The organism is Ornithinibacillus xuwenensis, assembly GCF_039614845.1.
GTDB lineage: Bacteria > Bacillota > Bacilli > Bacillales > Amphibacillaceae > Ornithinibacillus > Ornithinibacillus xuwenensis.
In genome coordinates this window covers 1-55,774 of record NZ_JBDIML010000011.1, presented here as the reverse complement: position 1 = coordinate 55,774, position 55,774 = coordinate 1, and the positions used below count along the sequence as shown (strand labels likewise).

The window sequence follows — 55,774 nt, the reverse complement described above, 5'->3', positions numbered from 1 at the left end:
GCGAAGAGGTCACACCTGTTCCCATACCGAACACAGCAGTTAAGCTCTTCAGCGCCGATGGTAGTTGGGGCATTGCCCCTGCGAGAGTAGGACGTTGCCAGGCAACAAAAAAGCCAAGAAGTGATAACATTATCACTTCTTGGCTTTTTATATAGGTAAAGCGCACCTTGATTAGGTGCGCTTTTTTTATGATTTAGCTCATTCCATAAGGGCCTAATTTCTGTGAATTTCCTCCGCCCATTTGAGAAACAAATGGAATCATTTTTGTAATCGTTTGACCGATATTCTGGTTGTTTTTTGTCATTGTATAAAAAGTTGCAGCTCCAACTCCAACTGAAGCAATTAACGGTAACCACTTACCATTCTTTTGCATCCGAACCAACCCTTTCTATTATGACAATATCAATTCCCCCGTACATCATTAGAATGTCACAAATCAAAAAAATGATGAGAGGAATCAAATTCCATTTGTATAGGAGGCTTCGTAAGCTGCGTTCATACCAGCTAATCTGCCAGTGACTAACGCAGAAGTGATATTGTAACCTCCTGTATAACCATGTATATCAAGAATTTCTCCACAAAAGTATAATCGATCCATGATTTTTGATTGCATCGTGTTAGGAACAATTTCTTTAATGGATACTCCTCCACCTGTTACGAATGCTTTCTCTAATGGTAGTGATCCATTAACAGTAAAGGTGAAATTTTTAAAGTCATGGACGATTGCTCTTATAGTTTCCTTTGATATATTTGCTGATTTTTGTTCTTCATTCACATTATTCTTCTCTAAAATAAAGGACAGAAATCGCTCTGGAACTAATCCCTTTAGTATGTTTTTAACTGCTTTCTTAGGGCTTTCCTCAATGGAAGAGTGAATTTCATGAAGTAGTATATCTTCATTTTTATCAGGTAAAATATCTAGTAAGAGATTTACCTGCTTTTTCCCCTTCAATAATTCCTTCACAACAAATTGAGAACAGCGCAGTACTGCTGGTCCAGAAACACCAAAATGTGTAAAAATCATATCCATTTGATGTGTAATAATTGCTTTATTTTTTGTATTTAAAACAGACAAAGCTATATTTCTTAATGAGAGTCCTTGAAGTGTTTTTTGCTTAATAAATGATTCTGCTGAGGTAAGTGCTACTTCTGTAGGGTAAAGCTCAGTGATTGTATGTCCAGCTTTTTTCGCCCATGCATAACCGTCTCCAGTTGAACCTGTATGTGGAACAGCTTTACCACCTGCTGCTATAACAACAGATGCAGTCTCTATTTTTTCACCATTTTTTAATATAATGGTATGTCCTTCTTCTCCAAAATGTATTGCTTCTACAGCTGTATCTAATTTAATCGACACACTTAGTTCTGTCATCTTATTAATTAATGCATCAACGACTGACTTTGCAGAATTTGAAACAGGAAACATTCTTCCATGGTCTTCTTCTTTTAGTTTAACTCCCATTTCTTCAAAGAAGTCAATAATGTCATAATTATTAAAAACAGAGAATGCACTATAAAGAAAACGGCCATTTCCTGGTATATGTCTAATTACTTCATCTTGTGGTAGACGATTCGTCACATTGCAACGACCGCCACCAGATATGGCAAGTTTCTTACCCAATTTATTTCCTTTTTCGATTAGCATTGTTTTCGCCCCATGCTCCGCAGCAGCTATGGAAGCCATTAGTCCTGATGGTCCACCACCAATAACGATTACATCATATTTCAATCGTACTCATTCCCTTCTATCGTATTTTATCATTTCTAATAAGAATTACTCAATTTTTGTCATAAACCAGATGATGACAACGAATTTATATAAATGCATTAGCTAAGGTTATCCAACAATGTTGTAGTGTGATAAAATAGCTTTATTGTAATATTTTATTTGTAGATGCAGGTGAAAAAATGTCAAAATCAACAATCGTAAGAGGTGCTTTCTTACTTACAGGTGCTTCCTTTTTGTCCAAATTCTTGGGGATGATTTATGTAATACCATTTAATGCAATGGTAGGTGAAAAAGGGGGAGCACTGTATTCGTATGCCTATATACCCTATAGTATCTTAATTACCGTTGCTACTGTAGGAATACCACTAGCAGTGTCAAAGTTTGTTTCAAAATATAATTCCTTAGGTGATTATTATACTGGCATGAGGATGTTTAAAACCGGCATGTCTATTATGGCAGTAACTGGCTTGATTGCCTTTTTGGGATTGTTTTTTAGTGCGGATTTTTTAGCGCAACAGATGATTACGGATGATCAATTAGATAATACTGTGGATGATGTGGCCATGGTTATCCGAATGGTGAGCTTTGCACTCATTATTACACCCTCAATGAGTATATTCCGAGGTTTCTTTCAAGGGAATCAATCGATGGGTCCAACTGCCGTATCACAGGTAGTTGAACAGATAATTCGTATCATATTTTTATTATCAGCTACATATTTGATTATTTATATATTTGACGGCTCTACATCAGTAGCTGTTGGATATGCTACATTTGCTGCGTTTATTGGAGCCATTGCTTCATATGTTGTTCTATTAAGGTTTTGGAAGAAACGTAAGCCTTATCTTGACCGAAATATTGCGCAACAAAAAACAGCCTTTGATATTCCGAGAAAGGAATTGATGGCAGAATTATTTCGATATGCAGGACCATTTGTTATTGTTGCAATTGCAATCCCGATGTTTCAACTGGTAGATAATTTTACATTTAATCGTGCAATGGTAGCAATTGGTCAGGGAGACCTTTCGGAGACGTTATTAGCGGTTATTAACGTATATGGTCATAAATTGGTAATCATACCAGTAACCCTTGCTTCAGGGCTATCACTTGCTATCATGCCTGTCATCACTTCTTCTTTTACAAAGGGTCAAAATCAACAGCTCTTCCAACAAATTAATCAGGCGATGCAAATCATTATGGTCTTAGTGATACCCGCCTCTATTGGTTTGTCTATGTTGTCAAATGAAGCATATGGGACTTTATATGGAGGAATTGATAAACTCGATCATACGGGTACTTTATTAGCTTGGTATGCTCCTGTTGGCTTACTTTTTGCGTTACTTAGTGTGACAGCTGCAATACTTCAAGGAATTAATCAACAAAATCATGCAGTTATCAATTTATGTGCTGGATTACTTTTTAAAATTTTATTTAACATTCAGCTTATTCATACGTTTGGCCCGGTTGGTTCAATTATCGCGACTGCGATTGCTGCGGGTATTGCGGTCATATTGAATTTGTTACGTATTAGAAGAGCAATTGACTTTTCATTTAAACAAATTATCAAGCGTTCTATTTTAGTAATGATTTTTGTCATTATCATGGGGATTACAATCGGTATCGTAAAGCTTGGATTAGGCCTTCTATTCCCATATGAAGAATCGAGATTTGGATTAATGATCATGCTAATATTAGGTGTTGGAAGTGGTGGATTCATTTATTTATGGTTTGCATATAAATCGACACTACTTGAACGAGTATTAGGAGAGCGAGTGCGAATATTAGGTAAGATATTCCGGTAATAGAGGTGTTAAGATGAGACTTGATAAATTACTAGCTAATATGGGTTATGGTTCTAGAAAAGATGTCAAAGCCTTAGTGAAAAATAAACGTGTTACGGTGAACAATACGGTTATCAAGGACAGTGGACAAAAGGTAGATCCTGATAAAGACATTGTTCACGTCGATGAACGTGTTGTTATATATAAGCCGTATATTTATCTAATGATGAATAAACCTCCAGGAGTAATATCAGCAACTGAGGATCGTCATGATAAGACTGTAATTGATCTATTATCGTCAGAACATCAACACTATACACCGTTTCCCGTTGGTAGATTAGATAAGGATACTGAGGGTTTACTTTTACTTACAAATGATGGACAGCTTGCTCATCAATTGCTATCACCGAAAAAAGATGTTGAAAAAACATACTATGCAAGGGTTTGGGGTACTGTAACTGATAAGGATGTTGAAGCTTTTGCCAAAGGTATTGTATTAGATGATGGTTATCACAGTAAACCAGCGAAATTACGAATACTATCGCAAGGTGAGGAATCGGAAATTGAAGTGAAAATAACAGAAGGAAAATTCCATCAAGTAAAGCGAATGTTTGAAGCAGTTGATAAAAAGGTGATCTACTTAAAACGCTTATGTATGGGGGATCTCCAGCTTGATAATACCTTAAAATTAGGGGATTATCGGGAGCTTAACTCAGAAGAACTATCCTATTGCCAATCGATTAAATAATTGTAAGGGGTATTGTGATGACAGCAACGCCACATTATTTTATAGCAGTTCCGGTTACAAATGAGATAAAAGTAGAATTCTCCAAGTGGCAGAATGCGCTTCAACAAAAGCTATCCTATAAAATATGGCCCCATCAGGAGGATCTACATATTACGCTCAAATTCCTTGGCGGAGTTGAAGCTGATAAAGTAAAAGAATTACTGACTGAGTTGCGTTCCATTGACGATATTTCTGATTTTTTTATTGAAGTTGGAGGATTAGGTACTTTCGGAAAACCAGATAGTCCACGTGTATTGTGGGCAGGTGCTGAGTCTAATAAGAATCTATTGGATTTGTATAAAAGAGTAGAGCGTGCTTCAACAAAAATGGGATTTTCAAAGGAGCACAGACCATATCGACCTCACATTACATTAGCGAAGAAATGGAACGGTTCTAGCATTCATACAGATGCTTTAAAGGATGTTCTAGATAGCGCTCAATTTGAAATTTTTTCTATGGTCGTTAATTCTTTTGTACTTTATCAAATATTCCCATCGAAGATACCCAAATATGAAATAGTCGAGACGTTTAACTTAAAAGGAGGACGGTAAATTGGCCCAGTTGATTAAATTACAAAACTATATTTCTCGCTATGAATGGGACATCTATCGTTATCCTAGTCAATTCATGCGTTTAAAACAGGATAATTGGTATAAGTTACACTACCTTTGGAGCAATCAAGATCAGGAAACTACTCCTGATGAAGAGGAAGATGAATCAAGAAAATCGAGATGGAAGACGTTTGGAAAAAGGCAACAACAAGAAGATAGCGTAGAGGATAATTCGAGAGAGAACAGACTACCAAGAACAGAAGAAGCGTTACGAATAAATTTTTTAAATCAATTGTTCACATTTCAATTAAAGTGGGCAACCTCGACTGTGTCTAATGTCTCTTTCATGGATAAGCGATATTATCTTGATGAAACACTAAAGTATTTTCTTCAACGTTTTCCGGATAATTATTTATTGCTGTATTATCCAATATTCGAATTAAAAAAGGCTCCTGTGGAGAGTGAAATAATTTTAATTAGTCCACTTGGGGTTGAAATAGTTTATTTACTAGAAGAAAATCCAAAAACAATTATTATGGCTTCTGATGAACGAAGCTGGGTATTTGACGATGGCCATAATAAAGTCAAAAAGCTAAGTCCAATATTTGCTCTAAAACGAACAGAGAAAATTCTAAAAAGTATATTTCAAAAACACCAGGTTGATTTTCCAATTAAAAAGCTTGTCTTATCAAGAACAAATACGATCAATTTTTTGTCAGAGCCTTATAATACTAGAATTATAGGAAAGCAAGGCTATGACGCTTGGTTTCAAGAAAAGCGTTCACTTATTTCCCCTTTAAAAAGTCAGCAACTGAAGGCGTCCGATGCTATTTTGAAATATTGTCAATCCATTTCTGTTAAGCGACCTGAATGGGAAGAGGATGAACAAGATAATGGGTTTAATTTTGTTGAAGAGGAATAATTAAGTATGTATATCTTTATTGTGAATCCAGTTGCTGGGAATGGCAGAGGATACAAGATATTTAAGAAGCTATCCAAAAGCATGATATATCAACAAATAATCGCTGAATATTACCTTACGGAGTATCCAGGACATGCAGAAGAAATTACGAAAAATATTTCTAAAGGAAGTCACGTCGAATTAAAAGCAATAATTGTTATCGGTGGAGATGGGACCATTCATGAGGTTATGAATGGATTAAAAAATACGAATACTGCTGTATCGTTTATTCCTGGTGGATCTGGAAATGACTTTGGCCGAGGAAGTGGGATTACAGGTTCTCCAATAAGTATCCTCAAAAAAATAGTAGAGGATACGAGTGGAATACCATACTGGAACGGAGATTATAATATTAGTGGAAGTTCAAAGAGGAGTTTTATCAATAGTATAGGCTTTGGCTTCGATGCAGAAATTGCTGCTAAAGCAAATCTATCAACCTATAAAAAATTCTTTAATGTTTTACATCTTGGAAAGCTGAGTTATGTTATTGCACTTATACAAGTACTTTTTAAGTTTAAACCAATTCAGGTTGAACTCCACTTAGATGGCCATACCGAATCTATGACGGATTGTTGGATGGTTACAGTTGCTAATCACCCGTATTATGGTGGAGGTATGAAAATTATCCCTTCTGCAAAAATTGAGGCGGACTTACTACCAGTATTAGTAATCCAAGGTATTTCAAAGTGGAAAATATTAGGACTGTTTCTGACCGTATTTACAGGTAGACATATTCAGTTTAAAGAAGTTACGTTATATAAAGCAAAGAAGTTAACAATTACAGCAAAATCTAATATTACCTATCAGGTAGACGGTCAAACGGATACATGCCAATCATGTGTAATTACTAAAAATATACAACCAATCCAAATAATGGGCTCGGATTTTTCGTTAAAATTGTCCCAAACATCTTGAAAATAAACCATATTTTCGTTAATCTATTAACATGTTTGTAATTTTTTTGTACGTTAAAATACGATAATTCGGAGATTTGGGGAATGTATGGTGGAATGGTTTAAGAAGGCTTTAAGCGAAGATTGGGAAGTTACGCCTGCAGGTGGACTAACTGGAGAGGCTTATTTTGCAAAAAAAGATAATAAACGCCTATTTCTTAAGCGAAATTCCTCACCCTTCTTAGCTGTACTTTCAGCTGAAGGAATTGTACCGAAGCTAGTTTGGACAAAACGAATGGATAATGGTGATGTCGTATCGGCTCAGGAATGGCTGCCAGGAAGGGAATTAAGACCAGCTGAGATGCAGCATCAGCGTGTAGCTGATCTTCTTCATAAAATTCACCATTCCACAGAATTATTGCATATGCTGCTGCGCATGGGGAAAAAACCGATTACAGCAGATGACCGATTTCAATCAATTATTAAACGTTTAATAGCAAATCAATTAAAGGATGCTTCTATTGAGATACAGGATGGTATCAAGTTCTTAGAAGCTAATTTATCTACAGCAAGACAGCAAAAGCAAACTGTATGCCACGGGGATATGAATCACCACAATCTACTATTAACTGATGATAGCCAGTTGTATCTAATTGATTGGGATAATGCGATGATAGCTGATCCAATAGCGGATTATGGAATGCTATTAAATTCCTATATACCGAAAGAAGATTGGAATGGTTGGTTACAAAAGTATGGTGTACAATTGGATAAGCAGTTGTTGATTCGGATGTATTGGTATTTAATTGCTGATTCGTTATCATTCTTGTCCTTTCATTATGAACGTAATGAAAGTGATAAATTTGAAGAAAGAATTGAAAAGCTAAAAGAGCTCAATATTCAATTGGCTTTATTGTAGGTTTGACTGTTCGATTGCACTTATCCACTGATTAAGATTTGCTTGATTGCTTAATATATGCTCTTCGTGGTTCTGAACGCTTTCACCTTGCCTGCCGTAATTATAGATTTCAGGTAAAAGTTGTAAAAGCTGTTCATCTGTAATCGTATTATTAGCCATCATGGATTTAACCAATCGTTTTATTTGCTGATATTCGGAAACCTGAGCACAACATTCTGATTGCTGTTCATCTAATAAGTCTAATAGTAAAGATAGTTGATTTTGTACTGTTAATGACATGTCACTTCACCTCAATGAATAGTATTCGATAATTATATAAAAATATGTAAATGTAAAAGAAAGAGGTGCAACCTGTTGCGTCAACGAAATAAACCTTGGGCGGATGACTTTTTACAAGAAAATACGGATTTAGTGATTCCGAACCCAACTGAATATAAAAATAAATGGCACGAACTTTTTGGTAATGATAATCCCATCCATGTAGAGATAGGAACTGGTAAAGGTCAGTTTATTGCTGGGATGGCGAAGCAATTTCCAGAAGTTAACTTTATTGGTATAGAGCTTGCTAAGAGTGTTATTGTATCAGCAGCACAAAAGGTACAGGAATCTGAACAAGAGAATATTCGATTAATTAATGAGAACGCTGAGAATCTTATAGAGCTATTTACGCCAGACGAAATTTCGACCATCTATTTAAATTTTTCTGATCCATGGCCTAAAAATCGTCATGAGAAAAGAAGATTAACATTCCATACATTCTTAAGCCGTTATGAGAATGTTTTAAAGTCAGATGGTGAATTAATTTTCAAAACTGATAATCGTGGGTTGTTTGAATATTCCTTAACGAGCTTTTCGCATTATGGAATGTTGTTAAATGAAGTGAGTCTTGATTTACATGCTTCAAATGATCCGGAGAACATCATGACAGAATATGAAGAAAAGTTCTCAGCAAAGGGTCAACCAATCTACAGATGTAAAGCAATATTTCCTAACAAAAATTAGAACCTTTAGTAGGTTCTTTTTTTTGTACATTATGATAGCGTTTGCAGAGGAGGTGTTCATTCGTTAAACTAAAATTAGGCTTGGGGAAGGAGGACCCTAAATGGAAAATTTTCAAGTGGGACGAGCAACATTAACATGGCTTAATGGTGGCGTAAATTTTTTAGATGGTGGAGCAATGTTTGGAGTTGTACCAAAACCATTGTGGAGCAAGAAATATCCTGTAAACGATAAGAATCAAATTGAACTCAGAACTGATCCGATATTGGTTCAAGTTGACGGGAAAAAGATACTTATTGACTCAGGAATGGGAAATGATAAACTTAACCCAAAACAAAAGCGAAATTTTGGTGTTCTTGAAGAATCGTCTATTACGAGCTCGTTAACTGAGCTAAATTTAACACCAGAGGATATCGATATCCTATTAATGACACATTTACATTTTGACCATGCCTGCGGATTAACTAAAAGAAATGAGGAAGGGTTTGAATCAGTCTTTACTAACGCGGTTATTTATACTTCTAAAAATGAATGGGATGAGATGAGACATCCTAATATTCGTTCCGTTAATACATATTGGGAAATGAATTGGAAGCCACTAGTGAATCAAGTAATAACATTCGAAAATGAGATAGAGATTGTACCAGGGTTAAAAATGATTCACACTGGTGGTCATAGTGATGGACATTCCATCATTATATTCGAAGAGAATGAGAATTGTTTTATTCATATGGCCGACATTATGCCAACACATGCACATCAAAATAAACTATGGGCTTTAGCGTATGATGACTATCCTGTTACTTCTGTCCATCAAAAGGAGAAGTGGATGGAATATGGCTATCAAAAAAATGCTTGGTTTACGTTTTATCATGATGCCTATTATCGTGCAATCCGTTACAACGAAACTGGGGAAATAGAAGGTTCCATTGAACGATATCGATACGAATATGAATAAAAAAAGCTGCTCAAAATGAGCAGCTTTTGTTCTTAAACAGACTCGATAACATCAATGACAGCTCCAGTTTCTGTATCTGCAAAGAACTCATACTGTTTATTCTGTCCATCAATATTTCGAGTAACTCCACCTCGATAAGCATTGTATTGCAAGCCATTTTTCTCAATTGTTTCTGGCTTCATATAAATCCATGAACCACTAATTGGACCATGCTTCTTAAACGTTTCCTTAACGTTTTTTAATGCTTTTTCAGGTGTAATATGTTGATACCGATCCAGCTGTTGCTTTGTAACATATCCCGCTGCAAATCCTACTCCAGCAGCTATGACTGCCTTTTTCCAACCCATTTTTATCACCTCAAGCATAGATTCTTTTCTTTGCAATTATGTGTTCAATCTAATAGTTAGTATACCGTAAAAATGGAAAAATAGAAATTATATCCGCACAAGGAATGAATGTGTGGAAACAATCCATAGCATTCGATATACTGAAGAAGTACATATAAATAATGAAGAGTGGAGGGTTAAGAATGAATCAAGAAACATTAGAATTGTTTAGAACGTTAACGGAATTACAGGGTGCCCCTGGTAATGAGCATCCGGTTCGAGCATTTATGAAAGGTGAGCTTGAGAAATACTCCGATAAAATTATTCAAGATAATCTTGGTGGCGTTTTTGGTGTTAAAAAAGGTACTGGCCCTCGCGTAATGGTTGCAGGACATATGGACGAAGTTGGTTTTATGGTGACACAAATAACCAAAAAGGGATTAATCCGTTTCCAAACTCTTGGTGGTTGGTGGAGCCAAGTGCTACTTGCACAACGCGTGCAAATCATGACTGATAATGGTCCTATAGTTGGGGTGATTAGCTCTATTCCACCTCATAATTTAACGGAAGAACAACGTAAAAAGCCAATGGAAATTAAAAATATGTTAATTGATATTGGTGCTGATGATAAAGAGGATGCTGAAAAAATTGGTATTAAGCCTGGACAACCGATTGTGCCGATTTGTCCTTTTACGCCAATGGCAAATAATAAAAAAATCTTAGCAAAAGCTTGGGATAATCGTTATGGTTGTGGTTTATCTATCGAGCTATTAAAAGAACTACAAAACGAAACCCTTCCAAACCAACTATTTTCAGGAGCAACTGTTCAAGAAGAAGTTGGTCTAAGAGGTGCAAAAGTAGCAGCAAATATGATTAACCCAGATATCTTTTATGCGCTTGATGCATCTCCTGCTAATGATGTCACTGGTAGTGATCAAGAATTCGGTCAACTAGGTAAAGGTGCCCTACTACGTATCTTTGACCGTTCAATGATTACACATCGTGGTATGAGAGAGTTCATTTTGGATACTGCTGAAACGAATAATATTCCGTACCAATATTTCATTTCTCAGGGCGGCACAGATGCTGGTAGTGTACATCTTTCTGCGAACGGTGTACCTTCAGCAGTTGTCGGAATTTGTTCACGCTATATCCATACTTCAGCATCGATCATTCATGTTGATGATTATGCTGCAGCAAAAGATCTTTTAGTAAAACTAGTCAAATCAACTGATCAGAGTACAGTAGATTCCATTCGAAAACAATAGTAGATGATGAACAGCTGCTCTTCGTGAGTAGCTGTTTTCTTAAGGAGATAGGAAATGAAATTCATTGTAGGATCTAAAAACCCGACAAAAGTGAACGCTGTGAAAGAAATTTTTCATCATGAAGTTGTGGTTGGTCTAGATGTGCCTTCTAATGTATCGGCACAACCTTTTTCAGATGAAGAAACAATGCATGGAGCAATTAATCGAGCTAAGCAATGTGCAGCATCAGAAGAAAATTGTTTTGGAATTGGGCTTGAAGGTGGCGTTATGTATGTTGATGACCAATTGTATTTATGTAACTGGGGAGCACTGGTATCACCCGATGGAACGGTATATACTGCAAGTGGTGCAAGAGTAGTATTACCAAAAGAAATTGAGCTAGAATTAAAACAGGGTGTCGAGCTTGGGGGAATTATGGATCGATTTGCAAAAAGGAAAGGCGTCTCCAAAAAAGAAGGAGCAATTGGAATTTTTACAAATGATTTATTATCGAGGAGCGAAATGTTCGCTCAAGTTATGACCTTGCTAAAAGGGCAGTTGGAATACAGTCGAAATAACGAGAAATGCAGCGGATAATCCCGCTGCATTTCTCTTATTCATATAGGTAGGCTAGTACTTCTAATGCTTGATCAACTGTCTCAACAGTGACATTTGCTTTATTGGATAACTCCTTCAGTGGGTGAATTAAGCTTTCTGGTCGAATAATAATAGTTGGTTTATTCATAGCGATAGCCGAACTTGCATCCATTGCCGTATTCCATTGTTTATATTTTTCCCCGAATAGAGCAATAACGACATCTGCTTTTTGCATCAGTACTTGCGTTCTAAAATTATTGATACTTGATGCTGCATCATCCTTATACAATGAATTTGGCTGTTTTCCAAATACTTCCTCACCAATATTATCTGATCGTTCATGATTCGTTTGAGGTGCAACAAATGTTAGTGGAAGATTTTTCTCTCTTGCCTTTTCTTCAACCTCATGACGCCAATTGTCATGTATTTGCCCCGCTAAATAAACAGTAAGTTCCATCATTATTCCTCCTATACTATGAATTTATTATATGTTAATAGTATCGAATGTATGGTATATTGAAAAGTATTTGGTAGTATTACTTGAAATATCTTGAATTAATAGTAATATAAAAGAAGTGATATATAGGGCGAAAGTAGGAGGAGTTTTTATCATGCCAAAATCAACATATAGTGTCGTTGCTGTTTTGTTCGTGTTTATAATTGTCATTAGTGTGTTTACCTATAAATCAGAGGATACCATTATTCAGCAAGCAAAGGAAACTGCCGAAAATACCTTTTTGCATGAAGATATCCCGGCTGAAAACTATCAAGGGGAACACTTATCCTTTTACTTACCAGGGCATATGGAAGTAACAGAGGTAGACGCGAATAACGCAATTCTAAAAAACGGTGACCAAACATTGATTGTGTTTGTCAATACGCTGGAAAATAACCTAAGTAAATTAAATTTTAATGAAGCACAAACTGAAGAAGCGGTTCTATTAGAGTCTTTTGAAAATGATGAGAAATTTGGCTACATTCGCTTACTTCCAACAAAAGATGATAAAGACGTATATGAAATACAGGTAGGAGTTGGCGGAGTTAAAATAACTACCTATACAGAAAAAACAAAGGTAATTGAGGATACAGAAAATTTAATGCAAACAGCCTTATCCATTGCGAAATAATATGGATTGAAGTATTCAGTTAGCAGCTTAGTTGCTAGCTTTTTTCTTATGTAGGAAATCCATCTAAGTGTAATAGTTGAATCAAACAAGAAACAAAGCTATCATAAGTAATTGGATGGCTATTACTTATAATAGCCGCTGTAAGTTTAGGAGGATTTTTTATGAAAATGACAAGTCAGAAAATGAAATCGATTCTGGAGGAGAGGCTGTCAGATTCAAACTATACGGTAAGCTATAATCGAGAAAAGGATACATTTCGTATTGAGTGGAAAAGCTCAAAACAAGGTGTCACGATTAAGCTTCCTACTATTATCGGAAAGTATAATGAACGTGGAGAAGAAGCAATTGATGAGATCGTAAACCACATCCAAGAATCCATGAAAATAATGAATCAATCCTATCAACTGGATGGTAATGAAAAGAATCTTTATCCGGTTATTCGAGCGACATCGTTTCCGACTAAAACGAAATCTGGAATGAACTTAATCTTTAAGGAGCATACCGCAGAGACAAGAATATTCTATGCGCTTGATCTTGGACAATCCTATCGGTTGGTGGATGAAGGGATGCTTGAAGGAGAAGGATGGACTAGGAAACGAATAGATGAAGTAGCAGCCTTTAATTTGCGTTCTTTGACGAATGATTATAAATTAGATTCTGTAGCGGAGAATGATTTTTACTTCTTTGCAAAACAAGATGGCTTTGATGCTAGTCGCATTTTAAATGAAGCTTTACTAGAGGAAATGAAAGCCAAAAGCAAAGGGGACTTGACGATTGCTGTACCCCATCAGGATGTCATGATAATAGCAGATATTCAAAATAACACAGGATATGATATTCTAGCTCAAATGACGATGAAGTTTTTCGCAGAAGGCAGAATACCGATTACATCATTGCCTTTTATTTATGAGGATCAGAAGTTAACACCTATCTTTATCTTAGCAAAAAATAAACCAGAAAAATAAAGAGAAATGAGTGAAGAAAATGGATGTATTTTACAATCCAACAGGAATTGGTAATGTACTAATGATACCGATACAAGATGCTGATGATCGATATAAAATCACGTACAAGACATTCGGTCCAATCACGAAGGTTATGGACAATGACCATAATGTATTAGGCTATAATATTTTTGAGGCTTCCGATCATTTTGAACTTACAAGTACTGGGAAAATTGCGTTAACACCAGAAATGCTTGAACGTATGAAACAATTATTCGAGACTCATAATCTTAATGACAAGCTAGATTTTGATTTAACTCCGAAATTTGTAGTTGGCTACATAACTGAAAAAGGCCCACATGAAAATGCTGACAAACTAAGTGTATGTCAGGTGGATGTAGGTAATGAAGTTCTACAAATCGTATGTGGTGCACCAAATGTTGACAAAGGTCAGAAGGTTGTTGTGGCTAAAGTCGGAGCGACAATGCCTAGTGGATTACGAATAAAACCAACAGAATTAAGAGGTGTACCTTCAAATGGAATGATTTGTTCACAGAAGGAACTTGGTATGCCAAATGCTCCTAAGGAAAAAGGAATTTACGTTCTAGATGAAACGTATTCTGTTGGAGAAGCTTTTCCTGTATAATAGAAAGCAACCTATGTTCTTTTAGGACTTGGTTGCTTTTTCATTTCCGAAAATAGGTGTTATGATATATTAAGATTTTCGTTAATAGACTAAAAAGATAGCTTGAAGAAGGGATAGGGATATACTTCCTGATCTTCCTATGTTGCGAATATAGGACAAGGTTTAATCAATGAATGAAATGAGTGAATGTCATGTGGGACAAATGGAAGAAAAAAATTGAAAACTTCATTTGGAAAGAAGTTGAAGTAGAAGACGAACAAGAATTTCAGCAACAAGAACTACAAGATCCTGTTCCGGATATTAAAACGAGAATGGTATTTCAATACCCAAATAAAGAGTCATATCATTTTCCACGAATCCCAGAACAACATCGAGAAGTTAACAAGCCAAAAGTGAATATTGATATTCCTGCTTATCAACGTAAAGGCAGTAGAAAAGTGAAAACTGATACTGTAGAGAAAGAAAGTATTACATACAAAAACAATGGAAATGGATCAGATGTTTCCAAAAAGCCATTTGAACGTACAGACGTACCATCACCAGTCTATGGGTTTCATTCACGTAGGCAACGGAAAGAAGTAGAATCTGTCCCTGCATATGTACGAAAGCATACGAATTTGGAAGAAACTGTCGATGTAATCCCAGAAGAGAAACATCTACCCATTCAAGATTTTTCTACCTCAATCGAGGAAACGAATATAGCAAATCATTCAGCACCAGTTCGTGAGTTTAATAGTGAACAAGCTTTTAAAAAGGAACAGATGGAAGACGAATCACAATCGTATCCAAAAATAATAGATCAGGACTCGAAAAAAGTGGAGGAGCCAAGCACTACCAATTCACATGTCGTTACTGGTAATTATTCGTCAGATTCAATCCGTAAACCTATGGAGAAAAAACAAAATATTGGTCCTTATAACGTGCTTATGACACCTGAGGACAAGCAAAAATTACGTCAACATTCAATTGAAAAGAAACAAAGCAATATTCCGGCACAAAACATGTCAATAGAGGTTGCTAATTCTACTACTTCTATTCCCTTACATCTATTAAATGATCGAGAAGAAAAAAATAGTTCTAATGATCAATGGATTTTAGAACAGCAACAATTACTCGAAAAAACATTAAAGCACTTTAATGTAAGAGCACGTGTTGTGAATGCGACCCAGGGACCAGCGGTTACAAGATTCGAAGTGCACCCTGAACTTGGTGTGAAAGTAAGTAAAGTGAAAAATCTGAGTGACGATCTAAAACTAAATATGTCAGCTAAGGATATAAGGATTGAAGCACCAATTCCGGGAAAAAACACGATTGGTATAGAGGTTCCTAATCCATCATCACAAATGGTAAGCTTACAGGAAATAATCGGGTCAGACTCTTTTCAATCCAGTTCTTCCCCATTAACAATTGCATTAGGTTTAAGCATTGAAGGAAATCCGGTTACGACCAACATTCAAAAGATGCCACATGGATTGATTGCAGGAGCAACAGGATCTGGTAAAAGTGTATGCATCAATACAATCTTATTAAGCTTAATTTATAAAGCTAGTCATGAGGATGTTAAGTTTTTACTAATCGATCCGAAGATGGTTGAGCTAGCTCCATATAATGGCATTCCACACCTGGTTTCGCCAGTTATTACCAACGTTAAAGCAGCAACTGCTGCATTAAAATGGGCCGTTAATGAAATGGAAGACCGTTATGAAAAGTTTGTACAAGAGGGTGTACGTGATATTGAGCGTTACAACCAAAAAATTCTCAAACAAAATCGCGCAGAAGAAAAAATGCCATTTATCGTAATTGTTATTGATGAGTTAGCTGATCTAATGATGGTTTCCCCACAGGATGTAGAGGATGCCATTAGCAGAATTGCACAAAAAGCCCGTGCTTGCGGTATTCATTTATTATTAGCAACACAGCGGCCATCTGTCGATGTATTAACCGGTTTGATTAAGGCCAATATTCCTACTAGAATTGCATTTAGTGTATCATCTCAAGTGGATTCGAGAACGATAATTGATACAGGTGGTGCGGAGAAGCTACTTGGTAAAGGGGATATGCTATTTGTTGAAAATGGAGTAGGTAAGAGTATGCGACTTCAAGGTCCGTTTGTTTCAGATGAAGAAATTGAACGTGTGACAAATTATGCATGTTCGATTGCTGAACCAAATTATCTATTCGAACAAGAATCACTTCTTAAGCAATATGTAGCTGACGAAGAAGAGGATGATTTATTGCCAGAAGCAATAGAATTTATCTTTGAACAAAATAGTGCGAGCACTTCCCTTTTACAGAGACAATTTAAAATTGGTTATAATAGAGCAGCTAGATTAATGGATGCCCTTGAGAATAAAGGAATAATCTCAAGTCAAAATGGTAGTAAGCCAAGGGATGTGCTCATCACTCAATCACAGCTTGAAGAAATATTATCCTAACAAATTGATGTTTACTTGTGAAAAAAGTCACCTTTATATATGATTAAAAGGAAGTATCTTTAAATTAAGGAGAACATTATGAAAGAAATTGAACAAAAACTAAGCGGACAAATAGACCGTTTAACAAATAAAACCTTTAAATTTGATAAACGAATTAAAGAAGGATGGTTTTCCGCAGTATATTTTCTCAAGACGAAAGAAATTGTAGAAAAAAAGGTACCGAACAATCACGTTACGATGCAGTTCTTTCAGAAAAATCATGCTGTTCTTTGTGGAACGGACGAAGCCATTGCATTAGTACATACTTTCGCAGATAACCCAGAATCTCTAGAGATTCATTCCTTAAAAGATGGCGATAAAATCAGTCCATTTGAGACGGTTTTAACAATTTCTGGTTCCTACCAACAATTTGGCTACTTAGAGGGTATCATTGATGGTATTCTTGCAAGAAGAACATCCGTAGCAACGAATGTATATAATGTTGTAAAAGCGGCAAGGACTTCTGGTAAACAAAAGCCAGTTATTTTCATGGGAGATCGTGATGATCATTACACAACACAGGCTGGAGACGGATATGCTGCGTTTATTGGTGGTTCTACTGCACAGGCTACCCATGCGATGAATGAATGGTGGGGAAAAGAAGGAATGGGTACGATGCCACATGCTATGATTCAAATGTTTAAAGGTGATGTAGTAGCAGCAACTAAAGCTTATCACGAAGTGTATCCAGAAGATGATTTAGTTGCACTTGTTGATTACAACAATGATGTTATTACAGATTCTTTAAAGGTAGCTAGAGCATTTGGCGAAAAATTAAAAGGGGTTCGTCTTGACACATCAAATACTTTAGTTGATAAGTATTTTCTTAGAAACCATCATGTAATGGGGACGTTTGATCCTAGAGGCGTCAATCCGGAGTTGGTTTTTGCATTGAGAAAGGCATTAGATGATAACGGATTTAATCATGTAGAAATTGTAGCAACTGGAGGGTTTACGGAAGAGAAGATTCGATATTTTGAATCTTTGGGTGTTCCAGTTAATACCTATGGAGTAGGAAGAAGCTTACTAAAGCTTGATATTGGATTTACAGGTGATAATGTGTTGCTTAATGGTTCTCCAGAGGCAAAGGATGGTCGTCGTTATCGCCCTAACCCAAGATTAGAGAAAGTGGAGTACCACGGTCAATAGCCACGAATCATCGGCATACACAACCAATTTACTATTTTATTGAGATAAAAGATTTGGTATAATTACTAAATGGTTATTGCTTATTTTAATCAATAGTAGGCCGCTTTTGTGCTGATGATTAGATAAAGGCACATTCGTGTTTTTCTTACACATATAGTTGGAGGTTCTTTTTTATGACAACTTACCATTTTATTGGTATTAAGGGTACTGGAATGAGTGCGCTAGCTCAAATTCTCCATGACTCAGGAGAAAAAGTCCAGGGATCAGACGTAGAAAAAAGTTTTTTTACCCAAGAAGCGTTAGAAACTAAAAACATACCGATATTCCCATTTTCAGCGGAAAATATAAAAGATGATTTTACTATAATTGCAGGTAATGCTTTTTCAGATGATCATGTTGAAATACAAGAGGCAAAGCGTAAAGGTCTTGTGTATTATCGATATCATGAATTTTTGGGTGAATGGCTAAAGCAATATACAAGTATTGCTGTAACAGGTGCACATGGTAAAACGTCGACAACAGGTTTGCTTGCACATGTTTTAGATTCTGTTTATCCGATTTCTTATTTAATTGGAGACGGTACAGGTAGAGGCCATGTGGATAGTAATTACTTTGTCTTCGAAGCTTGTGAATATAGAAGACATTTTTTAAGTTATGAACCTGACTATGCAATTATGACAAACATTGATTTTGATCATCCGGATTATTTTTCCAGTATAAATGATGTTTTTGATGCTTTTCAGTCGATGGCTGATAATGTTAAAAAAGGAATCATTGCATGTGGAGATGATGAAAAACTTCAGCAAATCCAAGCAAAGGTACCAGTGGTCTATTACGGATTTTTACCAGCAAATGATTTTCAAGCTCAAAATGTAAAAGAAACAGAAGTAGGTACAGAATTTGATGTCTTTGTTCGTAACACATATTATGACACCTTTACGATTCCTATGTATGGTAACCATCATGTGCTAAATGCACTATCTGTAATTGCAATATGCCATTATGAAGGCATGAATGCGGAGGATATAAAAAATATTAGTACATTTAAAGGTGTAAAACGTCGTTTTTCGGAAAAGAAAATCGGAAATCAAGTTATTATTGATGACTATGCTCATCATCCGCGTGAAATAAATGCGACAATTGAGTCAGCACGTAAAAAGTATCCAAACAAAGAGGTTGTTGCAATTTTTCAGCCACATACATTTACAAGAACGAAAACATTCTTACAGGAATTTGCGGATAGCTTGAATGCTGCTGATTTCGTGTATTTATGTGATATTTTTGGTTCGGCAAGAGAAGATAGCGGACAATTAACAATTCAGGATCTTCAAAAACTGGTTCCAAATAGTACAATATTGAAGCTTGACAAAGTACATGAATTAAGTGAATTTACGGAAAGTGTTTTAGTATTTATGGGTGCTGGCGATATTCAAAAATTCCAGCAGGCATACGAAGAAGGTTTAACTTCTGGTAAAGTAGAAAATGCATAACTAAATAAATCTTAATAAGCCTGTTACAAACTGTAACAGGCTTATTTTTATTAAATTTTATCCTTGAATCACTACATATTATTCGAAATTCATAATAGAAAAGCCTATAATGGAGATATACTATAATAGAATTGTTTCATGACCCAAATAATAGGGTATTATGAATAAGTAACAGCAAAATATGACAACTCGATAATGGTCAATTTAGAAAAGAAAGGAAGGATCATCATAATGGAGGTATTACTATATATTGCTGCTATTATTGCTGCAGTTGCTTTTGCAGTTTTAGTAATATTTTTAGCAATGACATTAAAGGCATCTACTAGAACATTAAACAACGTAGCGAATACATTAGAAGGCTTGGAGAAGCAGATGCAAGGTATTACAACTGAAACGACGGAATTACTACACAAAACAAATACCTTAGCAGAAGATATAAATCAAAAAACTGCTAAATTAGAAGGGGTATTTGATGGAATAAAGGGCATTGGGGAAACAGTTCAAGATTTTAATCAATCCTTAAGACGATTCTCTACAAATGTCTCTAGAGCAGCTTCAGAAAATGAGGATAAGGCTTCACAGGCTGTAACTTGGGGTGCTGCGTTATTTGATCTAATTAAAAAGAAAAAATAAATTAGGGAGGAATTTATAATGACAGAGAATAATGGAAAAGATTTTGTATTGGGTACAATTATTGGTGCAGCAGTAGGTGCTAGTCTAGCACTATTATTTGCACCGAAATCTGGTAAAGAACTAAGAGGCGATATTAATCAAGGTGCTGTACAGGTTCGTGAACGAGCTACGGAGTGGAAGGATATTGCCCAGGCTAAAGGACAAGAATGGAAGGATTTAGCTGTTATTAAAGGATCTGAACTAAAACAAAAGACACAGGATTTATCAACAAATGTTCAATCAAAATTCCAAAATATGCGTGAGAACGATAACCAATCAGATGTAGAAGTAGACGAATACTAAAATTAGAAGAGCTGTAGCATTGCTACAGCTCTTCTATTACTATTCATGCCATACGATGGATAAATTATCACCTGCTTGTACAGTCTCAAAGAAAGTAGTAGGCTGATCGTTTTTCATCATGGTAAACTTTCCGTTAGCATTCTTTAAATCAATATCCACATAGCGAAAGACATCTTGGAAGATAAAGTCTTCAATTGCTTTATCTTGAATTGAAATGTGATCGTTTAGCGCTAGGACGCTATCCTCATCTAACTCAATATCCCCTTTACGTATCATCACTTTTGGTTGTTTCATGGTAACAGCTTTGCCATTAAAGGATACTTTGATTTGATGATAAAATTCCTTCTGCAATTGCGCTAATAAAATTGAAACAGTAGGCACTTGCTTTGGAACGATTTTTAAATTATCATTTTCTCTTAATTTATAATCTAATGATGCGTTTTTTCCATTAACCACATATTGGGTTTCTGCTAAATCCAATGTTACTTTTCGATTATTAACGTAAACAACAAACGCTTTATCAGAAGGCGCTTGTTCAGGAGAGACTGCAGCTAAAAAGTCTCTTACTGTTTTTGGTGTTTCGAGCACGATATTATCACGGTCTTGAATGATATAATCTACTGATTTAACTTTATTATTCACATAATAAGTTGTTTTTAACTCATATGGTTGATCATTAAATCGGATTTTAGTGGCCGGAATATCGCCCAATATTTCATGTAGCTTGATTTTAGGTTGGTGACCATCTTCTCCTTTTTGGATGACAATTTTGTCGCCGTTATGAACAATATTATCGACTGTAGCGGGCTGTTCATTAAGTAGGATGGATGGCGGATTTCCAAATTCTCCGGGCATTGTAATCTGTTTTCCATTAAATGTGATTATAGATGCCATACCCGGCTTCCCATACAGTTTATTGACTTCAATTCCTGCCTGTACAAGACTATCACCAATCGTCAGCTCCTTCATTTCGAACATACGAATTACATTTTCATTTACCGTGATGGAAATGTAATGGATTGGGTTTTGCTTTGCTGCGATGGCAATTCCGATTGGTGTGACAAAATCTGGTCCCGTTGGGAGATTATCTGTCTTTTCTAAGGATTGAATAGCATCAATACCCCTAATCGCAACACGATTAGCTGGTAGCTGTAATTTATTGGCTAGCTTCGTTGTGAATTCAGGTGTTTGGCTGCCACCTCCAACTAACATGACAGCTTTTGGTGAAGCACCATTCAATTGAAGTATTTCCTCGGCAATAGATGATGCCAGCTTGTCTATACTATCCTCAATTTCTAAAACAAGATTTCCATAAGTAATAGTGGATTCGAAGCCCAGAATATCAGATACAGTTGCTTCTCCTTCATTTACGATAAGTCGTTTTGTTTCTTCTGCCATCGGGAAATCTAATAAATATTTGTCACTGACTGCTTCTGTTATTTCATCTCCTGCAATCGGCACCATTCCATATGCTGCAACAGTACCATTGTCTGTAATAGCAATATCGCTTGTTCCTGCTCCAATATCAACTAAGGCCACATTTAACCGTCTCATAGATTCTGGAATAAGAACCTGAATGGCAGCAATAGGCTCTAAAGTTAAGGCTTCCATTTCTAAATCAGCTCTGTTTAAGGCAGACAGTAACGACTCAACAACTACTTTTGGTAGAAATGTCGCAATAATTTCAACAGATGCAGATTGTCCACTTTGATCAATTAGTGAGCCAATTCTTTCCTGGTCAATTTTATATTCGAGGACGGAATAACCAACACAGTAATAGTTAGAATAATCACGATCAGATTCAATAGATGCAATTTTTACTTGTGCAGCATGAACGGCACTTAATTCAAGGTGCTTAATAGTCTCTAATTCTGTAATTGGTTTCTGGTCTAACTCTAGGGTGGCTGATGATGTAATGGTTTTTAATGACCTTCCAGCTGCAGCTACACATACCTTGTGTAACGGACCATTTGATTTTTCTAGTTGTTCTTTTACATACTTAATAACCTCTGCGACTTCCACGACATTGTGAATTTGGCCATCAAGCATAGAGCGTACTTGATGCTCTTTGACGCAGTGATCAATTAATGTATAAGATGATGATTCGCTCTTTTCTAATATTACCCCTGTAACAGAACGGGTACCAATATCTAGTGCAAAGATGTGATCGTTCTTCATTATGTATGTCCCCCTAAAGTAAAACGATTATAAATTAAATTATAGTAAAACAGTTTAGTATATCTTTCAGTATAAGCAGAATTTGTCTAATAATCTACCTTATTATTATAAACTTAAAGATGACAAAGAGAAAATTATTAGCTATAATTGTTTCAAAATGTGAACATGTGACATTTGTTTATTTTTTCTTTCCTTTTAGGAGGCTATCGTAATGAATCCAAATGATTTAGACCAACTTCGAGATAAATTAGATAATGTGAATTTACAGCTGCTTGAACTTGTGAATTTACGAGCAGCTATCGTGCAACAAATTGGTCAATTAAAAAGTAAGCAAGGTATGAATCGATTTGATCCAGTAAGAGAACGACAAATGCTTGATCAATTAATTCATTTTAACAATGGTCCCTTCGATAATTCTACAATTGAACACATCTTTAAAGAAATCTTTAAAGCAGGACTAGAATTACAAGAGGATGATCATCGAAAAGAGTTATTGGTTTCTAGAAAGCGTAAACCGGATAATACCATAATCGATATAAAGGGTGAAAAAGTAGGAGATGGTAATACACACTTCGTAATGGGTCCTTGTGCCGTGGAAAGCTATGAACAGGTACGTGAAGTGGCAAAAGCGGTTAATCGGAATGGAATTAAGCTTCTTCGCGGCGGTGCATTCAAGCCACGTACATCCCCATATGACTTTCAAGGGTTAGGAGTAGAAGGTTTACAGATTTTAAGAAGTGTAGCTGATGAGTTTGATTTAGCAGTTATTAGTGAGATTGTAAATCCAGCTCATATTGAGAAAGCAATTGATTATGTAGATGTTATTCAAATCGGTGCAAGAAATATGCAGAACTTCGAGTTATTAAAAGCAGCTGGTGATGTTGATAAACCAGTATTATTAAAACGGGGTTTATCTGCTACAATAGCGGAGTTTATAAATGCTGCTGAATATATTATTTCTCGAGGGAATGGAAATATTATTTTATGTGAGCGAGGAATTCGCACGTACGAAACTGCAACAAGAAATACATTAGATATCTCAGCGGTTCCGATTTTGAAGCAAGAAACCCATTTACCTGTTATGGTCGATGTGACACATTCTACAGGGAGAAGAGACCTATTGATTCCAACTGCTAAAGCTGCCCTTGCAATTGGAGCAGATGGAATTATGGCAGAAGTTCATCCCGATCCTGCAGTAGCACTTTCAGATTCCGCACAGCAAATGGATATCCCAACATTCGAGAACTTCTTGCAGGAATTGTCAAAATATACAACTTCTATTTCTTAAGTAAATAATTTTCATAGACTGATCGTAATGATCGGTCTTTTTCATTCATAAGGAAATAGGGTTGTATGAAGTTTCAATAATTTACTATTTTTTTTGTGTTTTTTTGCATGGTAGAGTATGATTATTACATAGTAATGATACGTGTCTTTTATATGAAGGAACGGATATACAGGAGGTAATTTTGATGACAGTAACAATATATGATGTAGCAAGAGAAGCGAACGTGTCGATGGCAACCGTTTCCCGTGTAGTGAATGGAAATCCGAACGTAAAGCCAACCACAAGAAAGAAAGTACTAGCAACTATTGAACGATTGGGCTATCGTCCTAATGCGGTTGCACGTGGACTAGCTAGTAAGAAAACAACTACAGTAGGTGCAATTATTCCCGATATATCTAGCATATTTTTTGCTGAATTAGCTCGAGGAATTGAAGATATTGCAACGATGTATAAATACAATATTATTTTAAGTAACTCTGATCAAAACAAGGATAAAGAGCTGCAATTGATTAATACGATGTTAGAAAAGCAGGTTGACGGGATTATTTTCATGGGTGGAAATATTTCTGATGAACATGTTCATCAATTTTCGACTGCATCTGTGCCAGTTGTATTAGCCGCAACCTATGATGGGACAGAATCAATCCCTTCCGTAAATATTGACTATGAAGAAGCAGCATATGAAGCAACGAAATATTTAATTGATAAAGGAAATAAAAAGTTAGCTTTTGTCTCAGGTAGAGAAGATGTAACCATCAATCAATTGAAGTATCAAGGATACTTACGTGCCTTAAAAGATGCGTCTATTCCAGTGGTGGAAGACTATATCATAAACGGTGACTATACGTATGACTCTGGAATGAAAGCAGTTGAACAACTCTTAAAGCTGAATGATAAACCGACAGCAGTCTTTGCTGCCTCTGACTCAATTGCACTTGGTGTCATTCATGGTACACAGGATTTAGGCTATAAAGTTCCAGAGGATTTAGAAGTATTCGGGTTTGATAATACTAAATTAGCAAATATGGTCCGACCTACTCTATCGACTGTTGTACAACCGATGTATGATATTGGTGCCGTTGCGATGCGCTTATTGACGAAATTCATGAATAAAGAGGAAGTAGAGGAGAAGAAGGTAGTATTGCCACACCGTCTAATTGACAGAAATTCAACAAAATAAAAAAAATGTCGATATAATCAATAGAATTGTTTACTACGCAAAAATTGGGGAGAGAGAGTATGAGAAAAAGAGATTTATTAACTCCTATCGGCATTACTGTAGGTTTTGTTATGATTATGTTGGCAATACTTTCCAATGCTGGTACAGAAGGTTTTATTTCATTTATTGATGTTGCTTCAATATTAATTGTTATTGGCGGTGTTATTGGATCACTACTAATTAACTTTAAAATGGAGCAAATAAAGCTAACCGGAAGAGTATTGAAAGAATCCTTTAATCAAAATGAACGACAGCTCACAGAATTAATCAATTTATTCATCCGACTATCAGAGAGAGCTAGAAGAGAAGGAATATTAGCTTTAGAAAATGAGCTAGATGATGTAGACGAACCATTTATTAAAAAAGGAATCCTATTAGCAGTTGACGGTATTGAACCAGAGGTTATTAGCGATATTATGAGTGCAGAAATTGCTGCAATGGAAGAACGACATTATCGAGGAAGAATGATTATTGTAAAATGTGGAGAATATGCCCCAGCTTGGGGAATGATAGGTACGTTAATAGGTCTTGTTCTCATGTTAAATAATTTACAAGATCCTTCTACATTAGGCCCTAGTATGGCTGTAGCGTTACTTACGACTTTATATGGTACGGTGCTTGCTAACTTAGTATTTATTCCAATGGCAAGTAAATTAGAAAATAAAACAGAAGAGGAAGTCTTCATCAAACAAATTATTATTGAAGGTGTAATTGGTGTTCAGTCAGGCCAAAATCCACGCATATTAGAAGAAAAACTCGGTGCCTTCCTTTCAAGTGATTCAAAGAATAAGAAGGACATGGAGGAAGAATCTTCATTTGTTGGGGAGGGTCTAAATGAAGCATAGGGTTAGAAGAAAAAAGGATGATAAAGGTGCTCCAAAATGGATGGTAACGTATTCCGATATGGTCACATTAATTCTTGTTTTTTTCATCTTGTTATTCTCTATGTCTCAGATTGATGCCTCTAAATTTGAAGCGATTTCAGAATCGTTTCGAAATCGTATGATATTTGATTTTTCTCCATCACCAGTACCGATGGAAAATCCAACTGAAAATACGAGTAATGAAGAAAAAGGTCAAACTACGAATGAGTTTGAAGTACCTTCAGAGGATAAAAAAGAATCAGAATCGGATGTAGAAGAAGCAGCACAAGAGGATTCACTACACGATTTAATGCAAGAAGTGGAAAGTTATCTTGATGAAAATAATTTAAATAATTTTGTTTCTGCAAATCGTTCCGAGCGAGGAGTTGTATTGGTCCTCCAAGATAGTATCTTATTTGATCCTGGTGAAGCAGAAATTCTACCTTCAGCACTTCCATTTTTAACGAAGGTAGGTACATTACTATCCCAAATTGATAATGATATTAAAGTTGAGGGTCACACAGACAATATACCCATGTCAAGTTATCGATATCCTTCTAACTGGGAATTATCTGGTGCAAGAGCAAGTAGTGTTGTTCGTTTCTTAGTCGATGAAAACAAGCTAAAGGATACTCGTTTTTCGATTTCGGGTTATGGTGATACAAGGCCTCTCGCACCAAATGATAATGCGAATAACCGAAGTAAAAACAGAAGAGTTGAAATTGTCATTGTAGAAAACGGCACGCAAAGTTAAAGGAGTTGAATAATCAACTCCTTTTTACTTTGGTGTACTTTAGCAAGTTTACTAGTGTGTTATAATTTTTTTCATTGATTTCTTGTTTTCTTGATATTTCAGGAATAGAGTCAGCTGAATCCTTCCACATTTCTGGTAACGTAACTGGAGCTTCTTTTTGCCATTTATTCAACCAGGAACTTGCTATATTACCACTTAAGGGTGTTCCTGTTTTCATGACATTCCATACTTGAGACCAAGCGCGAGGTACGACTCGCCATATATCATAACCGCCTCCACCGAGAGCTATCCATTTGCCATCACAGTACTGATTGGCAATTTCTGACGCAATGAGTGGTATTTTTTCATAAATCTCCATGGTGCCACATAAATGAGTTAATGGATCATAATAATGAGCATCGGCCCCATTTTGCGTTAGGATAATGTCTGGCTGAAAGAAATCAGCAATCTCCCGTAAAGCTTTTTCATAGACTTCAATAAAGGATTCATCCTGTGTAAAGGCATCGATCGGTAAATTAAAGCTATATCCATGACCTTCCTTAATACCCCGTTCATTCACATTTCCTGTACCTGGAAATAAATATCTACCAGTTTCATGGATAGAGAATGTACAAACAGTTGCATCCTCATAAAAAGCTAATTGGACACCATCACCATGATGTGCATCTGTATCCACATACAGTACCTTAAGTCCATATTTTTCCTGTATATATTTAATTGCGATAGCCGCATCATTGTAGATACAAAATCCAGAAGCCATTCGCTTAAAGCCATGATGAAGTCCACCTGCAAAGCTAGCTGCTTTATTTGTATCACCTGTTAACACAGCATCTACTGCCGTAAGAGAAGCACCGACTATTTTGGCAGCTGCTTCATGCATATTCGAAAATATAGGGGTATCCTCTGTACCAAGTCCAAATTTTTTTAACTGACTTGGTTGAAGCAAATTAGCTGATTTCACAGCATGAATATACGCAGGGTCGTGTATAAGCGCTATTTCTTCATCTGTTGCACTTCGAGGTTGGATTATTTCGTCAGCAGCCAGTTGCCCCGAGGCTTCTAGTAGTTCCTTTGTTAGCAATAATCGTTTTTGATTGAATGGATGTTCTTCGTAGAAATGATAGTCTAATAGTGACTGGTCATAAACAAATTGTACTGCTGTATTCATACTTTTGGCTCCGGAATATTATTTGGCCACATAAGCTCATAACCTAAGCTCCGTAGCTCTCGAATGATTGGTAGCGGATTCATTGTTTGAATTCGAAAAACTAATATCTTATATTGATGATCATTTTTATATGGATATACTAAGACAGAGGAAATATTTAGACCATGTTTACCGAAAACAGACGCAACCTCAGGTAGAATTCCTGGTTTATTTGGCACCTTCACCTCTATTTGTGAGCCTTGTATATGTGTTCCAGTTAGTTGTATTAGGGTATAAAGTAAGTCTTTTTCTGTTATAACACCAACGAGCTTATTATTGCTAACGACAGGGAGGCAGGCTATCTCACGGTCGTAAAAGATGCGTGCAACCTCTTCGACAAAATCTAATGGGTGTACTGTTATAACAGGACTACTCATGATCGTGTGTATTTCTTTTTCTAGAATTGATTTATCTTGTTTTTCTGTAAGAATCGATGGGTTTGCATCACGCACATCTCGATCAGATACTATTCCAATAACAGAATAATCGTCATCCACGATAGGAATATGTCTGATCTTATTTCCCGATAGTAGTTGGTGAGCAGTAGCAATCGTTTCATTTGCTCTTAACGTAATCACAGTCCGATTCATAATCGCTTCTACATGCATTATAACCCCTCCCTCATATTTCGTAATTGATGTCTTCTTAAAAATCGAAGTGTATCAAACTGAACAATTGAATTGTCTTGAACGTTCTTGCCGATACGTACCATTAGGCAATTAGCGGGATGTGATATAATCTCTGGATCATCGGTAGGAGCAGGTAAGAGTCCTCCAACTGCCATCATTTTCTCCATCACCTTTCGATAATCCCAGATACTTAGTTGAGTTCCCTTTAAATCCCAATGCCAGTAGTACTCAGTAGAGATAATAATATAGTTTTCCATATATCGGTCCATCATGGAGACCTTTAATAAATTGGAAGCAATTCCATAACCACGATAAGCGGGTATTACTTCAATGGCACCTAACTCAATTAAATTATCTATCTGAAAGGTAGACCATCTTTCCAATGCATCAGGGTATAGATAGGTTACATATCCGATTATGGTATCTTCTTTTCTAGCAATAATGATTCGGCCTTCTGGTAATTCTGCAATACCTAGGAGTGCTTGGAACTGTTTTGAAGCTGGACGAAATGCTGTTAAATCCTCATGGAAATTGTATGTTTGCAAGGTCGAAGCAGAAACTGGTCCTTCAATCACAATTTTTCCCAATGCGGTTTCTTTATCGATAGAATGATGTGTCATTCTATGTTCCATTTGTATACCACCACCGAAAATGTTAAGTCATTGTTACGCTTATGTTATATTATACAGGAATATCGTTTTAATTTTTAGTCTTTTTAAAGGTAAAAAAAACGAAGAGGAAAAAATCCTCTTCGTAAGGCTATCCAGTTTAGTTGTTATTTCCATCACCGCTGCCATCGCCATTTCCATTACCATTTCCATCGCCGTTACCATCATCGTCACCATCACCATTTCCGGTACCGTCACCATTACCACCATCATCACCGGTTCCATCTTCAGCACCAGGATCTGGTTCTGTTTCAGGATTATCCTCATTTGGATCTTCACCTGTGACTGGCTCATCTGGTTCTTTTTCAGGTTCTGAAAAATCTCCTACTATAATTTCTTTCGATGGGCTTGATTCTAATCCAAAGTAATCAACAGCTTTAACATGATAAACACCTTTTCCGGAAGGGATTTTAAATGATTCCTCAATGTTATTCCCGATTAGTTGGAATTTGGCACCAGGTTCACTTGCCTTATATATTCGGTATCCGATAACATCCTTACTTCCAGATTTCTTCCATGTAAGTGAAGAACCACTTTGTTTAACAGAGGTTGGAGCGGATGGTGCTTTTCCATCATCCGTTAATTCATCTCCAATTTCTGTATTTGGGAGACTGATTTTCTCCCATGCTTCTTTTCTAAATGCTGGGAACAGCTGTGATAAATCATCCAACTTATCATATTCCATACGCTTTAGGAAGTCAGGATTAAAGGTTAGACCATCGTCCTGAACGAATTCCTTTGGTGTGTTTGGTCCTGCCAGAACTGCTTTACCATCAACCATTACATAGGAACCGCTAATTAAACTATCATCTACTACTGTCGGAACAAAGTTAGCATTAAATATATCGGTCGAAACTAATCCGGCCTCTGAACATAAATCAGATGCTAGCATACCAGATGTTGCACAGATACTACGGGATACAATTCCACCTGGCTGCTTAAATCTTTCTGTTGTTGCAACAAGATCTGGTCTTATTTCGGAGGCTGCATTGATTAGCTCAGCCCATAGCTTCAAATTACGATTTGAGTGGTATAGACACGAACTACATTCTAAGGATTGTGGTATGTCATACCCTAACCAGCTGCCCATAGTAACATTTGGATTAGATCCAACAAAATGAACATCTTCTGCGTTCTGAGATGTACCTGTTTTTCCTGCCCAATCCACACTTCGATATTTTAGCTGTGATTGTAGATAGGAAGCCGATCCTTCTGTAACGACATCTCTCATCATATCAAGTGTTAAATAACTGGTTTGCGGTGTAAATACTTCAACTGGCTCACTCTTGTGCTCATAAATAACCTCACCATCTTTATTAGTAATTTTATCAATCATATACGCATCAACAAAATTACCACCGTTTGCAAAGGTAACATAAGCATTTGTGTTTTCTTCAATTGTGATTCCATGTGTTGTACCACCAATTGCAAGAGCCGGATTTGCATATTCATTATTTAAAAGTGAGGTAATCCCCATCTTCTTCAAGTACTGATCAACTGGATTATCGTTCATGATTTGGGTGTATACTTTGATTGCTGGAACATTATAAGAATCTGTTAAATGATCCCGAACAGATAAAAGTCCATGATATCGGTTGTCAAAGTTATTTGGTGTATAGGTGCCTCCAGGAGTTTGCCAAGTGGTTTTAACATCTGCTACCGGAGTACCCGGTTGAACAATTCCTTTTTCCATTGCTGGAGCGTACACCAATATTGGCTTCATCGTACTACCATTAGGTCGAAGAGTTGAAGTCGCATAGTTTATTTGATTTTCAAGACTAAACTCTCGTCCACCAAGAAAACTAATAACTTTTCCGGTACTATTTTCAATAAGAATAGCACCTGTTTGTACTTGTTGTGTAATCTGAACTTTTTCCCCTGTATTCGGATCGTCTATGAACCCAGTCCAATCTGGTCCATAACTGTCAAAGTTTTTGGCAACCTCTTGGAAGGCATCATACACCTCTTTATCGATTGTTGAATGTATATTATAGCCATTTTGACGCAAGTCACGATTTGCCAAAATCAAATACTCTTCTTTTAATGCTTCATCTTCTTCTAAATCTGCTTTTGTATAGCCATCTTCCTCAGCAAGAATATACATAAGTATTTCCTTCGCTCGTTTTTCGAGTTCAAAAGTTAAATACGGATATTTTTCAATTGTTGTTTCCGTATCAGTGACGAAATCCGCAACAATATCATATTCTAATGCAGCTTCATATTCTTCTTTTGTAATGTATTCCATTTCATACATTCTACCGAGAACGGTTTTCATACGATTAATTCCTGGCAACATGCCTTCTTCACTCTTTAAGCCACCACTACTCTCAAAAGGCGTATAATAGGATGGGCTTTGTGGTAAACCAGCTAAATAAGCTGCTTGTGGAAGAGTTACCTCATCTGCATTTACTCCAAATATCTCCTGTGCTGCCGTTTGTACACCAGCAATGTTTCGACCATTTGCCCCACGTCCATAAGGAATAATATTCAAATATGCTTCTAAGATTTGATCCTTATTGAAAAACTGTTCTAAACGCAAGGCTAATAATATTTCTTTTGCTTTACGTTCAAAGGATACTTCGTTTGTAAGAATCTGGTTTTTGATTAATTGTTGGGTTAAGGTACTCCCACCAGATTTAACATCTGAGTTCGTAAATTCCTGTACTAAAGCACGAATAATGGCCTTTGGTACAATTCCCTCATGTTCGAAGAAAAATTCATCCTCCGTAGCAACAACTGCGTCTTGAAGGACTGGGGAGATTTTATCTAATGTGGTTTCTTCACGGTGTATATCGGACTGTATATCTCCGAAATATATATCTCCTGCAAAATACAATTTAGATGTTTCTTCATAATTATAGATGTCTTTTTCCATATTCTCATAGGATCGAATTGGTTCATCCTTTACGAGAGATGCAAAGTATCCAAAGCCAATTCCGGCACCAAAGAACATCCCGATGAATCCGATGACGAGAAAGAACAACAAAACATTCCAAACAACATCATATGTAATTCGAGATGAACGCTGTACCTTACCAGTGCTCCAGATAGATTTTATCTTCGCTCCAGTTTTATGGAGAAATTCTTTAAAATTCACGTTAAAACCTCCTAATATTCCAAGAGTAATTATAGCATAGTAGGGGGGAACGGGGTACAAGAAATTTGTAAATATTGATTGCATTTTCTAATTTAATGTGATAAGAATAAATAATAATAACTTATTGGCTAAGAAGGAAATAGTAGTGTTGCAAATCCCTATCCAAGAGAGCTGGTGGCTGCTGAGAACCAGTATATATTTGCAAGCGAAGTACAATTCCGGAGCTATTCTTTGTTGGTAATGATTCAATCAATAAAGACGGTGAAGTCATCGTTAACAACCCCAAAGTGGCAATTCATGTTGTAACAAGGGTGGTACCGCGTGTTAAAACTCGTCCCTTACTGATAGGGAAGGAGTTTTTTTGTTTTTATTAGAAACTATATTGGAGTGTGAATTTGATGGATCTTTTAAAAGATTTAGAAAAAAGAGGATTAGTTAATCAAGTTACGGATCATGAGGGGCTAACAAAGCATTTAACAGAAAATGAAGTAACTCTTTATTGTGGATTTGACCCAACAGCAGATAGCTTACATATTGGGCACTTACTACCACTAACCATCCTAAAACGATTCCAAAAAGCGGGTCACAAGCCTATTGCTTTAGTTGGCGGTGGAACGGGTATGATTGGAGATCCTAGTGGTCGTTCAACGGAGCGTTCCCTAAACACGGAAGAGGTAGTAAAAGGTTTTAGTGAAAAGCTTAAAAATCAAATTAAGAGCATTTTAGAAGTGGATAAGGATGAAAACCCTGTTGTTGTTCGTAACAACCTAGATTGGCTTGGAAGCATGACTGTAATCGATTTTTTAAGAGATGCTGGGAAACACTTTGGTGTAAACTATATGCTTGCCAAAGAATCTGTATCAGCTCGTATTGAGCAAGGAATTTCTTTCACAGAATTTAGTTATATGATTCTACAATCTCTAGATTTTCAAAAGCTTTTTGAACAAGAAAATTGTACCCTGCAAATTGGAGGTAGTGATCAGTGGGGAAATATTACTGCTGGTATGGAACTTATTCGACGTGCTAGAGAAAATGAAGATGAAGAGATTAAGGTATTTGGTTTGACTGTACCTCTTATCACAAAAGCAGATGGAACGAAATTTGGTAAAACTGCTGGAGGAGCTATCTGGTTAGACCCAGAAAAAACAAGTCCATATGAATTCTACCAGTTCTGGATTAATACTGATGATCGTGATGTCATGAAATTCTTACGTTATTTTACATTTTTATCAGAAGACGAGTTGGCTGAATTAGATAAGGAAGTAGAAAATCATCCAGAAAATCGTGTTGCACAAAAGCGTCTAGCAGAAGAAATGACAAGGGTAGTTCACAGTCAAAAAGCAGTAGAGCAAGCACAAAAAATTACAGCTTCTTTATTTAGTGGAGATTTAAAATCACTTTCTGCTAGTGAGATAGAACAAGGCTTTAAAGATGTGCCATCCTTCCAAGCAGATAAAGCGGATATTGGATTAGTAGACCTGCTCGTCAATGCAGGTATTTCCTCTTCCAAACGCCAAGCAAGAGAGGATATTACAAATGGTGCAATCTACATTAACGGTGAGAGACAACAAGCACTAGACTATGTTGTATCCGATTCGGATCGGTTGGAAGGGAAATTTACCATCATCCGTAGAGGTAAGAAGAAGTATTTCTTAATTCGCTACTAGAATAGATAAAGTAGAGACAGTTTCTTTAGGTACAACCTAGAGAGACTGTCTTTTATTATGTGGAGAAGTAATTGTCTAAATTAATTGGAAAAAAGTGAGCATTCATACCACCAGAATATTATGGTAAACTTAGTATGTTATAGGTAAAAGGAACTAAAAAAAATACATCAAGAAAGAAGGGATCAAATGAAAAATTTATTAGGGAAGTTATCAATGCTTTGGAAGGTAATGATCATTTTACCGTTTATCATTGTATTTTTAGCACTATTAACATTTATAAGCTACCAGAATGCATCAACGGAGTTAAATAATGCCATTGCTGAAAGAATGAAAACAAAATTAAGTGAAACAGTTGAAATAATCGATAAGAAACTAACAACGCATGAAAGAAACCTAGTAACGACGAAAGCTTTAGTAGAGTCCCAGACTTCTTTATTTACTAAACAGGCATATCGAGCATATTTTGAGAAGTTACTTCCAAGTAATGAAGAAACATTTGGAGTAGGAATCTGGTATGAGCCATTTACATACAGTGAGGATGAAGAGTTTTTCGCACCGTATGTTTATAAGGATGGAGATAATGTTGTTTATTCAGAGGATTATGAGGATCCATCTTATAATTATCCGGAAACGGACTGGTATGTCCAAGGAATGCAATCTGATGTTCCGGTTTGGACTGCTCCATATTATGATGAAACGCTAGGTCAAACATTTATTACGACTGCTGTTTCCTTCAATAACCAAGAGAAAAACATATCTGGAGTAATTACAAGCGATTATGTTCTGAACTCCATTCAAGCTGTCATTTCAGAGATACAGGTGGAGGATTCAGGCTATGCTGTACTTATTGATCAAGATGGTAATTTTTTAGCACACCCGGATCAAGAAAAACTGATGACTAGTAATCTAGCAGAAGATATAAAAAATGATGGAGAAGCAGTAGATGGTATTGTTTCAAAGGAAAATGGAAAAGAGATTGTACAAATAGCAGGATCTGAATACGAGGTACATTTTAAAACCTTACCAAAGGTTGGATGGAAGATTGTATTGTTTGCTCCTACTGATGAGTTATATGCATCACTACCGGTATTATTAAATAAGCTTATCATCACGAGTAGTATATTAATAATTTTCATTATCTTAATTGTCTTTTATATTGGAAAAACCGTATCCAAGGATGCAAATCGTATGAATGCCCAGCTAGAAATACTAGCTAGTGGTGACTTAACCAAAAGATTGGATACAAAATCGAAGGATGAATTTGGGCAGATGGGTCAGCACTTTAATCATTCTGTGAATTCTTTACAAAGTATGCTTTCCACGATTGCAAGTAGTACAGAGCATGTTGCAGCCACAGCTGAGCAATTATCTGCCAGCTCAGAAGAGATTAACTCCTCTGTAGAAGAAGTAGCCAATTCGATTCAAGATGTAGCTGACAATGCTTCATCACAAAGTGAGCTAGCTACTGAGTTATCACATTCTAGTAGTAATATGCATCACCATATGAACGATATGGCAAGCTCAGTTAAAAGCATGGAGGAAGAAGCGAATCATTCTACAAATCTTGCAAATAATGGAAGTGAGTTAGTAAAAGAAGTCGTTCATAAAATGAAAGAGCTAAATGAACAAATTTCTTCTTCATCTCAAATTATATTTGCTTTAGAAAGTAAATCGAATCAGATTGGACAAATGGCAAATTTAATAACAGATGTTACGGAGCAAACGAATTTATTAGCACTTAATGCAGCAATAGAGGCAGCAAGAGCAGGAGAGGCAGGTAAAGGATTTGCAGTTGTTGCCGAAGAAGTGCGTAAATTAGCAGAGCAGTCTGGACAAGCCTCTAAAGAGATTAACGAAATCATCGGAGGAATACAGAAGGAAGTATCTCAATCGGTTTCCATGATGAAGGATAGTCAACACATTGCTGATAAAGGTATTGAATCTGTCGAGAGAACTGGTGAGTCTTTTGGTCAAATTACCAATTCAATCTTCAGCCTATCTTCTAAAATTGCTATCCTAACAAAAGAGATGGATAGTGCTCTAGCTGATATGGAATCCATGAAAGACTTATCGAATAATGTACAAAATTATTCAACCAACACTAGTGACCATGCGCATAGTGTTTCTGCGGTCACAGAAGAACAGATGTCCATGATGGCTGAGGTTTCAAAGGCATCGGAATCACTAGCAGAATTAGCGCAACAGCTTCAAGAAGAAATGGGTAAATTTAATATTTAGGTTTAAAGCTGTCCAATTCGGACAGCTTTTCTTATGAGTTTTATCTTAAAACTGAATTAAAAAGTAAAGTTTGATATACATTCATTCTTATGGTAAAATGCTAAAAATTTATAGATTTTTAGGAGGATGATAGATGAGATTTGTTACCCTAACACAGGTTTATAATCATCGTATAGCTCAGAAGTATCTTTCTCGCTCAGGTATTGCTCATGCCATTGCTTGTGCTTATCACGCATTTCGCCTAGCAAAAGAGAAAAACGTATCGGTAGATCTTGCAACAAAATCCGCATTACTACATGACATGGGCCATTACACTTGGTATAGAAATGGCAGATGGGACTATGAATTATATAAACAGAATGATATTCACGCTATTAAAGGTGCAGAAAGAGCGCATAAATTATTAATCCGACTAGGAGAAAATCCAAAGCATGCCAAAGATATTGCCTATGCAATACTTTTTCATACGGATTCCTATATAAAGGATAGCTATATAAAGCGAACACCGCTACAGGAAATAACAAAAATAGCAGATGAAATGGATGAAGAGAAGGGAGGCTTGCATCATTATCGAAAAGTTGAGGAAAAAGAGGCAACAGAACTGATAGCACGGTTAGATGATTTCGTTGAAGAGGAAATGAAATCATCTAATTAGAGTTTTCGAACTACCAAAAAAGGCAATGCGTCAATCGACACATTGCCTACATAAATATTTCTGTTATGGAGCATTCCAAATTAAATCAAAAAAATGGATATCTTCATAACCATTGTTAGCATCGTAAACAAGTTGTTGACCTCGTTGTTTCCAAGCATTAGAAAGATTATCATCATTTTTTAAGGTAGCTAAGGCCGCTGCAATACCATATACTGCTCCAGATTCTATTTGATTTCCTAATCTTGAACTCCTGTTATATTTTCCAGAAATTAAATTATTATTTTCCCATTCTGTTTGAAGCCAAGTCCAAAATTCATCATTATCTAGACCAGTTTTTTCTAGTTGGATAGCGATTAGAAGTTGATCGACCATATGAACTTCTTCCATTGCTATAAAATCCTTATTTGTTACATCGTAAAACTCAGGAAAAAACAAATCACTAGATTCTGATACGGTATGATACAAATCATCCATCTTCTTAATAGAAATGGGTGTATCATCTCCAGAACCATAGCTGAAAACAACTCTTTGGCTGGCTTGCTTTTGCTCCCAGTCATAGAAATCCATAATTAAGCCATCATAAACCTGATATTTCTCAATGGTGCTGATGATATCTTTAGACAATGAATGCTTAGGACCAAGAATAGATAGAATTCTAGCATCATCAATCCAGGCATTCGATGACAATTTTTGATTTCCTTCGATTTTCCAGGATAGAAACGCCGCATTACCCTGATGTACCAGAAATTCATTAGTTACGGTTTCTATGAATGAAGCTAATTCTTCCGTCTTCTCGTGCTTCTGGAGCCAAGACATGTATAATCCGATGGACTCCAAGAGGTATTCATCATTATCGGTTGTCCCATAGGATCTAATTTTACCAGATGAATCTAAATAGTACGTACTTACAATTTTCATAAAGGTTTCTTCAGACATTTCATCACGTTGTTCAGTGTGGTTTAGATAATAGACAACAGACACTATAATACACAAAACTAGTGTGGTCATGACATGAATGATCCATTTTTTAGACATAAGGTTAAGCAGCTCGATTCTTAAAACGATTGGTTTTATCCCAGTTAATCGTTTCTTTTTTCACAAATCTCTTCCAATAATAAACAGCAGCACTTCGACCAAGAAGCACTACAAACAGTTGAGCATACGTAAAGTACATAATTAATGCGACAATCGTTTTTATCGGTGAAACTTCTTTGTCGACTACAATGACACCTATTAACTGCGTTGTATAAACAATATAACTCATAAACCAAAACATCAGAATAGGTGCGGAATACTTCGGTTCAAATAGATGAAATAAGCTTCCGATGAAAAACACATGGGAAAACAATAATAATAACGTAAAAAGCAAATAAACCATTAAATGCTGTACTGCATGATGAAATGCTTTATTAAGCCAAAACTTACGGGTGAAAAATAGTTTTTCTAGCAGATAAATATTCCCAATTAACCATCTAGTACGTTGTTTAATAAATGTTTTAAGTGTTTCTGGTTCTTGCTCCCAGGTCCGAGCTTCCGCTACCACTGGTAGTAAATAACCTCCTGCAGTAAGTCTAATGGTTAACTCTGCATCTTCGGCTAAGGCATATACATCGTAACCACCCAATTGTTCAATAATCTCACGTTTTAATAACATATTTGTTCCAGCAAGTGAGCCTATTTTAAACAGCTGCCATCTTCCACACTGCATTAAAAGTTGGAATACCTGGAATTCCAAAGCAATCATCTGTGTAAGAATATTCTTATTAGCATTTAATGTTTTCACATACCCAACTGCACCAGCTGCATTTGTGGTTTTTTCAGCAGCCTCGACTAAAAGACGAACTGCATCTGGCTCAGGCTGATTGTCTGCATCATAGACTAGAAAATACGTAGAATCAATAATTGAAAGCCCGTAGTTTAACACACGTGATTTTCCTCTTGGTTCACCAGGTGGTACTGGTACATAATGAATACGACTAAAGGTCCTTTGAAATTCCCTGCCTATTTCTGCTGTATTATCACTTGAACCATCATCGAGTAGAAAGACGTTTAGTTCACCAGGATAATCTAATCGACTCATTGCACTCAAGGTATCTTGAATCACCACGCCTTCATTGTGGGCTGGAATTAAGATAGAAACAGATGGATAGTGTTCAAGTTTGATGGGTGGCTTTTTTTTGTATCGAAAATATACTCCCGCTAACGTTAATATGGAATAAAATACTAAGAGAGCCCAAAAGAAGGCCATGATGATGATTAATATTGTGTTCAATTATTAAGCTCCCTTTCTCTTAAATAATTCATCTAACTTCTGTTCAAGATTTTTGAGTTCAAAAAGCTGAATCTCATAAGGCATTTGAACAAAATTTAGCGTCTTTTTCGTTCGCCCATTTATTCGATTCAGTACGACTTCTCGACCAGCTACATCGGTACTCTGCAGTAGAATCAACACTTCGGCCTCTGTAGGAGAGGTTACTAGGTCGTATTCTGCCCGCACACTGTCGAGGCAGCATTTAATAAACTCTTGGCGCAAGGATCTTCTAACGGGTAATGGGATATCCTTTTTAATCTTAAAATATAATAATTGACCAATTTCTCCTCTTCTGCGCATCCCAGTCTCTATTAACACGCCTCTTTCTCTAAACTCTTGGAGCGATAGAGCATTTGTACCTGGGTCGAATTTTTCAAGCTCTCTTATTCGCTTTTGCATCTCCAAATTGGTTTGAACAAATGATTTTATATCATGTACAGTAAGCCATGTAAGTAGCATGGAGCCTGTTAACATCAAATGGTAACAGATTAATGGATACTGTCCTTCGTCAAATAATTCATTTGCAAACGCATATACGGTTAATCCAAAACCATAGATGAGCATGGAAGCTAGAAATAATAAGAAATTAATACCAGTTTTAAAAAACATCATGGTAATGAGAAGTAGAACAATGAATGTAATATGAATGATGGATGTAGGAAAAGGAAGTAATAGTTGGGAAGCGAGGCCTATTCCCCATAAACCCATTAACCAATATAGACGGGTGTTTTTCACGATGATGCTCCTTCTTGTTGTATATTAGATAGTATTTTTCGTAGTAAGTAAATTTTTAAAGAACTAGTAGATTATAGCACATAAAAATCATGCAAGGTTACTTGAATTTTACTAAAAGTAGAATTTATTTTTTCTATTGATATTGCTTAAGAATAAGAAGTGAGTGAGGAAATAGGAGGTTGAAATAATAAAAGAAACCTATAAATTCTGTTTTAAAAAATAGATAGGATTTATTTACCATTATATTGGTATTATTAACCAGAATAGAATTAGCCTATCTCATAACTTTGTACATATAACATTTTTCTGGAATAGAAGTATACAATAATTCTGAGCACTTCATAAAATATATAAATATAAAGGCCCGAAATCCTTATTATCAAGGAGTTCGGGCCTTTTCTTATTAACGAGAATAGAATTCTACGATTAATTGTTCTGAGATTTCAGATGGAAGTTCAGAGCGTTCAGGTAAACGATTGAAAGTTCCTTCTAATTTATCAGCATCAAATGTTAGATATTCTGGTACAAAGTTGTTAACTTCGATTGCCTCTTTCACGATATCAAGATTTCTTGATTTTTCGCGAAGACCAATTGTTTGACCAGGTTTTACAAGGAATGATGGAATATCAACGCGTGATCCATCAACTGTCACGTGACCGTGGTTTACAAGCTGACGAGCTTGTCTACGAGTACGTGCAAGACCTAAACGATAAACTAGGTTATCAAGGCGAGAGTCAAGAAGAACCATGAAGTTTTCACCATGAACACCTTTCATTTTACCAGCTTTATCAAATAGATTACGGAATTGACGCTCGTTTAATCCATACATAAAGCGTAGTTTTTGTTTTTCTTGTAATTGTAGACCATACTCAGAAAGCTTTCTGCGTTGGTTTGCTCCATGTTGCCCAGGAGCGTAAGGGCGTTTATCTAGCTCTTTGCCAGTTCCAGTTAATGAAATGCCAAGACGACGTGATTTTTTCCATACGGATCCAGTATATCGTGCCATAGGACATTTCCTCCTTTTTATTTTATTTGCATAAAATAAAATCCAACCGTGATTCGCATCCGCACGCCATTATGTTTTCATGTACCATCGCTCCAGCAGCAGAGAGTTACACGATACACCTCTAATTTGAGGAACAAAATGGACGAGTGGTGATTCACTTAGGCTGCCATATATTTTACACAAAGAATAGTATATAATTTTTTTGTAATGAAGTCAAACATTCTTTATAATATTACTATTGCTATTCCGAAACATTCTAGGGTGATTGAGTAACGTGATAACGAATAGCGATACTATATAATAAAACTAAATGAATTCAAAATGGTAGGAGCCCTGTTATAGGTGATGATAGATGATGAATGAACAAAACGATAGAGAAAAAATACAATCCATATACTACAATTTACTAACTACGCTATCGCCTAATAGTAGGAAAGTTTTCTATTCGCAGCTTGGCGAAGGAATTAAAGGCTTATTGGATAGTGTGTTTGCCGAAATCTACATGTTCGACTTTTGGAATAAAAGATTTGAACTGGTGTCGATTGAAGATAGTCTGTATTTAAATAAATATATTGAGGATAGTAATTATTTTTACCGAGATATAATTATTGATGGTGTTTCTGCTCCAGCATTTCCTGTGGATGACATATTTACAAGAGATTTACCTGAGATAAGTTATAAGATTGTAGCCCTTCACCCAGAGATTGGACCTGTAGGGTTCATTATCTTAGGAGAAAGAATTGAAAACACCGTTTCCGATAGCGCGTTATTACAATTGAAGGAAGAAACAGAAAAGCTACTATCGCATATTTACCGGCTTGCACACGCAAAATCTAATGAAGAAAAGAATCGGTTCCTTTTTGAGACAACGTCACAATTTTTTACGTTAACAAACAAAACAGATATTTTCACAGAAATTATTACATCGATACGGAAGTTTTATCCTAATTTAGATTATTATTTATTATTATCACAGGACCATGATAAGACGTCTTCACTGCCAATTAAAGCACTTAAATTTAGTGATGACGCTACAAAACATGTAAGTGAACAGGCGTTTATTAATGGAGAGTTACAAATTGAAGATCGTATTCAAGAAAAAAGCACCTGTATTTATGCACCTTTGAAGGGGTATCAAGGTGTATATGGGGTCTTGCAGATTATTTCTCCGACTATTATTGAAATACCTGAATATGAGATTGAATTTATTACGAATTTTGGGAATGCAGCTGGAAAGGCAATTGAAAATGTAACCTTATATCAGTCCTCAAAACACTTGGTATCCGACCTTCAACTAATCAATAATATTACACATGAATTAAATTCAAATCTTAATGTAAATGAAATTACGAATTTAGTGAAGGAGCAAATAATTCGAAGCAGTCTTGCACAAGAAGTTGGGTTTATTTATAAAACCCAAGAGCTCGCTCATAAATTTGAGGTGTTAGAGGGAAGCACTTCTTATTTTAATACAGTTCAAGGACGTGGATTCATTCGATATTTAGCAGAGGATATGATTTCTCGTAAAGAGGGGATTTTCTCTGGTGACTATAAAAATCCTGATTTGCAAATTCCTTATCGTTCAGTGATGGTTTTACCAATGGAGAATTCAGGGGAAATTAATGGATTTGTTGTTGTTTTACACGAGAAATCCTATGCGTTCTCGTTTGATAAATATAAGCTGTTACAATTGTTAGTACGTCCCTCGACCCTAGCATTTGTTAACACCATTCTAAAGGAACAATTACAAAAGGCAGCCTCCACCGATTATTTGACTCAGTTGTATTCGCGAAATTATATGGATGAAAAGATTGTACAGCACATGGAATCTGGTGAGATGGGTACTTTAATACTTTTTGATATTGATGATTTTAAAAAGATCAATGACACACATGGACATTATGTGGGTGATGAAGTAATTAAACAAGTTGCTGATATCATCATGTCTAGTATTGATGAACGGGATGTTCCGGCTAGATGGGGTGGAGAAGAGCTAGCGATTTACCTACCAAATACACTTATAAATGAAGGGCTACAGCTTGCAAAAAATATTGGTAATCAAGTTGAGAATTTTACAGAGCCTCGGGTTACGTTGTCAGCTGGTGTTTCTTCATGGTCAGGAAAATCTGAGGATTCTGCAAGAGATTTTTTTATCCGTGCAGATAAAGCGTTATATGAAGCAAAAAGCTTTGGAAAGAATTGTGTCGTAAAATGTGAGGAACTCAAACATGAAAAAGGTGATTAAGAGGTTTTCTTAATCACCTTCTTCATGTTATAGATGTTTTGTTAATGCTTCTACGAATTTCTCCAGATATAGCTGATCTGTTTCATCAAATCGATTTAATGAAGGGCTGTCAATATCTAAGACACCCATTATTTGATCATCTTTTATGATCGGTACAACAATTTCAGATTTACTTGCACTATCACACGCAATGTGGCCAGGGAACTGATCAACATCTTCAATTCGTAGTGTTTTTCGTTCTTTTACTGCTGTTCCACATACTCCTTTTCCATTAGGGATACGAATGCACGCTGGCAGACCCTGAAATGGTCCAAGAACAAGCTGATCTTCTTTCCATAAATAAAAGCCAACCCAATTAATATCATCAAGGAATTGGTTGAGCAAAGAAGACGCATTGGCAAGGTTTGCTACCTTATCTGTTTCACCGTCAAGTAAAGCCGATAACTGTTTGATAACAAGTTCATAATCTTTTACTTTATTTCCAGAATACATGGTTGATTGAAACATATTTGATTCTTCCTTTCTATTACAAATTAACAAAATTATCATGTAAAATAATGCAGGAGATTTTCTCTCTTTGTCGTAATTATGATATAAAAGAAATAATTGCATTATTAAAATAGGTGAGGAGTTGATATCAATGAAAGAGACCCCTACAAAAAGAAAAATAGTTGAGACAGCTTCGACCCTTTTTTATCAAAAAGGTTTTCATGGTACATCTGTCCGTGACATTGCTGAAAAGGCCTCTGTAAATGTCTCTTCTATAAGTTATTACTTTAAGGGAAAACAAGGTCTTTTGGAATATGCAATAGCCAATTATTATGAAGAATATTTACAACTCATTGAGACAACTCTGGAACAATCAATGGATGACGAGCCTATTGAAAGATTAAAAAATTTAATACACCATATTATACAGTACAAACATATAAATCTACAATTATCCTGTTTTATTCATCGTGAGCTATCAATGGATTCTGTTTTTGTCCGTGAGATGGCAGTTACGTATCTAGCGAAAGAGAACTATATCATTGGAAATGCATTTTCTCTTGTGTTCAAAGATAAAAAAGAAGATAAATATAAGCTGGATCGACAGTTCTTATTAATGCAGCTAAAAGGAATGCTAGTGACACCTTATGTATTACAAAATGAATGGAGAAGTCAAATTGTTGGTGACTATTCACATTCACTATTTGTCAATAAATATGTACAAACGATTCACAAGTGGTTAGCGTACATTTCTGAATAAGGAAGAATACCAAAGGTTGTATCATGCAACCTTTTTTCATTTTTTAATTGTTGAAAAGGTAAAAATAGAAGCAAAGCTATCATTTTATGACAAAAATATCAAAAAATCTCCTTTTTATTTGATTTTTTTAGCCAAAAATCGTCTATACATGGTATTATTAGGATTATACAATTATGCTAATGAATCTTTAAATAGAGAGATAAATAGATGAGAACATCTTCTTTGGATTTTTAGGGGGCTTTTTTTATGGAGATTATTATTGGAATTATACTTGTGATTATCGCACTTATTATTATAAGCCTTATTATGAGGAAAAGAGTATATGATTTTGTGGATCGACTAGAGAGTTGGAAATTAGATATTATGAATCGAAATATTTCAGCTGAGCTATCACGAATTAAAAAGTTGAATTTATCTGGGGAGACACAAGAAAGATTTGAATCCTGGAAGGAACGCTGGGAAATGATCCTATCAAAGGAATTACCAGATATTGAAGAATACCTATTCGATGCAGAAGAAGCCGCAGATCGTTTTCGTTTTTCAACTGCCAAAAAGACCCTTCGTAAAACAGACCAAATCTTACAGTCCATCGAAAAAGATATCGAAAAAATTCTTAGTGAACTAGATGAGCTTGTTGATTCAGAGGAATCTAGCCGTAAAGAGGTAGAATATATACAGCCTACTATTAAGGGATTACGGAAAAAAATAGCACAAAATAGATTTCAATATGGAAAAGCCGAAGTTCGATTTGAGGTAGAAATCGATGAACTGAATGAGAAACTTGGTCAATATCATGATTTAGTTGACGCTGGTAATTATATAGAAGCAAAAGAACTAGTCGAAACAATTAAAGATGATTTAGAGCTTTTAGAAGTGGAAATTGAAGAGTTTCCAGAAATATACCGAGCTTGCAAGCAAGAAATTCCTTCCCAAATTGACGACTTATACGCTGGGATAAGAGAGATGAAAGAAGAAGGATTCAGAATTGATCAACTTGGATTTGAGAAAGAATTACAAGGCTACCAACAACGTCTATTAGATTGTGTGAATGCATTAGAGAAGGGAAATGCCTCTGAAGCTAAAACTTTACGTGTAGAAATTGAGGATAGGGTTCAGGAGATGTATCAACTGCTTGAAAAAGAAGCGATTGCGAAGAATTATATGGACACACAAGTAGCTAGTTATCAGAATTCGATGAAAGAAATCGCAGCATCCTTTGAAGATACAAAGGAAGAAGTTGAAACATTAAAGCAAACTTATTATTTCGACGATCAAGACATGGAGAAGTATTTAACGTTAGATAAAAACATTACGCAATTACAAAAATTATATGAAGAAATAGTGGAAGGCCTAGATGACGATACGATTCCACACTCTGAATTACGATCACAGCTAGAAGCAGGATTTAATCAGTTACAGAGTATTCAGGAAAAACACCAAGATTTCAAAATGAGCGTCTATAATCTAAGAAAAGATGAATTAGAAGCGAAGGAAAAGCTTTTTGATATTCGAGAGCAAATAAATGAAGCAAATCGTAAAATTAAAAAAAGTAATATCCCTGGTGTTCCTGGATTTATCTGGAATACGATGGAAGAGGCAACAGAAAAAAGTAATCATGTTTTAAAAACTCTCGAAAAAAGTCCGTTAGATATTGCGGAGGTTCAAAGAGCACTATCGGATGCAAAAGCAAGTGTTGAATTGGTCATGGAGCAGACAGATGTCATGCTCGATCAAGCCAACCTGACTGAGCAAGTTATTCAATATGCAAATCGCTATCGAAGTAAGTATCCGCTACTTGCTGCTAAACTGGCAGAAGCGGAATCACTATTTAGAAGCTACGACTATGAACTTGCTTTGGAACAAGCTGCAAGAGCATTAGAAGAAGTAGAACCTGGTGCATTAAAACGAATTGAGGAGAATCAATTAATTCTAAATTAAGCAATTTTAAAAGCTGTTTAATAAAGGGCTGCTTTAGGAAATAGATTAACTTTCCTAAAGTCAGCCCTCCGTTTTGTGATTATAGGACTAATACAAATAGATAGAAATACTTGGCATATTTTCTAGCAAAGGGGAGAACATCATGATCTATTTAGATAATAGTGCAACAACAAAACCAAATCCAGAAGTGTTAAAAAGCTTTCAACAGGTTTCGCAAAGTTTTTTTGCAAATCCATCTTCTATTCATCAGCTAGGTGGTGAAACGGAAAAACTTCTAATAAAATCGAAGCAGCAGGCGGCGGATTTATTACAAGTACATGAGGATGAAATTGTATTTACATCTGGTGGTACTGAGGGAAATAATCTCGCTATTAAAGGTATCGCTTTCGAACATCAAGGAAGAGGTAAACATATAATCACTTCTGAAATTGAGCACCCTTCTGTCTATGAAGCATGTAAAAGCTTGGAATCACTCGGTTTTGATATCACATATTTACCTGTGAATCATAATGGTGTAGTATCAGTAGAGGATGTTGAGCGAGCTATCCGTAAAGATACTATCCTAATCAGTATTATGCATGTGAATAATGAGCTTGGTTCGATTCAACCGATTCAAGAAATAGGCAAGGTTGCAAAAAAACATCCAAAGTTATTCTTCCACGTCGATTATGTCCAGGGGTTAGGAAAACTGCCGATAATGCTTCATAATAGCGGCATTGATCTTTGCACCATGTCTGGTCATAAAATACATGGGTTAAAGGGTACTGGAATTCTCTACTTGAGAAGAGGTGTGAAATTATTTCCGCTTTTTCACGGTGGTGAGCAAGAGCGAAAGATTCGTTCTGGTACAGAAAATTTAGCAGGAGCAGTTTCATTTGTTAAAGCACTACGACTAATTATGATTCGTGAATCAAGTGAACGAACAAACCTGTTTCAGTTGCATCAATATTTACGGTCAGAACTGGACATGATTGATGGTATTGAAATTAATACACCAAAAGAATCTGCACCTCATATTATGAATTTCTCAATACCTGGTTTAAAGCCTGAAGTTATGATTCATACATTGGGTAAGCAGGGGATTTTCATATCAACTAAATCTGCTTGCTCTTCCAAGGACTTAGATGAGAGTAGGATCATAAAAGCATGTGGTTTCAAGGAAGCAAGGTCAAAATCTGCGCTTCGTGTTAGTCTAACGTATGATAATACTTTAGAAGAAATAAATGAATTTTTGAGTAAACTAAAAGAAGCATTAAAACAACTAAAAGACGTAATGGAGTAGATAATATGCAATTTGATCATATATTAATTCGCTATGGAGAATTAGCGTTAAAAGGAAAGAATCGTAAGAAGTTTGTTGAGAAGCTACAACATAATATCCGTCAAAAGCTAATGGAATTCTCAGATGTACGAGTAAAGCGAACACAAGGAAGAATGTTTGTTTTATTAAATGGTCATGATCCTCATGAAGTTATTAAGAAATGTAAAAATATTTTTGGTATACACAGTTTTAGCTTAGCGATAAAGGTTGAAAATGACCTGGAAAAGATAAAGGATGCAGCATTATATGCGCTTATGAACGCTGAAGAGGTTTCAACGTTTAAAGTAACAGTTAAGCGAATTAATAAAGCTTTTCCAGTTCGTTCACAAGAGTTAAATCATATAATCGGTGGACATCTATTAACGAACACAGAAAACATAACAGTAAATGTCCACAAGCCTGATTTAGAAGTCAAAGTAGAAATCCGACAAGAAGCGACTTATATTACTTCCGGTGTTGTACGTGGAGCAGGTGGATTGCCTGTAGGCACATCTGACAAGACCTTGCTTTTATTATCAGGAGGGATTGATAGTCCTGTTGCAGGATACTTGGCAATGAAACGTGGGGTAGAGATAGAGGCAATTCATTTCCATTCCCCACCATTTACAAGTGAACGTGCAAAGCAAAAGGTTCTAGATTTAGCTGAAAAACTAACGAGCTATGGATCGAAGATAAGAATTCATATTGTTCCTTTCACAAAGCTCCAGCAACGAATCTTTCAAGAAACACATGATGGATATGGGATGACCGTTATGCGTCGGATGATGCTGCGAATAAGTGAGCGTGTTTGTCAAAACGAAGGCATTCTTTCCATGACAACCGGTGAGAATTTGGGACAAGTTGCCAGCCAGACGATGACAAGTATGAACACAATTAATGAAGTAACGAATTATCCGATTATTAGACCGTTAATCACAATGGATAAAGATGAGATTATTGATATTTCAAGAGAAATTGACACTTTTGATATTTCTATTCGACCATATGAAGATTGTTGTACGATATTTGTACCAAAATCACCTAAAACCAAGCCAAAGCGTGATCGGGTAAATTATTATGAATCAAAGTTTGATTATGAAGCGTTATTAAATGAAGCGATTGATGGTATTGAAGTAATTGAGGTTACGGATAAGAAGAAGGTAGAAGATGCCTTCGAAGGATTGTTCTAATAGAAAAGTCTTGCTAAATTAGAAACACTTACCAATATTATTTATGAATGAAATCCCTCCTTTCCACACAATATAAGCGTACCAAGGAGGTGAAATACCATGGCAAACAACAATAGTTCAAATCAACTAGTAGTACCTGGTGCTCAACAAGCATTAGATCAAATGAAGTATGAGATTGCTCAAGAATTTGGTGTTCAACTTGGTGCTGACACAACTTCTCGTGCTAACGGTTCTGTTGGTGGAGAAATCACTAAGCGTTTAGTTCAAATGGCTGAACAACAATTTGGTGGAATTCAAGGTTAATAAAAATTAAATAGTATAAATGGCTAAGGGCTATTCTCTAGGAGAATAGCCCTTTACTATTACATAGCAAAAACCAACACAACAAACTTTCACTTAACTTGGATAATAAATGGAAACTTGTGGCAAACTATCCATATTAATTTTCGATGGAGATGGGAGTATGGTTTGGATATTTGTTGTATTGTTTCTCATCATTATCTTTATCATTTTACTTTTACTTAAAATCAAGATAAAGGTGTCGTATAGCTATCAGAAGGATTCCCATCAAATCATGATTACCGTATATTTAATTCGAATAAAAATTTTTCAACGAAAAATCGACTTTAATGCGAAGAGAAAAGATACGCACGAACAGAAAGACTTTCTCGACGTGATTAAAGAGATAAGGGGTCATGATGAGATTGCTGATTTTAAGCAGCTGTTAAAAACACTAAAGCAGCGATTAATGGAAGCCAAAAATGCCATGATTACAGTGATGAATAACTTATCTATTCATCAATTAACCTGGAAAACCCAATTTGGGACAGGGGAGGCAAGTAGCACAGGGGTAACTTCGGGGGGAATATGGATGATCAAAGGTACATTGATTGGCATGATGTATGAAATGACCAATTTTAAATGTGAACCTCAAATTGCTGTTATACCTTATTTTCAGCAAAAAGGCTTGCAATCACAAATTGATTGCATTGTATCAATACGTTTAGGAAAAGCTATATACACAGTTATGCAAGTGCTACGCTACACTAATATAAACAATGAAGCATACATTTAATACTGTTTTAAAGGAGGAATAAAGATGGAAGAACATCCTATTCAAGGGCTAATGACAACTGCAATGGAAAATTTAAAGGACATGATCGAAGTGAATACAATTATTGGTGATCCAGTTGAATCACCAGATGGTAGTGTTATCATCCCAGTTTCAAAGCTAGGCTTTGGTTTTGCAGCGGGAGGAAGTGAATTTGTATCTGGAAATTCACAAGGAGGAGACTCTAGTGATGCTGTTCTCCCATTTGGGGGTGGTAGTGGAGGCGGAGTGTCAATTACGCCTGTAGCATTTCTAATTGTTAGTCCAAAGGGTATTAAAATGGTTCACCTTGATGAAAATACACATATTTACGAGAAAATGATTGATTTTGCTCCAAAAGCAGTTGAAAAAATTCAGCAACTATTGAAAGAGAGCAATATAGGAAAAGGCCTTAAGAAAGAAGAAAAAGAATCAAAAGGAAAAGAAGATAAGGGACAAGAGAAAGATACTAAGAAAGAAAAGGAAGTTCCTAAAGAAAAAGAGGAAAATAAAGACAAGAAACCCGAAGAAAAGGAAAAGTCGGATAAGAAAGATCCAAGCTCTGATGAATCCCCTTCAATTTACGATATATAGCTCTTCAAATGCTAGTTCTGCACGTTGATTATGTACGTGCACTTTTTCTTTTTACTGGACATCAGCATTTATTTTACTCATAATGACAGGTGAACAAAATCGATTAGGAGGAATGATTATGGCAAATGTTACATTCCATCAAGATCCAGTTACATTAATAGGAAATGAGGTTAAGGTTGGGGATAGTGCTCCGGACTTTAAGATTCTAACGAATGACCTTCAAGAAAAAACACTAGCAGATTATAAAGGGAAAATTAAATTAATCAGTGTTGTTCCATCTATTGATACTGGAGTATGCTCCATTCAAACCAATCGTTTTAATGAGGAAGCACACAAGCTAGATAATGTACAAGTCCTAACGGTAAGTATGGACTTACCTTTTGCGCAAAAACGCTGGCGAGAGGTTAATAAAGTGGAAACGTTAGAATTGCTTTCTGATCATCTTGAAGGTGACTTTGGAGAGAAGTATGGTGTGCTAATTAAAGAATTACGTTTACTAGCAAGATCTATATTTGTAGTCGATTCAAATGATAAGGTTATATATGTAGAATATGTTAGTGAAGTATCGAATCATCCAGATTATGAGAAGGCACTAGAAGCAGCTGCAAATGTAAAATAGATAGAAGGAAAAAGTCTCCCTTTGTTTAAGAATAAGGGAGGCTTTTGCTTGTAATCTTCCTTGAAAATTCATTATTTTGTACAGATGCACACACTATTTGGTACAATATAACGGGTCTGATAGGAACGGAGGATTAAAAATGGAAAAAACAAGAGTTGAAGTTTTGTTTGAATGGCTGGATGAGACAGCTCAAATAATTGAGCATCACTTACATGAGCCATATTTAGATAGCCTAGTTATTGCACTTGAGACGTTATTCTTTCAAGGTGCAGATGAATCGATGGATGATATTCTAACGCATAAGTTACATACTGCCTTAACTCGTATTGAAACGGAAGAATATAAGCCTGAAGAAATTCGTAAGGCAATTCAATTCGCAGTCCTTAAAGGAATGAAGGATACAACACAACAGCAGCATGAAATTACACCAGAAGCTGTTGCATTAATTGTAGGTTATCTTGCTCAAAAGCTAACAGAAGGTCGTAAAGATATTCGTTTATTCGATCCTGCAAGTGGTACTGGCAATTTGTTAACAACTGTAATGTCACATTTAGAACATTCAGTTGAGGCATTTGCAAGTGAGGTAGATCAAACGTTAATTCAGTTGGCATTAGTAAGTGCAAATCTCCAAAAGACAGAAATTGAATTCTTCCATCAGGATAGTTTACGTCCATTCTTGCTAGATCCAGTTGATTTAATTGTTTCTGATTTACCAGTTGGATACTATCCAGATGATATTCGGGCAAGTAATTATGAGTTAAAAGCAGAGGAAGGTCATTCCTATGCCCACCACTTATTTATTGAGCAGAGTATGAACTATACAAATGCTGGTGGTTATTTAATGTTTATTGTTCCGAATTTTATTTTCGATAGTGAGGCTTCAGACAAGTTGCACCTGTATCTTCAAAAACATGCACATATTATTGGGGTTATTCAATTACCTGAAAATGCATTTAAATCAGAGAAAAATGCAAAATGTATTTTAATCTTAGAGAAGAAGGGGAAAAATACGGAAGGACCAAAACAACCACTGTTAGTTCAGCTGCCTTCTCTAAAAAACACACGTGCAATGGAAGACATATTAGGAAAAATGAACAATTGGTTCAAAAATTATAAAAGCTATGATAGCAACTAGGAGTGAAACAACTATGAGTAATGTATTAGCAATTAATGCTGGGAGCTCATCACTTAAATTCCAGCTAATCCGAATGCCAAAAGAAACCGTTGTGGCGAAAGGCCTCGTAGAAAGAATAGGCTTACCAGAAGCGGTATTCACATTTGAAGTAGATGGTAATAAGGATAAACAAGTAACGGATATACCTAATCATGAGGTTGCGGTTAAGCTTCTATTAGAAAAGCTGACTGAATCAGGTGTGATTAAGTCCCTAGATGAAATTAATGCAGTCGGTCATCGTGTCGTACATGGTGGAGAAAAATTCAATGATTCCGTGCTTATTTCAGAAGAAGTAATTCAAGAGATTGAGGAGATTTCAGAGCTTGCTCCTTTGCATAATCCTGCTAATTTAACAGGTATCCGTGCGTTTAGAGACGTGATTCCAAATGTACCAATGGTTGCCGTATTTGATACAGCATTTCATCAAACAATGCCACCTCAATCCTATTTATATAGCTTGCCATATGAATATTATGAAAAGTATGGAATTCGTAAATATGGTTTTCATGGAACTTCCCATAAATATGTTTCGCAGCGTGCATCTGAATTAATGGGTAGACCGTTAGAGGATTTACGATTAATATCCTGCCACCTCGGGAACGGTGCAAGTATAGCTGCAATTAAAGGTGGAGAAGCACTTGATACTTCCATGGGATTTACTCCTTTAGCAGGTGTAACAATGGGAACTCGTTCCGGTAACATTGATCCAGCTTTAATTCCATATATTATGGAAAAAACGGGTAAAACTGCAGAAGAGGTCGTAAATGTCTTAAATAAAGAAAGTGGTATGTTAGCATTATCAGGATTTTCTAGTGATTTACGTGATATTGAGCAACATGCCGGTGATAATAAACGTGCCGAATTAGCTCTAAATGTTTTCGCAGGAAGAATCCATAAATACATTGGCTCTTACGCAGCGAAGATGTCAGGTGTTGATGCTGTCATTTTCACTGCTGGTGTTGGAGAGAATAGTGATACGATTCGCTCAAAAGTACTAAATGGTTTAGAATTTATGGGTATTTACTGGGATCCTGTTTTAAATCATGCTGCACGTGGTAAGGAACAATTTATTAGCTACCCTCATTCACCTGTTAAGGTAATTGTTATTCCGACAAATGAAGAAGTAATGATAGCACGAGATACAATTAGACTATCTCAATAAGGAAAAAGGTTTTGATATGAATCGTACATATCAAGACCTTTTTTGTTCATCGCACTACTAATACATCGCAAGCTGCGTGTCTTGTTATGCTTTCTGAAACACTTCCAATCAAAAAGCGTTCTACCGCATTCATTCCAGTTGCCCCACAAATGATTAAGTCAGCCTCAAACATTTGTGCAATATCCCTAGCTATTTTAATCTTTGGTGATCCATATTCAATACAACGGGAGATATTGGTAATGCCGATTTCCTTCGCGTTTTCAACATAACTATCGACTAAGTCCTTTGCATAATCATCTGCACGATCTGCAAGCGTTCGATCATAAGCTTCTGCCGTTGCGAAAGAGCGAGAATCAACAACGTGCGCGAGTATAAGATGGGCATTATTACGTTTTACGATATCTATTGCTTTGGCAAAGGCATTTTCTGATGCCTCAGAACCATCGATTGCAACCACAATATTCTTATATTCATATCTCAAGTTACTATCCCCTTTCTGTATTTATAATTATTATACAATAAAGCGCTTTCATTTGGTAAAAGTAAACATGCTTTTAATTCGTATTTCTGTACAAACTATTAATGGAGGTGAGCTTAATGGCCAAGAAGAAGAACAAGCACACATTATTTGAAGACCATCAAGGTGTAGCAGCAGTACAGAATCAATTATTTGAGAGCTACCAAAGCGGTGTTGTAGAAGATCAACTGCATAATAACCGTGATATATGGACATTTAATAATAGAAAGGCCTAAGGCGTAATCCTTCCAAACAATCTACCCTTTAAAATAAGGGTAGATTGTTTTATTATTTTTCGGTATTCTCATTATATAGTATTTATTTTTAGTATTTTTTGGTACAATGAAAGTGCTTACATTATGATAAGGGAAGGTGTTCCAAATGAAGATAGGAATTCCAAGAGAGATAAAAAACAATGAAAATAGGGTAGCGATTACACCAGCTGGGGTACTTACCTTAAAAAATGCGGGGCATGATATTTTCATCGAAACAGATGCCGGAACTGGATCTGGCTTTACAGATGAACACTATATTCAAGCAGGTGCTCATATTGTGGAAACTGCAAAGGAAGCATGGTCACAACAGATGGTCATGAAAGTGAAAGAGCCACTTCCTGAAGAATATAATTATTTTTATGAGGGAATGATTTTGTTTACATATCTTCACTTAGCAGCAGAACCATCATTAACCCGTGCCTTAATTGAAAAGAAAGTAATTGGAATAGCATATGAAACGGTTCAGCTACAAAACGGGTCCCTTCCATTACTTACTCCAATGAGTGAGGTTGCGGGACGAATGGCTGCACAAATTGGTGCACAGTTTTTAGAGAAATCCAAGGGTGGTAAAGGTATCCTTCTGGCTGGTATACCAGGGGTTAAACGTGCCAAGGTAACGATAATTGGTGGTGGAGTAGTCGGTACAAACGCTGCCAAGATTGCAGTAGGACTTGGTGCGAATGTTACCATCTTAGATTTAAACCCGGAAAGACTTCGTTATTTAGATGATACGTTTGGTGCATCCATCAATACTATGATGTCAAATCCGATGAATATTGCCGACTCAATCGCTGATTCAGACCTTGTAATTGGTGGTGTGTTAATCCCTGGTGCAAAAGCACCAAAGCTTGTATCAGAGGATATGGTTATGCAAATGACTGAGGGGTCAGTTATTGTTGATGTAGCCATTGATCAAGGTGGTATTTTTGAAACAGTTGATCGCATTACAACACATGATAATCCAACCTATAGCAAACATGGTGTATTGCATTACTCTGTTGCGAATATGCCTGGTGGTGTACCGCGAACATCAACTATTGGACTAACAAATGTAACGGTACCATACGCACTACAAATTGCGAACAAAGGATATAAAGAAGCTTGCTTATATAACCCGGCGTTATTAAAGGGTCTTAATACAATGGAGGGTTATGTAACTTATGAGGCTGTAGCTCAAGCGCATGGGCTGGAATACCGTTCTTCAGAAGTATTATTTGGTTAATAAAAAGAGGCTGGGACATAACTAGCCAAAAATAAATGAAAAGTGGTTCCAAACATCAAAAAATGATGATTGGAACCATTTTTCGTTGGTTTATTTTCAATATCCATTGGTAAATTAAATGTTTGGGCGGC

Annotated in this window: 54 protein-coding genes, 1 rRNA gene and 1 other annotated feature; of the genes, 39 read left to right on the top strand and 16 right to left on the bottom strand. The window is 36.1% G+C overall.

All coding sequences use genetic code 11. The features are described from left to right. Positions 1 to 103, top strand: a 5S ribosomal RNA gene (gene rrf, locus ABC228_RS18655); the annotation flags it as partial. A gap of 90 nt (positions 104 to 193) precedes the next feature. On the opposite strand, the gene ABC228_RS18650 is transcribed toward rrf, so the two are convergent. Next, a complete protein-coding gene (locus tag ABC228_RS18650) occupies positions 194 to 373 on the bottom strand; it encodes a hypothetical protein (RefSeq protein ID WP_345826692.1) in 180 nt (59 codons plus the stop codon). Positions 374 to 457: 84 nt separating this feature from the next. After that, positions 458 to 1,729 (bottom strand): BaiN/RdsA family NAD(P)/FAD-dependent oxidoreductase, encoded by a 1,272-nt coding sequence (locus ABC228_RS18645; RefSeq protein ID WP_345826691.1) that lies wholly within the window; start codon positions 1,727 to 1,729, stop codon positions 458 to 460. Positions 1,730 to 1,908: 179 nt separating this feature from the next. Here ABC228_RS18645 and ABC228_RS18640 point away from each other — a divergent pair, with 179 nt between their 5' ends. The 6 genes from ABC228_RS18640 to ABC228_RS18615 all read left to right on the top strand — a co-directional run bounded on the left by ABC228_RS18640 (position 1,909) and on the right by ABC228_RS18615 (position 7,621). Continuing rightward, positions 1,909 to 3,531 carry a putative polysaccharide biosynthesis protein gene (locus ABC228_RS18640; protein ID WP_345826690.1) on the top strand — a complete coding sequence of 541 codons (1,623 nt, stop codon included), beginning with the start codon at positions 1,909 to 1,911 and terminating at the stop codon, positions 3,529 to 3,531. A 13-nt stretch (positions 3,532 to 3,544) separates the two neighbouring features. After that, complete coding sequence (locus tag ABC228_RS18635; RefSeq protein ID WP_345826689.1) at positions 3,545 to 4,258, top strand: pseudouridine synthase; 714 nt, start codon at positions 3,545 to 3,547, stop codon at positions 4,256 to 4,258. Between the two features lie 17 nt (positions 4,259 to 4,275). Continuing rightward, positions 4,276 to 4,848, top strand: coding sequence for an RNA 2',3'-cyclic phosphodiesterase (gene thpR, locus ABC228_RS18630; RefSeq protein ID WP_345826688.1), 573 nt, complete (start codon positions 4,276 to 4,278; stop codon positions 4,846 to 4,848). A gap of 1 nt (position 4,849) precedes the next feature. After that, entirely contained in the window at positions 4,850 to 5,770 is a 921-nt protein-coding gene (locus ABC228_RS18625) for an NERD domain-containing protein (protein WP_345826687.1), read from the top strand. Positions 5,771 to 5,776: 6 nt separating this feature from the next. Continuing rightward, a complete protein-coding gene (locus tag ABC228_RS18620) occupies positions 5,777 to 6,724 on the top strand; it encodes a diacylglycerol/lipid kinase family protein (RefSeq protein WP_345826686.1) in 948 nt (315 codons plus the stop codon). A gap of 87 nt (positions 6,725 to 6,811) precedes the next feature. Further along, positions 6,812 to 7,621 (top strand): aminoglycoside phosphotransferase family protein, encoded by an 810-nt coding sequence (locus ABC228_RS18615; RefSeq protein WP_345826685.1) that lies wholly within the window; start codon positions 6,812 to 6,814, stop codon positions 7,619 to 7,621. Here the strand turns inward: ABC228_RS18615 and ABC228_RS18610 are convergent. Further along, entirely contained in the window at positions 7,613 to 7,900 is a 288-nt protein-coding gene (locus ABC228_RS18610; protein WP_345826684.1) for a YtzH-like family protein, read from the bottom strand. The two genes, ABC228_RS18615 and ABC228_RS18610, sit on opposite strands and share 9 nt — an antisense overlap. A 75-nt stretch (positions 7,901 to 7,975) precedes the next feature. Between ABC228_RS18610 and trmB the strand changes: the two genes are divergently transcribed. Together trmB and ABC228_RS18600 are read left to right on the top strand one after the other, a co-directional pair. Then, positions 7,976 to 8,623 carry a tRNA (guanosine(46)-N7)-methyltransferase TrmB gene (trmB, locus tag ABC228_RS18605; protein ID WP_345826683.1) on the top strand — a complete coding sequence of 216 codons (648 nt, stop codon included), beginning with the start codon at positions 7,976 to 7,978 and terminating at the stop codon, positions 8,621 to 8,623. Between the two features lie 100 nt (positions 8,624 to 8,723). Continuing rightward, entirely contained in the window at positions 8,724 to 9,578 is an 855-nt protein-coding gene (locus ABC228_RS18600; RefSeq protein WP_345826682.1) for a YtnP family quorum-quenching lactonase, read from the top strand. 32 nt (positions 9,579 to 9,610) lie between these two features. On the opposite strand, the gene ABC228_RS18595 is transcribed toward ABC228_RS18600, so the two are convergent. Continuing rightward, positions 9,611 to 9,925 carry a PepSY domain-containing protein gene (locus ABC228_RS18595; RefSeq protein ID WP_345826681.1) on the bottom strand — a complete coding sequence of 105 codons (315 nt, stop codon included), beginning with the start codon at positions 9,923 to 9,925 and terminating at the stop codon, positions 9,611 to 9,613. Between the two features lie 182 nt (positions 9,926 to 10,107). Here ABC228_RS18595 and ABC228_RS18590 point away from each other — a divergent pair, with 182 nt between their 5' ends. Together ABC228_RS18590 and ABC228_RS18585 are read left to right on the top strand one after the other, a co-directional pair. Continuing rightward, a complete protein-coding gene (locus ABC228_RS18590) occupies positions 10,108 to 11,172 on the top strand; it encodes a M42 family metallopeptidase (protein ID WP_345826680.1) in 1,065 nt (354 codons plus the stop codon). Between the two features lie 54 nt (positions 11,173 to 11,226). Further along, on the top strand, positions 11,227 to 11,748 hold the full coding sequence (locus ABC228_RS18585) for a DUF84 family protein (protein ID WP_345826679.1): 522 nt from the start codon (positions 11,227 to 11,229) through the stop codon (positions 11,746 to 11,748). Positions 11,749 to 11,764: 16 nt separating this feature from the next. Here ABC228_RS18585 and ABC228_RS18580 read toward each other — a convergent pair whose 3' ends face one another. After that, the gene (locus ABC228_RS18580) at positions 11,765 to 12,205 is read right to left on the bottom strand and encodes a YtoQ family protein (protein WP_345826693.1); all 441 of its coding nucleotides are present in this window, start codon (positions 12,203 to 12,205) and stop codon (positions 11,765 to 11,767) included. A 154-nt stretch (positions 12,206 to 12,359) separates the two neighbouring features. On the opposite strand from ABC228_RS18580, the gene ABC228_RS18575 reads away from it, so the two are divergent. The 8 genes from ABC228_RS18575 to ABC228_RS18540 all read left to right on the top strand — a co-directional run bounded on the left by ABC228_RS18575 (position 12,360) and on the right by ABC228_RS18540 (position 20,553). Next, a complete protein-coding gene (locus tag ABC228_RS18575; RefSeq protein ID WP_345826678.1) occupies positions 12,360 to 12,875 on the top strand; it encodes a hypothetical protein in 516 nt (171 codons plus the stop codon). A 161-nt stretch (positions 12,876 to 13,036) separates the two neighbouring features. After that, positions 13,037 to 13,840, top strand: coding sequence for a DUF1444 domain-containing protein (locus ABC228_RS18570; protein ID WP_345826677.1), 804 nt, complete (start codon positions 13,037 to 13,039; stop codon positions 13,838 to 13,840). Positions 13,841 to 13,859: 19 nt separating this feature from the next. Continuing rightward, on the top strand, positions 13,860 to 14,465 hold the full coding sequence (gene ytpR, locus ABC228_RS18565) for a YtpR family tRNA-binding protein (protein ID WP_345826676.1): 606 nt from the start codon (positions 13,860 to 13,862) through the stop codon (positions 14,463 to 14,465). 191 nt (positions 14,466 to 14,656) lie between these two features. Further along, complete coding sequence (locus ABC228_RS18560) at positions 14,657 to 16,900, top strand: DNA translocase FtsK (protein WP_345826675.1); 2,244 nt, start codon at positions 14,657 to 14,659, stop codon at positions 16,898 to 16,900. Between the two features lie 78 nt (positions 16,901 to 16,978). Next, positions 16,979 to 18,088 carry a nicotinate phosphoribosyltransferase gene (locus ABC228_RS18555; RefSeq protein ID WP_345826674.1) on the top strand — a complete coding sequence of 370 codons (1,110 nt, stop codon included), beginning with the start codon at positions 16,979 to 16,981 and terminating at the stop codon, positions 18,086 to 18,088. Positions 18,089 to 18,261: 173 nt separating this feature from the next. Continuing rightward, entirely contained in the window at positions 18,262 to 19,578 is a 1,317-nt protein-coding gene (gene murC, locus ABC228_RS18550; RefSeq protein ID WP_345826673.1) for a UDP-N-acetylmuramate--L-alanine ligase, read from the top strand. Positions 19,579 to 19,809: 231 nt separating this feature from the next. After that, the gene (locus ABC228_RS18545; protein WP_345826672.1) at positions 19,810 to 20,211 is read left to right on the top strand and encodes a DUF948 domain-containing protein; all 402 of its coding nucleotides are present in this window, start codon (positions 19,810 to 19,812) and stop codon (positions 20,209 to 20,211) included. Between the two features lie 18 nt (positions 20,212 to 20,229). Continuing rightward, positions 20,230 to 20,553: a YtxH domain-containing protein gene (locus tag ABC228_RS18540; protein WP_345826671.1), complete on the top strand. Its 324-nt coding sequence runs from the start codon at positions 20,230 to 20,232 to the stop codon at positions 20,551 to 20,553. A 39-nt stretch (positions 20,554 to 20,592) separates the two neighbouring features. Here ABC228_RS18540 and ABC228_RS18535 read toward each other — a convergent pair whose 3' ends face one another. Next, positions 20,593 to 22,731, bottom strand: a complete 2,139-nt coding sequence (locus ABC228_RS18535; protein ID WP_345826670.1) for a cell division protein FtsA — start codon at positions 22,729 to 22,731, stop codon at positions 20,593 to 20,595. A gap of 211 nt (positions 22,732 to 22,942) precedes the next feature. On the opposite strand from ABC228_RS18535, the gene ABC228_RS18530 reads away from it, so the two are divergent. The 4 genes from ABC228_RS18530 to motS all read left to right on the top strand — a co-directional run bounded on the left by ABC228_RS18530 (position 22,943) and on the right by motS (position 26,855). Beyond that, positions 22,943 to 24,019, top strand: coding sequence for a bifunctional 3-deoxy-7-phosphoheptulonate synthase/chorismate mutase (locus tag ABC228_RS18530; RefSeq protein WP_345826669.1), 1,077 nt, complete (start codon positions 22,943 to 22,945; stop codon positions 24,017 to 24,019). Between the two features lie 184 nt (positions 24,020 to 24,203). Next, complete coding sequence (gene ccpA / locus ABC228_RS18525) at positions 24,204 to 25,199, top strand: catabolite control protein A (protein WP_345826668.1); 996 nt, start codon at positions 24,204 to 24,206, stop codon at positions 25,197 to 25,199. A gap of 59 nt (positions 25,200 to 25,258) precedes the next feature. Continuing rightward, positions 25,259 to 26,083 carry a flagellar motor protein MotP gene (motP, locus tag ABC228_RS18520; RefSeq protein ID WP_345826667.1) on the top strand — a complete coding sequence of 275 codons (825 nt, stop codon included), beginning with the start codon at positions 25,259 to 25,261 and terminating at the stop codon, positions 26,081 to 26,083. Continuing rightward, positions 26,073 to 26,855 (top strand): flagellar motor protein MotS, encoded by a 783-nt coding sequence (motS, locus tag ABC228_RS18515; RefSeq protein WP_345826666.1) that lies wholly within the window; start codon positions 26,073 to 26,075, stop codon positions 26,853 to 26,855. The genes motP and motS overlap by 11 nt, the downstream gene beginning before the upstream one ends. A gap of 13 nt (positions 26,856 to 26,868) precedes the next feature. Here the strand turns inward: motS and ABC228_RS18510 are convergent, their stop codons facing one another. The 4 genes from ABC228_RS18510 to ABC228_RS18495 form a co-directional block, all read right to left on the bottom strand. Beyond that, positions 26,869 to 28,023, bottom strand: coding sequence for an acetoin utilization protein AcuC (locus ABC228_RS18510; protein WP_345826665.1), 1,155 nt, complete (start codon positions 28,021 to 28,023; stop codon positions 26,869 to 26,871). Continuing rightward, on the bottom strand, positions 28,020 to 28,670 hold the full coding sequence (locus ABC228_RS18505) for an acetoin utilization AcuB family protein (protein ID WP_345826664.1): 651 nt from the start codon (positions 28,668 to 28,670) through the stop codon (positions 28,020 to 28,022). Before ABC228_RS18505 ends, ABC228_RS18510 begins: the two co-directional genes overlap by 4 nt. Beyond that, the gene (locus ABC228_RS18500) at positions 28,670 to 29,323 is read right to left on the bottom strand and encodes a GNAT family N-acetyltransferase (protein WP_345826663.1); all 654 of its coding nucleotides are present in this window, start codon (positions 29,321 to 29,323) and stop codon (positions 28,670 to 28,672) included. The genes ABC228_RS18505 and ABC228_RS18500 overlap by 1 nt, the downstream gene beginning before the upstream one ends. Before the next feature lie 136 nt (positions 29,324 to 29,459). Then, a complete protein-coding gene (locus ABC228_RS18495; RefSeq protein WP_345826662.1) occupies positions 29,460 to 32,456 on the bottom strand; it encodes a transglycosylase domain-containing protein in 2,997 nt (998 codons plus the stop codon). Positions 32,457 to 32,577: 121 nt separating this feature from the next. Continuing rightward, positions 32,578 to 32,798, top strand: a binding site (T-box leader). A gap of 56 nt (positions 32,799 to 32,854) precedes the next feature. Between ABC228_RS18495 and tyrS the strand changes: the two genes are divergently transcribed. From tyrS to ABC228_RS18480, 3 genes are all read left to right on the top strand, one after another. Then, a complete protein-coding gene (gene tyrS, locus ABC228_RS18490; RefSeq protein WP_345826661.1) occupies positions 32,855 to 34,123 on the top strand; it encodes a tyrosine--tRNA ligase in 1,269 nt (422 codons plus the stop codon). A gap of 186 nt (positions 34,124 to 34,309) precedes the next feature. Next, a complete protein-coding gene (locus ABC228_RS18485) occupies positions 34,310 to 36,361 on the top strand; it encodes a methyl-accepting chemotaxis protein (RefSeq protein WP_345826660.1) in 2,052 nt (683 codons plus the stop codon). Between the two features lie 133 nt (positions 36,362 to 36,494). After that, the gene (locus tag ABC228_RS18480) at positions 36,495 to 37,016 is read left to right on the top strand and encodes an HD domain-containing protein (RefSeq protein ID WP_345826659.1); all 522 of its coding nucleotides are present in this window, start codon (positions 36,495 to 36,497) and stop codon (positions 37,014 to 37,016) included. Positions 37,017 to 37,079: 63 nt separating this feature from the next. Here ABC228_RS18480 and ABC228_RS18475 read toward each other — a convergent pair whose 3' ends face one another. From ABC228_RS18475 to rpsD, 4 genes are all read right to left on the bottom strand, one after another. Then, positions 37,080 to 38,051 carry a hypothetical protein gene (locus tag ABC228_RS18475; RefSeq protein WP_345826658.1) on the bottom strand — a complete coding sequence of 324 codons (972 nt, stop codon included), beginning with the start codon at positions 38,049 to 38,051 and terminating at the stop codon, positions 37,080 to 37,082. Between the two features lie 4 nt (positions 38,052 to 38,055). Continuing rightward, positions 38,056 to 39,288 carry a glycosyltransferase family 2 protein gene (locus ABC228_RS18470; protein ID WP_345826657.1) on the bottom strand — a complete coding sequence of 411 codons (1,233 nt, stop codon included), beginning with the start codon at positions 39,286 to 39,288 and terminating at the stop codon, positions 38,056 to 38,058. Between the two features lie 3 nt (positions 39,289 to 39,291). Next, a complete protein-coding gene (locus ABC228_RS18465) occupies positions 39,292 to 40,062 on the bottom strand; it encodes a hypothetical protein (protein WP_345826656.1) in 771 nt (256 codons plus the stop codon). Positions 40,063 to 40,465: 403 nt separating this feature from the next. After that, positions 40,466 to 41,068 (bottom strand): 30S ribosomal protein S4, encoded by a 603-nt coding sequence (gene rpsD, locus ABC228_RS18460; RefSeq protein ID WP_345826655.1) that lies wholly within the window; start codon positions 41,066 to 41,068, stop codon positions 40,466 to 40,468. A 352-nt stretch (positions 41,069 to 41,420) separates the two neighbouring features. Between rpsD and ABC228_RS18455 the strand changes: the two genes are divergently transcribed. Continuing rightward, the gene (locus ABC228_RS18455) at positions 41,421 to 43,313 is read left to right on the top strand and encodes a sensor domain-containing diguanylate cyclase (protein WP_345826654.1); all 1,893 of its coding nucleotides are present in this window, start codon (positions 41,421 to 41,423) and stop codon (positions 43,311 to 43,313) included. 27 nt (positions 43,314 to 43,340) lie between these two features. Here the strand turns inward: ABC228_RS18455 and ABC228_RS18450 are convergent, their stop codons facing one another. After that, entirely contained in the window at positions 43,341 to 43,820 is a 480-nt protein-coding gene (locus tag ABC228_RS18450; RefSeq protein ID WP_345826653.1) for a GAF domain-containing protein, read from the bottom strand. A 133-nt stretch (positions 43,821 to 43,953) separates the two neighbouring features. On the opposite strand from ABC228_RS18450, the gene refZ reads away from it, so the two are divergent. The 10 genes from refZ (at position 43,954) to ABC228_RS18400 (ending at position 53,629) form a co-directional block, all read left to right on the top strand. Further along, positions 43,954 to 44,562, top strand: coding sequence for a forespore capture DNA-binding protein RefZ (gene refZ, locus ABC228_RS18445; protein WP_345826652.1), 609 nt, complete (start codon positions 43,954 to 43,956; stop codon positions 44,560 to 44,562). Positions 44,563 to 44,808: 246 nt separating this feature from the next. Then, a complete protein-coding gene (gene ezrA / locus ABC228_RS18440) occupies positions 44,809 to 46,500 on the top strand; it encodes a septation ring formation regulator EzrA (RefSeq protein WP_345826651.1) in 1,692 nt (563 codons plus the stop codon). Positions 46,501 to 46,642: 142 nt separating this feature from the next. Beyond that, positions 46,643 to 47,782 carry a cysteine desulfurase family protein gene (locus ABC228_RS18435; protein WP_345826650.1) on the top strand — a complete coding sequence of 380 codons (1,140 nt, stop codon included), beginning with the start codon at positions 46,643 to 46,645 and terminating at the stop codon, positions 47,780 to 47,782. A gap of 5 nt (positions 47,783 to 47,787) precedes the next feature. Beyond that, positions 47,788 to 48,990, top strand: a complete 1,203-nt coding sequence (gene thiI, locus ABC228_RS18430) for a tRNA uracil 4-sulfurtransferase ThiI (protein ID WP_345826649.1) — start codon at positions 47,788 to 47,790, stop codon at positions 48,988 to 48,990. Positions 48,991 to 49,089: 99 nt separating this feature from the next. Continuing rightward, entirely contained in the window at positions 49,090 to 49,293 is a 204-nt protein-coding gene (locus ABC228_RS18425) for an alpha/beta-type small acid-soluble spore protein (protein ID WP_345826648.1), read from the top strand. Positions 49,294 to 49,453: 160 nt separating this feature from the next. Continuing rightward, positions 49,454 to 50,065: a DUF2953 domain-containing protein gene (locus tag ABC228_RS18420; protein ID WP_345826647.1), complete on the top strand. Its 612-nt coding sequence runs from the start codon at positions 49,454 to 49,456 to the stop codon at positions 50,063 to 50,065. 24 nt (positions 50,066 to 50,089) lie between these two features. Next, positions 50,090 to 50,674 (top strand): GerW family sporulation protein, encoded by a 585-nt coding sequence (gene ytfJ / locus ABC228_RS18415; RefSeq protein ID WP_345826646.1) that lies wholly within the window; start codon positions 50,090 to 50,092, stop codon positions 50,672 to 50,674. 118 nt (positions 50,675 to 50,792) lie between these two features. After that, a complete protein-coding gene (tpx, locus tag ABC228_RS18410; protein WP_345826645.1) occupies positions 50,793 to 51,293 on the top strand; it encodes a thiol peroxidase in 501 nt (166 codons plus the stop codon). A 139-nt stretch (positions 51,294 to 51,432) separates the two neighbouring features. Further along, positions 51,433 to 52,428, top strand: a complete 996-nt coding sequence (locus tag ABC228_RS18405; protein ID WP_345826644.1) for a class I SAM-dependent methyltransferase — start codon at positions 51,433 to 51,435, stop codon at positions 52,426 to 52,428. 13 nt (positions 52,429 to 52,441) lie between these two features. Then, the gene (locus tag ABC228_RS18400; protein WP_345826643.1) at positions 52,442 to 53,629 is read left to right on the top strand and encodes an acetate kinase; all 1,188 of its coding nucleotides are present in this window, start codon (positions 52,442 to 52,444) and stop codon (positions 53,627 to 53,629) included. Between the two features lie 46 nt (positions 53,630 to 53,675). Here ABC228_RS18400 and ABC228_RS18395 read toward each other — a convergent pair whose 3' ends face one another. Continuing rightward, positions 53,676 to 54,110 carry a universal stress protein gene (locus tag ABC228_RS18395; RefSeq protein ID WP_345826642.1) on the bottom strand — a complete coding sequence of 145 codons (435 nt, stop codon included), beginning with the start codon at positions 54,108 to 54,110 and terminating at the stop codon, positions 53,676 to 53,678. A gap of 116 nt (positions 54,111 to 54,226) precedes the next feature. Between ABC228_RS18395 and ABC228_RS18390 the strand changes: the two genes are divergently transcribed. After that, positions 54,227 to 54,382, top strand: coding sequence for a hypothetical protein (locus ABC228_RS18390; protein ID WP_345826641.1), 156 nt, complete (start codon positions 54,227 to 54,229; stop codon positions 54,380 to 54,382). 145 nt (positions 54,383 to 54,527) lie between these two features. Next, positions 54,528 to 55,643 (top strand): alanine dehydrogenase, encoded by a 1,116-nt coding sequence (gene ald / locus ABC228_RS18385; protein ID WP_345826640.1) that lies wholly within the window; start codon positions 54,528 to 54,530, stop codon positions 55,641 to 55,643. Positions 55,644 to 55,774 lie beyond the last annotated feature (131 nt).

What these genes read in the sequence shown, in the direction of transcription:
- ABC228_RS18635 (WP_345826689.1), top strand. Translation starts at nt 3,545, where the DNA reads ATGAGACTTGATAAATTACTAGCTAATATGGGTTATGGTTCTAGAAAA.
- rpsD (WP_345826655.1), bottom strand. Translation starts at nt 41,068, where the DNA reads ATGGCACGATATACTGGATCCGTATGGAAAAAATCACGTCGTCTTGGC.
- ytpR (WP_345826676.1), top strand. Translation starts at nt 13,860, where the DNA reads ATGGATGTATTTTACAATCCAACAGGAATTGGTAATGTACTAATGATA.
- ABC228_RS18435 (WP_345826650.1), top strand. Translation starts at nt 46,643, where the DNA reads ATGATCTATTTAGATAATAGTGCAACAACAAAACCAAATCCAGAAGTG.
- ABC228_RS18475 (WP_345826658.1), bottom strand. Translation starts at nt 38,051, where the DNA reads ATGTCTAAAAAATGGATCATTCATGTCATGACCACACTAGTTTTGTGT.
- ABC228_RS18590 (WP_345826680.1), top strand. Translation starts at nt 10,108, where the DNA reads ATGAATCAAGAAACATTAGAATTGTTTAGAACGTTAACGGAATTACAG.
- murC (WP_345826673.1), top strand. Translation starts at nt 18,262, where the DNA reads ATGACAACTTACCATTTTATTGGTATTAAGGGTACTGGAATGAGTGCG.
- ABC228_RS18575 (WP_345826678.1), top strand. Translation starts at nt 12,360, where the DNA reads ATGCCAAAATCAACATATAGTGTCGTTGCTGTTTTGTTCGTGTTTATA.
- ABC228_RS18595 (WP_345826681.1), bottom strand. Translation starts at nt 9,925, where the DNA reads ATGGGTTGGAAAAAGGCAGTCATAGCTGCTGGAGTAGGATTTGCAGCG.
- ABC228_RS18580 (WP_345826693.1), bottom strand. Translation starts at nt 12,205, where the DNA reads ATGGAACTTACTGTTTATTTAGCGGGGCAAATACATGACAATTGGCGT.
- ABC228_RS18535 (WP_345826670.1), bottom strand. Translation starts at nt 22,731, where the DNA reads ATGAAGAACGATCACATCTTTGCACTAGATATTGGTACCCGTTCTGTT.
- motS (WP_345826666.1), top strand. Translation starts at nt 26,073, where the DNA reads ATGAAGCATAGGGTTAGAAGAAAAAAGGATGATAAAGGTGCTCCAAAA.
- refZ (WP_345826652.1), top strand. Translation starts at nt 43,954, where the DNA reads ATGAAAGAGACCCCTACAAAAAGAAAAATAGTTGAGACAGCTTCGACC.
- ABC228_RS18560 (WP_345826675.1), top strand. Translation starts at nt 14,657, where the DNA reads ATGTGGGACAAATGGAAGAAAAAAATTGAAAACTTCATTTGGAAAGAA.
- tpx (WP_345826645.1), top strand. Translation starts at nt 50,793, where the DNA reads ATGGCAAATGTTACATTCCATCAAGATCCAGTTACATTAATAGGAAAT.
- ABC228_RS18505 (WP_345826664.1), bottom strand. Translation starts at nt 28,670, where the DNA reads ATGCATGTAGAAGCGATTATGAATCGGACTGTGATTACGTTAAGAGCA.
- ABC228_RS18450 (WP_345826653.1), bottom strand. Translation starts at nt 43,820, where the DNA reads ATGTTTCAATCAACCATGTATTCTGGAAATAAAGTAAAAGATTATGAA.
- ABC228_RS18545 (WP_345826672.1), top strand. Translation starts at nt 19,810, where the DNA reads ATGGAGGTATTACTATATATTGCTGCTATTATTGCTGCAGTTGCTTTT.
- ABC228_RS18485 (WP_345826660.1), top strand. Translation starts at nt 34,310, where the DNA reads ATGAAAAATTTATTAGGGAAGTTATCAATGCTTTGGAAGGTAATGATC.
- ABC228_RS18400 (WP_345826643.1), top strand. Translation starts at nt 52,442, where the DNA reads ATGAGTAATGTATTAGCAATTAATGCTGGGAGCTCATCACTTAAATTC.
- motP (WP_345826667.1), top strand. Translation starts at nt 25,259, where the DNA reads ATGAGAAAAAGAGATTTATTAACTCCTATCGGCATTACTGTAGGTTTT.
- ABC228_RS18420 (WP_345826647.1), top strand. Translation starts at nt 49,454, where the DNA reads ATGGTTTGGATATTTGTTGTATTGTTTCTCATCATTATCTTTATCATT.
- ABC228_RS18620 (WP_345826686.1), top strand. Translation starts at nt 5,777, where the DNA reads ATGTATATCTTTATTGTGAATCCAGTTGCTGGGAATGGCAGAGGATAC.
- ccpA (WP_345826668.1), top strand. Translation starts at nt 24,204, where the DNA reads ATGACAGTAACAATATATGATGTAGCAAGAGAAGCGAACGTGTCGATG.
- ABC228_RS18650 (WP_345826692.1), bottom strand. Translation starts at nt 373, where the DNA reads ATGCAAAAGAATGGTAAGTGGTTACCGTTAATTGCTTCAGTTGGAGTT.
- ABC228_RS18480 (WP_345826659.1), top strand. Translation starts at nt 36,495, where the DNA reads ATGAGATTTGTTACCCTAACACAGGTTTATAATCATCGTATAGCTCAG.
- ABC228_RS18405 (WP_345826644.1), top strand. Translation starts at nt 51,433, where the DNA reads ATGGAAAAAACAAGAGTTGAAGTTTTGTTTGAATGGCTGGATGAGACA.
- ABC228_RS18600 (WP_345826682.1), top strand. Translation starts at nt 8,724, where the DNA reads ATGGAAAATTTTCAAGTGGGACGAGCAACATTAACATGGCTTAATGGT.
- ABC228_RS18555 (WP_345826674.1), top strand. Translation starts at nt 16,979, where the DNA reads ATGAAAGAAATTGAACAAAAACTAAGCGGACAAATAGACCGTTTAACA.
- ABC228_RS18585 (WP_345826679.1), top strand. Translation starts at nt 11,227, where the DNA reads ATGAAATTCATTGTAGGATCTAAAAACCCGACAAAAGTGAACGCTGTG.
- ABC228_RS18615 (WP_345826685.1), top strand. Translation starts at nt 6,812, where the DNA reads ATGGTGGAATGGTTTAAGAAGGCTTTAAGCGAAGATTGGGAAGTTACG.
- ytfJ (WP_345826646.1), top strand. Translation starts at nt 50,090, where the DNA reads ATGGAAGAACATCCTATTCAAGGGCTAATGACAACTGCAATGGAAAAT.
- ABC228_RS18530 (WP_345826669.1), top strand. Translation starts at nt 22,943, where the DNA reads ATGAATCCAAATGATTTAGACCAACTTCGAGATAAATTAGATAATGTG.
- ald (WP_345826640.1), top strand. Translation starts at nt 54,528, where the DNA reads ATGAAGATAGGAATTCCAAGAGAGATAAAAAACAATGAAAATAGGGTA.
- ABC228_RS18640 (WP_345826690.1), top strand. Translation starts at nt 1,909, where the DNA reads ATGTCAAAATCAACAATCGTAAGAGGTGCTTTCTTACTTACAGGTGCT.
- ABC228_RS18510 (WP_345826665.1), bottom strand. Translation starts at nt 28,023, where the DNA reads ATGAATACAGCAGTACAATTTGTTTATGACCAGTCACTATTAGACTAT.
- ABC228_RS18390 (WP_345826641.1), top strand. Translation starts at nt 54,227, where the DNA reads ATGGCCAAGAAGAAGAACAAGCACACATTATTTGAAGACCATCAAGGT.
- tyrS (WP_345826661.1), top strand. Translation starts at nt 32,855, where the DNA reads ATGGATCTTTTAAAAGATTTAGAAAAAAGAGGATTAGTTAATCAAGTT.
- ABC228_RS18540 (WP_345826671.1), top strand. Translation starts at nt 20,230, where the DNA reads ATGACAGAGAATAATGGAAAAGATTTTGTATTGGGTACAATTATTGGT.
- thpR (WP_345826688.1), top strand. Translation starts at nt 4,276, where the DNA reads ATGACAGCAACGCCACATTATTTTATAGCAGTTCCGGTTACAAATGAG.
- ezrA (WP_345826651.1), top strand. Translation starts at nt 44,809, where the DNA reads ATGGAGATTATTATTGGAATTATACTTGTGATTATCGCACTTATTATT.
- ABC228_RS18455 (WP_345826654.1), top strand. Translation starts at nt 41,421, where the DNA reads ATGATGAATGAACAAAACGATAGAGAAAAAATACAATCCATATACTAC.
- ABC228_RS18570 (WP_345826677.1), top strand. Translation starts at nt 13,037, where the DNA reads ATGAAAATGACAAGTCAGAAAATGAAATCGATTCTGGAGGAGAGGCTG.
- thiI (WP_345826649.1), top strand. Translation starts at nt 47,788, where the DNA reads ATGCAATTTGATCATATATTAATTCGCTATGGAGAATTAGCGTTAAAA.
- ABC228_RS18500 (WP_345826663.1), bottom strand. Translation starts at nt 29,323, where the DNA reads ATGGAACATAGAATGACACATCATTCTATCGATAAAGAAACCGCATTG.
- ABC228_RS18610 (WP_345826684.1), bottom strand. Translation starts at nt 7,900, where the DNA reads ATGTCATTAACAGTACAAAATCAACTATCTTTACTATTAGACTTATTA.
- ABC228_RS18425 (WP_345826648.1), top strand. Translation starts at nt 49,090, where the DNA reads ATGGCAAACAACAATAGTTCAAATCAACTAGTAGTACCTGGTGCTCAA.